Origin of the sequence: Sharpea porci (genome assembly GCF_009695655.1) — a bacterium.
GTDB lineage: Bacteria > Bacillota_I > Bacilli_A > Erysipelotrichales > Coprobacillaceae > Sharpea > Sharpea porci.
This window is the reverse complement of sequence record NZ_VUNM01000004.1, coordinates 1-57671: the sequence shown is the minus strand read 5'-3', so window position 1 is coordinate 57671 and position 57671 is coordinate 1. Positions and strand designations below refer to the sequence as shown.

Sequence of the window (57671 nt, the reverse complement as noted above, 5' to 3'; positions counted from 1 at the left end):
GAAATTCAATATTATCCAGAAGGGTGAAATCAGCAATGCAAAGGTATATGCATTGATTGATAAAGAAGTAACAGCTAGAAATGTACCTGAAGAAGATAAAGAATGGGTACAGTTAGGTACTTTAAGAAAATCTTTAAATGAATTCTATATTCCTCATGGTAATGTATATAAGTTAAAGTTTGAATGGGAAGAAAACCATATTCCTACTATTTCTGAAATTATTACATTAACTAATGATGAATATAAGAGTGAAAGTGCTAAGGATTTGAAGAACTACATTGACTCTTTACATGTAGATGAAGATAAGTACACTGCAACAAGTTATAAAGCACATCAGACAGCAAGAACTAAAGCATTAGAAGTATATAACACTCAGATGGGTGAAAAGGATGCCTTAGAAACTGCAAAAGCTAACCTTAAAGCTTCTTATAATGCATTAGTAGTACGTGGTGATTTAAAAGCTCTCGATCAAGAAATTAAAGATATTGAAAAGCTTTCTAAAGATGACTATACAGAAGAAAGCTATAACGCATTAGAAAAAGTATTAGTAGAAGCAAAGAAACTAGTGACTAATAGAGATGCGACTGAAGATGAAGTCAATACAATGATTGAATCATTACATCAGGCTAAAGCAGGACTTGTCACTAAAGCATCTATGAGTAAACAGGAACTTAGAAACTATATCGATTCTAATAACTTAAATACTTTAGATACTTCTATTTACTTAACTTCTACAGTAAAACCGTTTAAAGAAGCATTAAAGAATGCAGAAGACATCTTAAGTAAAGAAGATGCAACTGTTATTGAAATAGAAGATGCTTATAAGGCATTACAGGATGCAAGAAAGAACTTAGTTCTTAAAGCAACTGATACAGAAATAAAAGCATTAGAAAATAGAATGGCTTCTTATAAAGAAGAAGACTATACAGCATCTAGCTGGAAAGACTTTGAACTTGCATTAAATGAAATCAAAGAAGAATTAAAAGCTGAACATACAAGTGATGAAATTGAAGCTTTAACTAATAAGTTAGAAGAAGCTTCTAAGAAGCTTGTTACTTGTGGTAATACAGCTGAACTTGAACTATTACTTGATCAGGCTAAAAAGACTGATAGTAAGTTATATACAGAAAAGAGCTATAAGAACTTATTAGACGTCATTGAAGCAACTGAAAAAGCATTAGAAAATAAGAATGAATTAACTCAGGAAGAAGTAGATGCATTAACTGAAGACTTAAGAAAAGCTATGGAAGCATTAGAAAAGTTACCAGTTACTACACCAAGTATTCCTGAAGAAAAAACTACTACTCCTTCTAAACCAGAAGAAACAACTAAACCGGAAGTAAAATCAAGTACTAAACAAGAAGTAAAACCAAGTACTAAACCAGCAACTGGTGATACTGCTATGGTAGGAGTATTCGCATTCTTCTCAATGATCTCATTATTAGGTTATGTATTATTAAAGAAGAAAGAAGCTTAATATTTTTAGGAAGAACCTCGTTGGAGGTTCTTCTTTACTCTTCTTCCATCATCTTCTTGGCAATCTTTTTTCCCAGGCTATGACTTCCTCCTCACTGTTATTATGTTGAGGAAGAAGTTCTTCCATAGTTCCTAATTTCTTGACTACCTTTGAAGTGGATTTACCATTCTTTCTAAATGATTTCTAAATGTAAAGCGATATAGAGTTCTTTGATTCTGAAATAATCAGATTCATGAGCATCATCTCCTGTGCCTGTTATAGAACACATTAGCCTATATTAGTATAATTGCTTTCACAAATTTGACAATAAAAACTTAAAAAGTATTGATATAATCAACGTTTTGAGCAATTTGGTTAGTGAAAAATTGGAGACAACTGTCAAACTCCCGTGATAGAAAGAATATATTATAATAAGGATGGAGAAGAAAGATATTCAATACTGATGAAGGTGGTTTTTGAAATTTCTAGAAATATTCTTGATTGAAAGAAGAAATCATAATATATTATAGGTAGTTATACGACTGGCGGAAGTGGAATTAACCACATGAAGTATAATCGTTGTAGAGCCGACCGTCTGGGCACGAAGAAGCGCCAGGGGTAGTAGGCTCTTTTTTCGTAAAATTGAATAGGAGGATAAAATGAAGGAACTTGAATTGAAGTATGGCTGTAATCCTAATCAAAAGCCAGCACGCGTTTTCATGGAAGATGGGGATCTTCCTTTTACAGTGTTGAATGGTAAGCCAGGTTACATCAACTTACTTGATGCTCTTAATAGCTGGCAGCTAGTCAAAGAAGTCAAGAAGGCAACAGGCGAAGTCTGTGCGGCAAGCTTTAAGCATGTATCTCCTGCAGGGGTAGCAGTGGGTACACCATTAAGTGAAGTTGAAAGACAAATGTATTTCGTAAAAGAATCTAATGAAGAACTTACACCAGTCGCAAATGCTTATATCAAAGCTAGGGGTAGTGACCGTATGAGCAGTTATGGTGATTTCTGTGCATTAAGTGATGTCTGTGATGCTGTAACTGCCAAGCTGATTAAGAGAGAAGTCAGCGATGGTATTATTGCTCCTGGATATACTGATGAAGCATTAGAAATCTTAAAGACAAAGAAACGTGGTAACTATTGTGTTATTCAGATTGATCCTAACTATGTACCAAATGAAATAGAGAGAAAACAGGTTTTTGGTGTAACTTTTGAACAAGGTAGAAATAATATTGAAATTACACCGGATTTATTCACTGATATTGTTTCTGAAAATAAAGACTTACCTGACTTTGCGATAAGAGATCTTATTATCTCAATGATCACTTTAAAATATACACAGTCTAACTCTGTATGTTATGTCAAAGATGGACAGGCAATTGGTATTGGTGCTGGTCAGCAGAGTCGTATTCATTGTACACGTTTAGCTGGTGATAAAGCTGATAAATGGTATTTAAGACAGTCACCACAAGTATTAAATCTTCAATTCGTTGATACTTTAAAACGTGCTGAACGTGATAATGCGATTGATGTCTATCTTTCTGAAGACTGGGAAGATGTCAATGGTGATGATAACTGGCAGGAAACATTCAAAGTCCGTCCAGAAGTCTTTACAAGACAGGCTCAGAAAGAATGGCTTAAGACAAATAAGAATGTTGTTTTAGGTTCAGATGCTTTCTTCCCATTTGGGGATAATATTGAAAGAGCCCATCGTTCTGGTGTTGTCTATGTTGGTGAAGCAGGCGGTTCAGTACGTGATGATCATGTAATTGAAGTAGCTAATAAATATCATATGGTTCTTGCCTTCACACATCTACGTTTATTCCATCATTAATAAGAGTAAGAGCAGTCCTGATTGCAGGGGACTGCTTTTTTAGTGTTTTTTGTAGTCATTCATAGAGTAGACATGATATAATAATTTGAATGAAAAAAGGGGAATGAAGAGAAATGCTTTTTATTACTGATGGAGAATTCTTACGTACTGTCTCACAAAAGAGAAACCAATACTTAGCTCATAAGCTCTATGATTCCGGTGCTGTAACCCGTATTCATATTGAGTTTATTCATGATCGCTATGAAATCGTTGGGACAGTATTCGTAAATGATACAATTTATACACCACATATCTATGTTACTAAGTACTCCAAGATTATTGAAACAAGCTGTGATTGTGATTTCTATGATCCTTATACAGCCTGTGCCCATGCTGGTGCTGTTATTCTTGCCGTACAAGACCTTGCCCCAAGTCAATTCCCATTTGATTATGAAGCTGATGCTTCAGCTGCACGTAAACGCCAACAAGAAGCGGCATTGACCTATCAGGAACGATTGCGCCGTGAATGGGAAGACAGACGTATTAGTGCACTTGAAAGTGTCTCTGAGACTTTAACGAATGATCTTCGTAACCAGATGTATCAAACATTTTCTGAAAGCCATGAACCTGTGCATATTATGGCTTATCATGACAATCGTAACTATTCGACAATTCGCTTTAAGGTTGGTCGTGATCGCTATTATATTATTAAGGATCTTAAGCAGTTTGTGGAACGTATGGATCATCATGACTATTATAGCTATGGGAAGAACTTTTCCTGGATTCATGATTATCAGGATCTTGATGAAAAGAGTCGAAAAATCTATGACTTCATGCGCACACAGCTCCCATCCAATGACAATTACTACTATGGTGATCAAGCACTTGTGTTTAGCGGTCCAATGATGGATGCACTCGATAGCTTGCTTAAAGACAATCCCCAAGCTGTCAAAGATCTTTCAATGGTTGCAGATGAACAAAAGATGATTATCAATACAACCCGTAATGATCGTGATGTCATTTATCATTTGAATCATAATCATGAAAATGTTCATAGTTATTATGCAGGTAAGAATAATATCTATTACTTTACTTATGATCGACCACAGCATTTAATTATTCATTGTCTACATGGTGATCAAAGAGGTATCTTTGTGAGAGTGATTAAAGCTTTTGATCAAAATGATGGAGGGATTTATGTTCCATTAAATAAAGAACAGGACTTCTATCGCTATCTTATTTCTCCAATTAAGGACATTATTGATTTTCAGGGAGATATTGATCTCAAAGAAGAAGATCGTCTAGAAATTTATGGTGATATCAATACAGAAGAAGAAGCTTTCTTCAATGTCATGGGTGTTTATAGCGAAGAAAAAGTGAATTTAATAGAAAAGCCTGATACACCACATTCAGCAACAGCCGACCTCGTCTTAAAATATCTTGAAGACCATGCTACTGCTCATGATGATCACTTTTATTATTTTGATACAAGAGTTGCAGAAACAATGGAATTCTTAGATCGTGGTATTGCTTTTTTGCAGAATTATGCCGATATTTATGTTTCTGATAACCTGAAAAAGATTGGCACAAAGGCAAAGATGAAGGTTAAGGTCGGAATTACAGTATCCAACAACTTACTCTCTCTTGATATTGATTCAATTGGTATTCCTAAAGAAGAGCTTGCTGCTGTGATGAATAGCTTTAAGAAGAAAAAGAAATATCATAAGTTAAAAAGTGGTGAGATGATTTATATTGAGAGTGATGAATTAGCTGAAGTTAATGATATGATGGATCGTTATCATTTAGTGCCTAAGGACTTAAAAGATGGCCATGTGGATATGAATCTTAATCGTGCCTATTCTCTTGATATGACAGCTGATGAAATGCATCATGTAGAAGTCAATCGCTCGGAAGCTTTTAAAGATATTATTGATGAACTGACAAACTATAAAGCCCATCGTCATAGCATTAATGATCAGTTTAGTCATATCTTACGTGATTATCAGAAAGATGGTTATCAATGGTTGAGTACGATGACGGATTTACATTTCGGTGGTATTCTTGCTGATGATATGGGTTTAGGTAAGACATTGCAGATGATTGCCTTATTAGAAAATCAAAAAGAACACTTTACGATTGTTGTTTGTCCAAGTTCGCTTGTCTTGAACTGGAATGATGAATTTGCGAAATTCTCTTCCCATCTACGCAATGTCTGTGTCATGGGTTCAGCAAGTAAGCGTAAAGAAATCATTGAACATGCCAAGGACTATGATGTCTTAGTGACAAGTTATGACTATATTCGCAGGGATGTGGATTTATATAAGGATCTCAATTTTGATTTTGTGATTCTTGATGAAGCACAATATATCAAGAACCAGCAAACCAAGAATGCCCAGTCTGTCAAAGAACTTCAGGGTAAGCAGAAGTTTGCCTTAACAGGTACGCCTATTGAGAACTCTTTAGCTGAATTATGGAGTATTTTTGATTTTTTGAATAAGGGCTATCTCTTTACCTACAACTATTTCAAGAAGGCTTATGAAGGTCCGATTGTACGTTCACATGATGAAGAAAAGAGTGAGGAATTAAAGAAACTGATTTCACCATTCATTCTCCGTCGTACAAAGAAAGAAGTTTTAACAGAATTACCGGATAAGGTTGAAAAAACGCTGACGATTGACTTTGAAGAAGATGAACGTAAAATCTACTATGCCCATCTTGCCCAAGCCAATAAAGAACTTGCCAGCATGGACAGCAAGAAAGACCGTATTCAAATTCTTGCTATGTTGACAAGACTGAGACAGCTTTGTTGTGAACCAAGAATGGTCATTGATGATTTCAAACATATCTCTTCTAAAATGGAAGCAGCTCTTGATCTTATTGATACCTATCATGAAAACAATAAGAAATGTATTGTCTTCTCTTCATTCACCCAGGTATTGGATTTAATGGCGAGAGAATTGCATGAACGTGGTATTAAATATTATATGTTGACAGGTTCAACGACAAAACAAAAGCGAAAACAAAGAGTGGATGCTTTCCAAAATGATGATACAACGGTCTTCCTGATTTCCTTAAAAGCAGGGGGAACAGGTTTGAATCTTACAGCTGCAGAAGGCGTCATTCACTTCGACCCATGGTGGAATATGTCGGCCCAGTCACAGGCAACTGACAGAGCTCACCGTATTGGCCAGAAGAATACTGTCTTTGTCTATAAGCTCATTATGAAGGATTCTATTGAAGAAAAGATTCAGAATATCCAAGAACAGAAGAAGAATCTTGCCGATACTTTTGTCGAAGGTAATGAAGGTGTTATTACTTCAATGACAAATGATGAAATTATGAGTTTATTTGAAGAATAAGAAAAAGCTTACTCTTGATGGAGTAGGCTTTTATTCTGCCTTTCTTGATCATCAATAACTTACACTTATTTCGTCTGATACTTGAGGAATCTTTTCTTAAAGGGCTAATCGAATAATGTTTGTCAGCATAAGTCGTAGGTGCTATGTCCTTTTACTAACGAAAATGATACAAGAAAAGAGGAAGACATTAGCCTTCCTCTATTTCCAGTAATTCTAAATAGCGTAAATTCTTTTCTTCCAAGCCTTCCTCAAGTGCATCACGTTCTTTTGTCAGTTGATCCATTTCATTAAAGTCTGTCAGGTCATTCATTTTTTCATCAATATCCTTGATTCTCTGCTCATCTTCAGGAATGGATTGAGAGAGTTCTTGAAGTTCTTTCTGTTCACTAAAGCTGAGCTTCTTTTTACGGGTTGCTTTATTAGCTTCTTTGTAAGCTTCTTTGTTGGAGACTTTGGTTTCTTTGTCTTCTTCGATAGAAATAGTATCGCTGTAGCCTCCATTATGATAAGTGATGGTCTGATTCTTAAAGACAAATAATCCATCAGCAATACGATCAAGGAAATAACGGTCATGACTGACAGTAATGACAATCCCTTTAAAGTTATCAAGATAATCTTCAAGTATACTAATGGTTTCAATGTCTAAGTCATTTGTAGGTTCATCAAGAAGCAGTACATTAGGACCTTCCATCAATACTTTCAATAGATACAAACGTCTTCTTTCACCACCGGATAAGCGACCAATAAGAGTATATTGGGCATGGTCATCAAAGAGAAAACGCTCACACATATTTCTCGCCGTAAGAATACCATCAGCTGTCTCTAGGGCATCGCTTGTTTCACGAACGTAATCAATGACACGCATGTTTTCATCCATCTCACCAACACCTTGCTTGAAGTAGCCAATCTTGATAGTGCTCCCTCTTTCAATCTCACCATCATAATCATTTATTTCCCCGGCAATCATATTCATCAATGTACTCTTACCACAACCATTAACACCAAGAATACCAATTCGGTCATAACGCTTGAATAAATAACTGAAAGGCTTAAACAACAAATGGTTGCCAAAAGACTTAGAAACATTCTTAAGTTCGATAGTCTTTGTGCCAAGACGACTGGCTGTATTAATCATTTCGACATTATTAACATCTTTGATGGATGCAATTTGAGAAAGCTTCTCAAAGCGTTGTAAACGGCCTTTTTGTTTTGTGCTTCTTGCCTGGGCGCCAGCTCGAACCCATTCAAGTTCCTTTTTCAAGAACTGTTCACGTTTATGCTGGGCAGCAAGATCAGTTGCTTCACGCTCTGCTTTTTGTTTTAAGAAGGATTCATAATTGCCTTCATAGCTATAAAGCTGACCACGATCAAGCTCCAACATACGATTGGTAATACGCTCTAAGAAGTAACGGTCATGGGTAACCATGAGAATAGCTTTGTTGAATTTCTTGAGAGTTTTTTCTAGATATTCAATCATTGTTGTATCAAGGTGGTTGGTCGGTTCATCAAGAATTAATAAATCACAATCATTCAACATCACACAGGCCAGTGCTAAACGTTTCTTCTGCCCTCCTGATAATGGTCCAACAAGACTGTCATAATCCTCTAAGCCAAAGCGATTAAGGGAAGCTTTGAGTTCGAACTCTTTAGCGCCTGGGGAAAGCTTTTGAGCTTGTTGGAGAATTGTTAAGCTGTCATTGAGATCGGGTGTTTGAGGAAGGTAGGAAATACGTGTATCTTTCTTAAAACTGATATCACCTTGGCGATTGGCAATCATTTTAAGAAGGGTGCTCTTACCGGTGCCATTGACCCCAATTAAGGCAAGATGGTCGGTTTCTTCGATAATAAATTGGAGATGTGAGAAGAGTGTTCTTTCTCCAATAGAATAAGATAAATCATTAATTGCTGCTAACATAAAATCACTCCTGTTTGCCCCACATTATAGCATATTCTAGAGCGTGTACAAAGATATCCATTTGTATTATAATTGGAGAAGAATGAGAGCTGAGAAGGACGAGAAGGTATGGAAAGATCATTTATGAAGTTTTCTGGTATTATCAAAGATATTACATCAAAATCCAATTCTACCTTCAATCGTCAATTTGAATATATTGGACTCTATGGACTTGTTGAAATTCTCTATAGTCGTACTTCCAACTATACTTTGGTCTTTGCGGTTTTTAAAGGTGCAACAAAACCCTATCATTATATTAAAACAACACCAGGTAATCTTACTCAGGGACAAAATGGCTATGTCTATCTCACAACAGCACATCATCGTTATGTTTTTGAGATTGTTGAAAGCTATAAATAATATTAATCTACTGATAAATGTGACTTATAATCAGTTGTTAAGAAACAATTAAAAAACTAAACTATTTCTAGGTGATTGAAAAATGAAGAAGGAATTCACTGTAGAGTATCAACAAGTATTAGTTGGTATGAGAATTCGTGAATTACGTAAGAAGCAGGGGATGTCCCAGGAAGCTCTTGCGTTAAAGAGTGGTGTTGATCGTACATATATCACGACACTAGAAGCTGGTACTAGAAATATGAGTATTGTTTCAGTTTCTAAGGTATGTCATGGCTTAAGCATTTCACTTGAAGAATTCTTTACAAGCCCCTTATTTGAACAATTGATACAAGATGATACTGATGAATAAAAAGGGTCTCTGAGCGTTGAAATTGGGTAGGAGACTTTTTTTATTTGCCTAAAAACAGGAGTTTTATTTTTTTAAGCAATTTCATATAAGTATCTATGAAAATGTGATACAATTTGAATATATAAATAAGACAAGGAGGAAATGAAAATGAAATTTTTAAGATGTAACCATTGCGGTAATATTGTTACTTATGTTGATGAAAAAACATGTATTCCATCATGTTGTGGTGAACAGATGGAGGTCTTAGTGCCTAATACAACAGATGCAGCGAATGAAAAGCATGTTCCTGTATATACTGTTGAAGGTCAGAAAGTGAATGTTGTTGTTGGTAGTGTTGAACATCCAATGCTTGAAGAACATTCTATTCAGTGGATTGCTGTTGAGACAAATAAAGGAGCTCAGATTAAATATTTAAAACCTGGTGAAAAACCAGCTGCTCAGTTTGTATTAGCTGAAGGTGAAGAAGTTGTTCATGTTTATGAATATTGCAATCTTCATGGTTTATGGATGGCTTAAGAAAGCATAATATGAACTAATGTTGAGGAGATGATGTTATGGTAAAGGGGAAAATGAAGTCTTTGCTGGTCATTCTAGCAGTTGGAACTTTAGCTGTAATGGGTGTTGCGGCACTTATTATGTTCAACTTGCCACAATTGCCAATGTCAGCAGTTTATCTTGTCATGGGAATGGGTGTTGTTGAAGAAATACTTATTCTTTGCGTCACTTGTTACTATAGAAAGCATGAAGACTTCAATGCCAATGTGACGAATATGCAGAATGTTGCTTTTTCAAGAGCAAGCAGGGATATTCGAACATTGATGAATTCCATTCTTAACTTTTCATCTCCTGAACTTATTGAGAATTACAATCCTCAGGAAATGTTGAATAGTCTTACAAAGATTAATAATGCTGGTCTTTATTTAATGACTGTTGTGGATGATTTAATGGCCACATATCATGTTTCTGACCAACAGATTGTCCTTAAGGAAAATCCAACTACGATTGAGAATGTCTTTAATCCTATTGTAGAATTAGTAACAGAACGCTTTACAAGTAAGAATCAGGTCTTTGATGTGGAATATATCAATATTGATAAATTCCGTTATGTGCTTGTCGATGCCCCAAGAGTTCAGCAGATTGTTATGAATCTATTAACCAATGCGAATAAATATACACCTGAAGGTGGGCATATTCTTTTCAGGGTTGAAGGCGTTAGTGGTGAAGGCGAAAGTCTTGATATTACAATCACAGTAAAGGATAATGGAAAGGGCATGAGTAAGCGTAAGCTGAATAACTTATTTAAGGCTGATCCTAAACAAACATTCGATAAAGGACATTATGAACTTGGTTTAGCGATTGTTGCATCGCTAGTTAAACAGATGAATGGCACCATTTCATGTCATTCACAAGAGAATCAGGGTAGTGAATTTGTAGTAAAATTCCAGTGGACTTATTGTCATAAGAATAGTTTTGCTTCGACAATACGAGATTTCTCTGTTTTAAGAGGAAAGAATATTCTTGTTGTTGAAGATAATGAAATGAATGCTGAAATCACTAAAGCTATTCTTGAGAAGAAAGGCATGATGATGGATTATGCGAAAGATGGTGCTGAAGGTGTTGCCATGTTCACCCATGCTATGCCGCATACATATGATGCCATTTTGATGGATATTCGTATGCCGGTTATGGATGGCATTGAGGCTTGTAAGAAGATTCGTTATTCTACACATCCTGAATCAAGTATTATTCCTATTATTGCGATGACAGCGGATGTCTTTGAAGCAGATTATCAAAGTAGTACGGATGCAGGTATGGATGGCTATATCACAAAGCCTCTTGATCCTGAGGAATTATATATTACATTAAGTAATGCGATTAGAAGTTAGGGATTATTCTCTAACTTTTTCTTTTCTTTTCACAGACTTCATGTTTGAGCTATACTATTGTCATAAAGGTGGTGAGTGAAATGCGTAATTTTAAAGAAAATCAATCATTTATAGAAAGCTCAAGATGTCCTTTTGTGATACTTGATACAACAGATCGAAAGATGAATGTTGTTCTTCTGTCAAAAGGGTTGAAAGAATATATGGGCTTGAATGATGATGAATTAAAGAATGTCATTGAACGATTTAAGCTCTATCCTGAATATTTTATTTATAATGAAGATCTTTATGCCTTAAGAACAGGTTTGCGTTATGTCTATGATCATCGTGATGAGGAAATGCGTGTGCGTTTTCGCTTTCACTTGCGCCAGGAAGATCCTTATATTTGGTTTATGAGCTATGGGCAGTATTTCAATGACCAGGAGGATAGCTACTTGATGCTTGAACTCCACAATATTGAGAATGAACAAAGAGAATTACGTAGTGCTCTTAAGAGCTCGGTACAATCCCATGCTTTACTTGAAAAGATCCTTGATACAACCCAGACGAATATCTTCTGGAAGGACAATCAGCGACGCTTCCTGGGGGCCAATAAAGCCTTCTTGCAGTATTATGGCTTTAATTCCCTGGACGATATTCTTGGCAAGACGGATGAAGATATGGGCTGGCATAATGATCCTGGTCCTTTCAAGAATGATGAAAAGCGAGTGATAGAATATGGTGAAAGTACGCACCGTGTTCATGGTCGTTGTGTGATTCGTGGTCAGGAATGTGATATTGTGGCTTCAAAATCACCACTCTATATTGATGGTGAGATTGCGGGATTGGTGGGAAGCTTTGAGGATGTCAGTGCTGAATATCGCCAACAAGCCCAAATCCAGAAGCTGAATAGTGCTCTTGAAACAGCCTTAAAAAATGAAGAAAAAGCGAATAAGGCAAAGAGTGAATTCATGGCGAGAATGAGTCATGATATGCGTACTCCCCTGACAACCATCATTGGATTAAGTGAACTGGCTTTAAAATCTGAAAGTTGCCAGGATAAGGAAACGATGTCCAAGATTATGGATGCTTCACATTATTTATTAGAACTGATCAATGATGTATTAGCGAGTGAGAAGTTTGATAGCGGGAAAATGGAACTCTATGAGGGAACATGGAAACATGATGCGATTATGAATTCTATTTATAATATCGTTAAGCCATCAGCTGATCGTAATAAGCATACGTTTATCTTGGATCTTGAGAAGGATGTGGGTGATATTGTTATTGATCGTAAGTGGTTGATGCAGATCTTGATTAATATCTTAAATAATGCGATTAAATATACACCGGATGGTGGACGCATAGAATGGCATGAACGTATTTATGAAGAAGATGGCAAGATGATTATGGAACATCAAATCACTGATAATGGGGTTGGTATTTCAGAAGAATTTGTGAAGAACAAACTCTATGAGCCTTTCAGCCAAGAACGTAATCCTCTCACCAAATCACGGACCTCCAATGGTTTAGGCCTTTCGATAGTCAAGAAGGCTGTGGATATGTTTGGAGGCAGTATTGTTTGTCATTCTAAGCTGCATGAAGGTACAACATTTGTTTTACGTATTCCTTTTACATATGGTGAAAGTCATGTAGAGGAAGAGAAACATCGTGTGAATTTAGAAGGACGACGTGTCTTGATTTGTGAAGATGTGGCTATTAATGCGATGATTGTGAAAGCAATGCTTGAAAGTGTGAAGATTGATGCGGATATTGCGGAAGATGGCTTGGCGGGTTTGCAGAAAGCACATCAAAACAACTATGATATGATTCTTATGGATATGAAGATGCCGCGTCTTGACGGACTTAGGACAACCCAGGAATTAAGGAGAATGGGTTATCGTAAGCCAATCATTGCCTTAAGCGCAAATACATTTCAAGAAGATCTGGAAAACTGTCAAAAAGCAGGTATGAATGATTTCTTAGAAAAACCAGTAACATTAGAAAAACTTATCGAAATGATGGAGAAATATGTTGATAAAGAGTTTGTGTAAGCAAGCTCTTTTTTGTGTGAAATTATCAAAGGAAACATTTCCTTCATACTTATGTGTTAGAATAAATGCGAGGTGTTGGAAATGTCTATATATGGTGAATACTTACCTGCTCTTAAAGATGTAATGGGCAGGATTGTAGAGAAAATAGAAAGTTTTAATGCATATTATCAAAAGGAATATGGTGAACCACTCTATGAACATTTAAATTATCGTATTAAGAGTGAAGATTCAATGTTGGAAAAACTACAAAGAAAAAAGCTTGAACCAACAACATATAATGCCCTAGTGACATTAAAGGATGCGATTGGCTTACGTATTGTCACGACATTTGTGGATGATGTCTTTGAAGTTGTGCGTTTGATTAAAGATTTAGAATTTGTGCATGTTGTTGAAGAGAAGGACTATATCTCGCACGCTAAAGAGAATGGTTATCGTTCCTACCACATGATTATTCAAGTCACAAGCCCACAAAAAGATATTCTTGGACATCAGCCAGGATCATTCTATGTCGAAATACAGATCAGAACAATTGCGATGGATTCCTGGGCAGCCTTGGAACATCAAATGAGCTATAAAAAAGATATTAAGAATCGTGAACTGATTTCTTCGGAATTAAAAAGAGTGGCGGATGAATTAGCAAGCTGTGATCTTTCCATGCAGACAATCAGGGATCTTATTAATAGGAGTTGAGTGATATGAAGATATTGTTAGCTGAAGATGAACATGATTTAAAAAGGGCTTTGGTCGCTGTTTTAACCCATACGGGCTATGATGTTGATGCGGTAGAAAATGGGGCTGAGGCTGTGAAGTTTGCCTCAAAGTATGCCTATGATTGCATGGTGCTTGATATCATGATGCCAGTGATGAATGGAATGGAAGCTTTAAGCAAGATACGTGAAGCAGGAGATCGCACACCGGTGATTTTCCTTACGGCCAAGGCTGAAGTAGAAGATCGTATTAATGGGCTGGATGCTGGTGCTGATGACTATTTGACCAAGCCTTTTGCGATTGGTGAACTGATTGCCCGAATAAAGAGTCTGACAAGACGACAGGAGACATATACGCCTAAAGTGCTTGAAGCAGGTAATGTGACTTTGGATATTAATGAACAAGAAATCAAGTGTGAGAATGCTGTAAGACTGGGCGTGAAGGAAGCAAAGCTAATGGAGTATTTTATGTTGAATAAGGGCAAGATGCTTTCAACAGATATGATATTCAATCATGTCTGGAAAGACGATGATGATGCATCGATTGATCTTGTCTATGTCTATGTCTCTTATTTGAATAGTAAGCTCAATGCGATTGGCTCTAGTGTGATGATTGAAGGTGAAGAAGGTGCACAATATCATTTAGTTAAGAGATAGGTGGTGGGAAGATGATTAGAAGATTAAGGTGGCAGTTTATTGGCTCGGCTTCGATTGCCTTGCTGGTGGTGCTTGTTACTATCATTGGGATTATTAATTCAGCCATTCATGAACGTGCCTATAACCGTATCTATACAACATTGGATTATATTGTTGAACATGATGGCTATTTACCTAAAGTTAAAGAACAGGATGAAGACAATGCCTATTTCACACCTGAAACATCCTATGAAACACGTTATTTTACGATGGTCTTCAATAAAGATGGTTCGCTTGCGAAAGCTTCAATGGATAAAGTAGCGGCAATTACAAAGGAAGATGCCATTGCTTTAACAAAGAAGGTGGATGATGATCGAGGTAAAATAAAATATGCGGATCTCATCTATTTTTATAGGGTTGTAACGAAGAAGGATGGCAGTAGGATGATTGTCTTTATTGATGGCACTAATCAAGCTTCTTTCGCTTCTTCAATGTTTTCAATGAGCTTATGGCTCGGCTTTCTTTCTTTTGCGGGGTTCTTTACCTTGGTATGCTTGCTTTCAGGTAAGGCTATTAAGCCCATTATCCGCTCTCAGCAGCAACAAAAACAATTTATTACCAATGCTGGCCATGAACTAAAGACCCCTTTAGCGGTCATTAGTGCGAACACAGAAGTCATGGAAATGATGAATGGCAAGAATGAATGGACTCAGAGTACAATGAAACAAGTCAAACGCTTATCAGGTCTGGTTGCAGAATTGGTGACTATCGCCCGTCTTGATGAACGTGAAGATATTGTGCTCGAACAGTTTGATTATTCAGAGACACTTAAGAGTGTCGCGAAGGATTTCCAGCCTGTTGCAGCAGGTGAGAATTTAACACTGAAAACAGATATTGAAGATCTTGTCTTTGTCAAGGCAGATAAAAAACGATTGCATGAACTAGCCAATATTCTTGTTGATAATGCTATTAAATATTGTGATGAAAAGGGAACAGTGTATATCACTTTAAGCAAGGGTAGACGTGTGCGTTTAACTGTCTCAAATGATTATCGTAATGGTGCTAATGTGGATTATTCTCGTTTCTTTGAACGCTTCTATCGTGCCGATAGTTCTCATACGCGAATTAGTAAAGGCGGTTATGGTATTGGCTTGTCGATGGCTGAATCTATTGTTGCGGCATGTAAGGGCAAGATCAGTGTGAGCTGGAAAGATAACGTGATTACTTTTGAAGTGCTCTTATAATCTTGTGAGAAAATTATTTCATGTGTATAATAAACACAAAAAGGAGAGAGAAGATGAAAGCTTATAAAGATTTATCAAAAGAAGAAAGAGAAGAAGAATTATCACGTTTAAAGGCTCAATATCAGAATTATCTTGATATGCATCTCTCACTGAATATGGCGAGGGGTAAGCCAGGCAGTGACCAGCTTGATTTATCAAGAGGAATGTTGGATGTTATTAATGCCAATTCTGATTTAACGGCATCAGATGGCACAGATGCGAGAAACTATGGCTGTCTAGATGGTTTGCCTGAAGCTAAGAAACTGATGGCTGATATGATGGATAGTCAACCTGAAGATATGATTATTTATGGCAATTCCTCATTAAATATCATGTATGATCAAATATCTCGTAGCTATAGCTTTGGCGTAATGGGTGAAACACCATTCTGTCAGCAGGACAAGATTAAGTGGTTATGCCCAGTTCCTGGCTATGATCGCCATTTTGGAATTACAGAATTTTTTGGCTTTGAAATGATCAATATCCCAATGGATGAGCATGGTCCTGATATGGACATGGTAGAAGAATATGTCAAAGATCCTTCAGTGAAAGGTATTTGGTGTGTACCAAAATATTCTAATCCAGGTGGAGTGGTTTATAGTGATGAAGTGATTCACCGTCTTGCTGCATTAGAGCCAGCTGCTAAAGACTTTAGAATTTATTGGGACAATGCTTATTGTGTTCATCATCTTTATGAAGAAATCAATATTCCTGATATCTTAGAAGAATGTAAGAAAGCAGGTCATCCTGATCTTGTCTATAAATTTGGGTCAACAAGCAAGATTACCTTCCCAGGTGCAGGTATTGCTGCTTTAGCTACATCACCTAACAACAAGAAAGATATTCTTAATCAGATGAAGCATCAGACTATTGGTCATGATAAGCTTAATCAGTTAAGACATGTTCGTTACTTTAAGGATATCAATGGCTTAAAGGAACATATGAAGAAACATGCGGATATCATTAGACCTAAATTTGAAGCCGTTGAAGAAGTGCTTGATCGTGAATTAACAGGTTTGGGTGTTGGCAGTTGGACAAAGCCTAGAGGGGGTTATTTCATTTCCTTTACTGGCAACAAGAATACAGCTAAAGCCATCGTCAGCAAGATGAAAGAAGCAGGTGTTGTGATGACAGGAGCTGGTGCTACCTATCCATATGGCAAGGATCCTGATGATGCGAATATTCGTATTGCCCCTACTTTACCACCGCTTGATGAAATAAAATTAGCTGCTGAAGTCTTTGCGACAGTTGTCAAAATGGTCTCTTTAGAACAATTACAATAAATTAAAAAAGTGCTCATATAAAGGGCACTTTTTCTATTTCTTAAGATTCTTAATTTCTTAAGAAATTGCTTAAGAAATGCTTAAGAAACTCAAAAAATATTGATAAATTCAATAAAATATTTGACAAAAATTCTTAAGTTTTGTATAGTATAGGAGAACTTAAAAAGCGAGGTAAATTTATGATGAATTGAAAGAAACTCAGTGCGTTAGTATTAAGCTTTGCATTAATCTCTGGCGTACAGGTATCAAAAGTTAACGCTGAAAGTACAAAAGATACAAAACAAGAACTGATTACCATCAATGTGGCTACACAGGCAGCTTCTACTAAACAAAGCTTACAGGCAGCCCATGAAGAAACAGCTAATGTTGTCAAAGAAACAGCAGCTAAGATCCAGGCTGAAATTGATGCCCAGAAGGCAGCTGAAGAAGCCGCAAGAAAAGCAGCTGAAGAAAAAGCAAGAGCAGAAGCAGAGGCTAAAGCTAAGGCTGAAGCAGAAGCTAAGGCAAAGGCTGAGGCAGAAGCTAAAGCAAAAGCTGAAGCGGCTGCAAAGACACAGGTTCAACCAACACGCTATGTTAGTCGTGGTGGAAGACTTTCTAAGAGCGCTGGTGTTTTCAATGGCCCAAGTGGTAAAGAGTCTTTTTATAATATGAATATGAGTAATGTTGTGAATGCGATGCGTGCAAGAGGCAACAATGCGAGATACTGGGTAAGAGAAGATGGCGTTAAGATGCTAGGTGACTATGTCATGGTGGCAGCTAACTTATCCATTCGTCCAAAGGGCACAATCTTACCGACATCATTAGGTATGGGTATTGTTGTGGACACAGGTTCCTTTGCGGCACGTAATCCAACACAATTAGATATAGCTACTGCATGGTAGTATTGGTGAGTCACGGTGAGTACTGTGGCTCTTTTTTGTATGATGAAAATACAGCATAATCTTGATAAACAAAGTAACAAGAAATTTGTGCTTTGTGATAAAAGAATAAATAGAATTCATTAGCATAAAGGATTAACGTAATGGTGTTACATGATTAATGATTTATAATTCTTAGACAAATGATTAACCGCTATTATCTAGAAATAGATCTAAGTGTCATTTTCACAACTTTTGTTTTCAAATTGTGAAAGAGCTTTGATTTTTCTTAAGAGAATTTCATCGAGCATTTTTTCAAATCTAAGAATGTGATATAATGTCTTCAATGATTAAATGGAGGAGAACATTATGCCAGCAAAATCAACGAGAAAAAAGAAAACGCATACAGTAAAAAAGGCTGTAAAAACGGTTAAAAGAAATACAAAAGCTACTGCTGTAAGTCCTGATCCAGTAGCTACAGATATAAAAGCAGTAAAACCTGTGACTGAGGTTAAACCAGCTGCGAAGAAAGTAGAAACTAAGGTAGAAGCTAAACCTGCAGCTAAGAAAGCTGAAACTAAGGTGGAAGCAAAACCTGCTGAAAAGAAAGTAGAAACTAAGGCTGAAGCTAAACCTGCAGCTAAGAAAGCTGAAACTAAGGTAGAAGCAAAGCCTGCTGAAAAGAAGGCTGAAGCTAAGGCAGAAGCTAAACCTGCAGCTAAGAAAGCTGAAACTAAGGTAGAGGCAAAGCCTACTGAAAAGAAATCTGAAACTAAGGTAGAAGCTAAGCCAGCTGCGAAGAAAGTAGAAACTAAGGCTGAAGCTAAACCTGCAGCTAAGAAAGCTGAAACTAAGGTAGAAGCAAAACCTGCTGAAAAGAAAGTAGAAGCAAAGGCTGAAGCTAAGCCAGCTGCGAAGAAAGTTGAAACTAAGGCTGAAGCAAAGCCTGCTGAAAAGAAGGCTGATGTTAAGGCGGAAGCTAAACCAGCTGCAAAGAAAGCTGAAGCAAAGGTAGAAGCTAAGCCTGTTGAAGAGAAAAAAGAAGAACCTGTAAAAGAATTACCACAGCCAAGAAGAAGTGTGGCATTCATTGGTTCTGAATGTTATCCATTTGTGAAGACTGGTGGATTAGGGGATGTTATGTATGCATTGCCTAAGGAATTAGCTAAGCAGAATTGTGATGTTAAGGTTATCTTGCCTCGTTATGCTTGTATTCCTGAAAAATATCAGGAAAAGATGGTCTATCGTGGATCATTTGATATGAATTTATGTAGTGATGGTCGTTCATTCTATGTAGGTATTATGGAATATGTATGGGATGGGGTTGTTTATGATTTTATTGATAACCAGGAATTCTTTACAAATGGTAATCCATATACGAACTTAATTGATGATATTCCAAAGTTCTGTTATTTCTCAAAGGCTGCTTTGGCGGCATTGAATTATATGGATTGGGAACCAGATGTCATCCATTGCCATGACTGGCAGGCTGCATTAGTTCCTGTATATCTTGATACAATGTTCAAAGATACACCTATTGGTGGAGCTAAGACAGTTTTAACTATTCATAACTTACGTTTCCAGGGTATTTATGATAAGAGGATGATTTCATACTGGACTGGTCTTCCTGACTATGTCTTCAATAAGGATGCATTGACTGTAAAATGGTTGGATGCCAATATGCTTAAGGGTGGTCTTACTTATGCAGATGCGATTACGACAGTATCTGGTACATATGCATGGGAAATTCAGACACCTGAATATGGTGAAGACCTTGATGCACACTTAAGATATCATTCTGGTAAGTTAAGAGGTATTGTCAATGGTATTGACTATGATATCTGGAATCCTGCAACTGATCCTAGACTTGCGAATAACTATGATTTAGGTAATGTTTTAACAGAAAAACGTAAAAACAAGAAAGCTTTACAGGAAGAATTAGGCTTGGAAGTAGATGATGGTAAGTTTGTGATTGGTCTTGTTTCTAGACTTACTAATCAGAAGGGCTTAGACTTAGTCAATGAAATCCTACCTCAGCTTATTGATGGCAACACACAGGTTGTCATTCTTGGAACCGGTGATGCGCAGTATGAAGATAGCTTCAGATATTATGAAAATGCTTATAAGGGACAGGTATGTTCAAATATCATGTATGATGAAACAAGAGCACATCATATCTATGCAGGCGCAGATGCATTATTAGTGCCTTCTCGCTTTGAACCATGTGGACTCACACAGTTAATCGCTATGCATTATGGTGATATTCCTATTGTCAGAGAAACAGGTGGTTTAAAAGATACTGTTGAACCATACAATGAATATACAAATTGGGGCAATGGCTTCACATTTGATCGTTATGAATCTGGCTTATTGTTGGATGCTGTTAACAGAGCTAAGACACTTTATTTCACAAATAGATGGTGCTGGGATGAAATGGTACAGCGTAACATGGATAAGGATGTAAGCTGGGAATCTAGTGCAAGACAGTATCGTGATCTCTATGTCGATTTAACAAGATAATAAAAAGATTTGTCTTTATACTTGAGGTCTGCTTAGCAGACCTCTTTTTCTTCAATTATCATTTTGATGTTTTACGGTTACAAAATAAAAAGGGGTGAAATATATTGATATAATCGATATGTTTCACCTTTTTTAGAGATTGTTTTTATTTCGTGCTTTTTATGTTTAGAATTAGTATGTTGTTGTATTAAAGGTATTTATCACTTCATCATCGTGAATGATAGGCATGGACTGTCTCAGTATAATCCCTTTTTAATATACATGCACCATCTTCAATAATAACATCACCAGAACAATACCAATAACAGGTTTTACAATCTTACTTCCTTTCGTCATCATCATACCAGAACCTAAATAATTACCAGCCATATTACATATAGCCGCAAATAAACCTAAACCAATTATCACCTGACCATTTAACAGATAGACAGTTAAAGCAGAAATATTAGTTGTAAGATTAATGGCTTTGACTTGACCGTTGGCATGTTTAATAGCCATATGGCCAAAGATAGTCAGAATGATGAGCAGGAAGGTACCTGTTCCAGGGCCGTAAAATCCATCATATATACCAACAATCAATGCAGCAATGAGGGAAACAAACATTGTTCGTCTGGTGATCTTAAAAGGATGATGGTGATCATGAAAGAGATTTTTGTTGAAGACAAAGAAGGCTGTGATGGGGAGGATGGGAATCATAATCTTCTCTAGGATATCGTTGTTTGTGATGAGGGCAAGATGGGCACCAATGGTTGAACCAATGATGGCAAGTATGATGGAAGGCAAGGCTAGTTTCATATGAATAAGTCCATTCTTGAGAAAACGTACGGTTGATAGTGCTGTGCCACAGGTTGATGACATCTTGTTTGTAGCAATGGCATTATGGGCGGGAAGTCCTACCATCATATAGACAGGCAAGGAAATCAGCCCACCTCCACCTGCAATCGCATCGACAAAACCAGCTAGAAAGACTGCTGTACCAACAATAATATAGGTCAGAAAATGCATTGACATAATGTGTCCTCCCTTGATGGACTCATTATACACGAATAAGCACAAAAGAAAAGAACTGGTTGAACCAGTTCGTTGTTAATACCGTAGAAAGTAGAAAAGTAAGAAGATGTAGGAAATCATAAATCCAAGTGATGATACAGTAGCATTCAAGCCACAATAGAGCATCAAGAAGTACAAAGCAACAAGAACAAGAAAATATATAAATAACTGGGTTCTTTTTGTCAACATACATCCCACCTCTTTTCTACGCATATTCTACCTTGATTATTTTTATGAATAATGCATAGTGAGATAAAGAGTTTGTTAAGAAAAAAGAAAAAAGTTAAGGAATTGTAAAGACATGTGCAAATACATCACGTGTTGTAGGAAATTGTGCTAAAATATGGGAAAAGGAGAGGAATGTATGGCTGAATATATTGATATCTATAATGACCAAAAGGAATTAACTGGAGAGCGCTTAGAACGAAAAACCAAATTAAAAGAAGGGCAATATATGTTATATGTGTTAGCTCTCATTGAAAATGATGGTAAGTATTTAATTACGAGAAGAACGCTTGATAAGAAGTGGGCTGCTGGACAGTGGGAAATTCCTGGTGGTGGTGTAAGTGCTGGAGAAACAAGCATGCAGGCATTACAGAGAGAAGTGTTTGAAGAAACAGGACTTGATATCAGTTTATCACGCAAGGAATTGATTTATTCTTATAAGAATATTGATTTAAAGCGTGGGGATAATTATTTTGTTGATATGTATCTCATTCATGCTGATTTTGATATCGAAGATGTACATATTCAGGAAGATGAAGTCTTGGAATGGAAAATGGCAAGCTTAGAAGAAATTGGTGAACTTGAAAAAAGTGATGGCTTCTTGCATTATAAACGTATTATGCAGGCACTTCATCAATAAGAATCTTGTACGCTTTATGGAGATCTGATGGACGAAGACCATATCTTGCATCAATAAGAACAAGATGTCTTTTTAGCTCATCATTATAATCACTAAAGCAATCATCATCGAGAATGACATAATTCTGGATCTTATGGTCATGAATATAATCAATAATACCTTGACCACGATGAACCATATCATCCTTAGTTATTCCATCAAGATGAAGATGACAGCTTTCTAAAGCAAGCTTACATTCTTGAAGAGCAGCAGGTACAAATTTCCAGTTAGAAATTAATATAATCTTTGCCTGTGTTTCATCAATAAGCTTTTTCAGCATGATGAGATGAGCAGAATGAATAGAGCGTTTATTGGCAGGATGTTTATTATAGGTATTTAAAACACCGTCTATATCAAGAAATATATACATGATCCTCACCTCATTTACTATGATAACATGAAATTTAAGGAGGAAATATTTATGTGGGTATTATTTGCATTTTTATCAGCAATCTTTGCAGCATTAACTTCAATTTTAGCGAAGGTTGGTATTGAAGGCGTCAATTCCAATCTTGCGACAGCTATTCGTACTGTTGTTGTTGTCATCATGGCATGGGGCATGGTCTTTTTAACACACGCCCAGTCAGGCATCAGCAATATTGGCACAAAGAGCTGGATTTTCCTGATTCTATCAGGCTTAGCTACAGGGGCATCATGGCTTTGCTATTACAGGGCTTTACAGATTGGCGAAGCTAGCAAAGTTGTTCCTATTGATAAGTTAAGTGTCATTATAACACTAGTCTTAGCCTTTGTTTTCTTGCATGAAGACTTTACAATGAAATCTCTTATTGGCTGTATTCTTATTGGGGCCGGCACACTCTTTATGGCTATCTAGTAGTAAAAGTGTATGTAATAAGTTAGCTTAATTTGATTTAAAGCAAAGACGAAAAGTTGTTAAAATGAATAAGCGGGTGTTCATGACTTCGTAGTAGAAGAAAAGAGCACCTGCTTTTATGAATTATTAAGAATAATCTTATTAATTCGTCAAGTGAGAAAATGAAATACAAATTGAAAAGAGGTGGAATTTCCACCTCTTTTAGAAAAAGAAAAAGTCTTGTTTCCAAGACTCATAATCAACTGGCAGGGGCTGCAGGAATCGAACCCGCATCAACGGTTTTGGAGACCGATGCTCTACCATTGAACCAAGCCCCTATGCTTGTTGCTTGTTTATATTAACACAATATTTTCTTAAAAGCAATAGTCAAAATGTAGGATTGATGTTAGAATGTGTTCGTTGAGGTGATTTGATGTTTGGGTTAACGAAGAAAGTTGAAAGCAAAGAGATTAATGAAGCTTATCAGGAATTTCTTGATAATCCTGATATTATTCTTTTGAATGCGGATGAATATCGTGACTTTGAAACATTACATATTGTTGATTCACAGAATTTGCCTTTACGCGTTATTAATAGTGATGCCAAGAATTTACTTGATCAAGAGGCTATTTACTATGTTTATGCCATCTTAGAAGGGACAGCCTTTGAGGCATGTCGTCGTCTTGCGCGCTTAGGCTTTACAGCCTATAATCTTGGTAGTCAACAATATTTTCATGGACCAGAAGAAGGTCTTAAAAAGAAGAATAGGAAACGGAGAAAGTAGAGAATGGGTCATTCTCTCTTTTTTACAAGAAAAAATATGGAATTATTTTGTTTTGATGTTGATGGTACGTTGAGACAGACTGGTGGAGAACATATTGTCCCAGAAAGTACCATTCAAGCACTTAGATTATTAAAGGAAAAAGGACATAAAATTATTGTTTCAACAGGACGTGGTTATGATTCTTTGTGCCGTACACAAATCTTTGATATTGCGGATTTTGATGGCTATGTTGTCAATAATGGCCAGCTTGTTCTTGATGGACAAAGACGGATTATAGAGAAGCATGTGATGCCTGTTAAAATGGTTCATGAAGTTCTTGATGTAGCCAACAAGCTCAATCTATGTGTAGCTTTGAAGATGGATCATCGTTTGATGAATAAAGAAGCTGATGAATATGTTTATGAAACACAACGTTATTTTGGCAATATCATCCCAGAAGTTAGAGCATATGATGAAAAGGAAGATGTTTATGCCATTTGTCTTTATGGACCTAAGGGCTGGGATTATGCTCCCTATTGCAAGATTGAAGGCTTAGAGATAGCACCAGGACTTTCGACTTATGCCGATGCTTCCCTTGGAGCTGTCTCAAAAGCAAGTGGGAATGAAGTCTTTTGCAGGTTGTTTCATACTGATGGCTATATTGCTTTTGGGGATAGTCAGAATGATTTAAAAATGTTTGAAAATGCAAAAGTTTCTATTTGTATGGGAAATGGTGATATACTAACAAAAAAGATAGCTGATTATGTGACAAGTGATTTAGAGGATGATGGTATTCTTAAAGCTTGTATGCATTATGGCTGGATCAAGGAGGGTGATCTCGATGAGTAAAGAAGAAGCTATGAGAACGGGACATGAATTAGATATTTATGTTGATAGTGAGATGAGTGATGAAAAGACGGGTGCGCTTGATGATTTGTGGCAGTCTATTTATGATCTTGTCCAGGTTGCAACATATGGTATTGTTGAAGAAGATGAAGAGGAATTAAGAAAGGCAATCGCATGGCTTAAGGAAGTACAGCCTTTAACTGATCAGTATCAGGAAACTGATATTTATTTTGAGGTGTAAATGTTATGAAGATTATAGATATGCATTGTGATACGCTTTATGAATTGAATAAACATAGGGATAAGCGTTTAAGACAGAATGATCTGATGATTGACTTAGAGAAGATGGCTAAGTCTGATTATTTATGCCAGAACTTTGGTATCTATACGAATTTACAATCACGCTATGATGCTTTAGATCATGTGATGGATTGTATTGATCTCTTTTATAATGAAATGGAAGCTAATAGTGACTTGATTGTGCCAGCAAGAAACAAAACGGATATTCTAGAGAATAATCGTAATGGGAAAATGAGTGGGATGCTGACACTTGAAGAAGGGGATGTCATTCATGAAGACTTGGCAATCTTGCGTAATTATTACCGTCTTGGCGTAAGAATGATCGCCTTAAGTCATAATCTTGAAAACAATCTGACAAGTCCTCATACAACCCATAATGGACTAAGTGAATTCGGTCGTGCTTATGTAAGAGAAATGGAAAGAATGGGCATGATTATAGATGTTTCACATATGTCCGATGAATGTTTCTATGATGTGTTGTCCATGACGACAAAGCCATTTGTGGCATCACATTCCAATGCCAGAACAATCACCAACAATAGCCGTAATATGAGTGATGATATGATTATCCAGCTGGCAAAGCGTGGTGGTGTCATGGGTATTAATTTCTATGCCCCTTTCCTTAATAGCCGTGCTTCTACATCAAGAGTCCAGGATATGGTCAAACATATCCTTTATATCAAGGATTTAGCAGGGATTGATTGTATTGGGATAGGAACAGACTTTGATGGCATTGACTGCAAGCTTGAAATTAATCATGCTGGTGAAATGAAGAAATTAGAGAAGGCACTAAGAAAAGCAGGTTTAACGGAAGAAGAAGTAGAAAAAATATTCTATAAAAACGTTTTACGTGTTTATCAAAAAGTGCTTGGATAAATCATGGCTTTTCGTATATGACAAAATGGTGCATGGTGACTTTATTTGGGGACTTTTATGAAAGCATTTACAAATACTACACATTCCACTAAAATGTGTTTAGGTTAATTTTGGAGGAAATGGATTTATGAAATTAGGTGCAATTGAAGGCGGCGGAACAAAATTCGTTGTCGGTATTGGTAATGAAAAAGGTGAAATATTTGATCGTGCAAGTTTCCCAACAACAACACCAGAGGAAACAATGGCAAAATGTGTTGAATATTTCAAAGATAAAGATGTTGATGCAATTGGCTTTAGCTGTTTTGGTCCTATCGACCCAGATCCAGAAAGTCCAACATATGGCTATGTTACAACAACACCAAAACCATATTGGGCTAACTATGATGCATTAGGTGATTTGAAGAAAGCTTTCCCTCATACACCAATCGCATTCGATACAGACGTCAATGGTGCATGCCTTGGTGAAGTAACATTTGGTGCTGGTAAAGGCTTAAAGAATGTAGTTTATTATACAATTGGTACGGGTGTAGGTGCAGGTGTCTATGTAGAAGGAAATCTTGTCCATGGCTTAGTACATCCTGAAGCAGGACATGTCCCACTTATTATTAGAGATGATGACCCATATAAAGGAAAATGCCCATATCATGGTAACTGCCTAGAAGGTATGTGTGCAGGTCCAGCTATTGAAGACCGTTGGGGCAAGTCCGCCAAGGAATTACCAGCTGATCATCCAGCTTGGGACTTAGAAGCTTATTATATTGGTCAGGCTCTTGCATCAGTAGTATTGATTCTTTCACCTCAGAAGATTATTCTTGGTGGTGGTGTTATGCATCAGAGTCAGTTATTCCCAATGATTTCTAAGTATATGAATCAGTTCTTAAATGACTATATTAAGCATAATGCATTAAAGGATCCTGATTATATTCAGTGGCCTGCCTTAGGTGATAATGCCGGATTATGTGGCTCTATTGCCTTAGCCATGAAAGCTCTTGAAAAATAAACATGACATGGTAAGATAGCCGTGAGGAGGAATTGCCATGGCTAGAAAAATGTATAAATCATCGACTGATAAGAAAATCAGTGGTGTATGTGGTGGGATTGCGGAATATTTCGATATTGATCCTACGCTTGTAAGAGTCATTGCAGTGTTGTTGATTCTTGGATGGGGCTCTGGTCTTATCCTCTATATTGTACTTGCACTTGTAATGCCTTATGACTATGAAGTGAAATAGGGAAGAAGCTTAGCTTTTTCCCTTTTTTTGTATAGAAAAGCACCAGCCTCTTAAAGGCTGATGCTTGTTTTTAGTCTTCAATATTATTCTTAATCATTCTCAGAATAAGTTCGACACCCTTTTTCATCTGAGTTAGTGATGCATATTCATATTCACCATGATAGTTATAGCCACCAGTACCTAAGTTAGGACATGGTAAGCCTTTGTAGGAAAGCATAGCACCATCAGTACCACCACGAATAGGTGTTGGTCTTGGATCCATGCCTAAATCACGCATCGCAATATCAATCTGTTCAACGATATGAGGGACTTTAACTATAATGTCCTTCATGTTGTCATATTGATGAACATATTCAATCTGGACACTATTTTCATGAATCGTATTAAGATAATCAGCTGTGGAACTCATACGTTCCATCAGTTTATGCATTTTACTCATATCATGCTCACGTAAGAGATAAGTCAAAGTAGCACCTGAAACATCACCATGCATATCATAGAGATGATAGAAGCCTTCATAGCCTTCTGTTGTTTCAGGACGGTTGGCTTCACCAAGCATGCTATCGAAATTACGTGCAATTGTGAGGGCATTGACCATCTTGCCCTTAGCATCACCAGTATGGAATGACTGACCAGTAATATGGACAATCGCTTTATAGGCATTGAAGTTTTCAAAGTTATACTGGTTGATATCTCCACCATCTACTGTATAGGCATAATCGGCATTAAAACGTTCAATATTGAAATGTTCAGTCCCTCTCCCTACTTCTTCATCACATGTAAAGGCAATCTTGATATCATTATGTTTGAATTCGGGATGGCGATACATATATTCGGCAACAGACATAATAATCGCAATACCAGCCTTATCATCAGCCCCTAGGAGGGTTGTACCATCGGTTGTAATGATATCATGATGAATGAGATTTTTGAGTTCTGGATATTCTTCGGGATCAAGATACATCTTCTTTTCATCGTTGATTGTAATGACCTGCCCATTATAATTACGAATAATCTGAGGATTGACATTTTCCCCACTAGCATCAGGACTCGTATCCATGTGGGCAATAAAGCCCATAACATCACCTTGATCAGTATTGCCAGGAATTGTGCCATAGACAATACCATATTCATCCTGCATAACATCCTGGAGTTTTAATATACGCATTTCTTCTGCTAAAAATTCTCCTAATACCTTCTGTTTATCAGTCGAAGGTGATGTTGTTGATTCTTCACTAGATTGTGTATCGAAACTAATATATTTTAAAAATCTACTCTCTATTTTCATATGAACACCTCTTTGACTATTATACAAATTTCCTGTCTCTAATACTAGACAAAAGCGTGATTTCTCCCTATCATAATCACGAGGTTGATATTTATGAAATATTATGCAGTAAGAAAAGGAAAACGTCCAGGCATCTATAATAGCTGGGAGGCATGTAAAGAACAGGTCATGGGATATCCTGGGGCAGTCTATAAATCCTTTCCAACAAGAGCAGAGGCTGAAGCTTTTGTGAAAGATGAAGTCCATATGCCTCCACTTAATCATGGATTGATTGCCTATGTGGATGGTAGTTTTCATGCGAAAAATAAGATTTATGGCTATGGGGCTATCTTGATAGAAGGGGGCAAGGTCAAAGAGATCCTTTATGGCAAGGGAAACCATCCTGATTATGTAGGTATGCGTAATGTGGCTGGTGAAATTGCAGGCAGTGAGTCGGCTGTGAATTATGCCATTGAACATGGTTATGATGGTGTTGTGATCTACTATGATTATATGGGTATTGAGAAATGGGCGAAGGGTGAATGGCAAGCCAATAAACCTGGGACAAAAGCTTATGCGGCTTTTATGAAAGAGGCCAGCAAGAAGATTAAGATTATCTTTATGAAAGTACAAGCTCATTCTGGTGATCATTTTAATGATATGGCGGATGAATATGCGAAGAAGGCTGTAGGTATTCTATGAGTGAATATATAACTGTATTTGATATTGAAATCTTAAATAATGATCCTACGTCTATTTGTAGTATTGGTATTGTGGTTTTAAAGGATAAGCGTATTGTTGATACTTACTATTCTTTGGTTAGACCTCATAATTTAGCTTTTGATAAGTATCGTTATGGTGTGCATCATATTAGGCCTAAGAGCCTACAAAAAGAACGTCCTTTTAAAGACGTATGGGAAGAGATACATCATTACTTTGAAGATATGATAGTTGTTAGTCATGATGTCCAGAATGATATGGCCCATATCAGAGCCTGTTTAAAACAAGCTCATATTCCCTATCCAACATTACGGATGAGCTGTACCAATGTCATTGCTCATATACTTAGTCCAGAACTTGAAAAATATAATATTGCGGATCTCAGTGAATTCTATAATGTCCCTCTTAATGATGCTCATAATGCCTTAAGTGATGCCAAGGCTTGCGCTTTCATTCTTGTTAAAATGTTGAATAATAATCATTATGAGAGCCTTCTTGCCTTTCATGAAAAGATGCATCTTGAACTTGGTATCATGAAGCCTGGTTATTATAAGAATATTATTTCTCCCGATCATGCGCTTCTTGCCCTTCATTCTCTTGTTCATCCTTTAAGCAATATGTCGATTGTCTTTACAGGCAAATTACATAATGAACGGGCTGAGCTAGAAGAGATGACACATAAAGCTCATGCTTTTGTCGCAAGAGAAGTCAATAGTCATACAAACTATCTTGTAGTAGGAATGAAGGATTATAAAAATGCTCGTTATGGCAATAAAAACAATAAGGTTAAAAAAGCGCTCAGTTTAATGAAAGCAGGGCAGGATTTAAAGATTATTAGTGAAAATGAATATATTAGGTTGATTAAAGCTGTATAAAAAAACTAGCTCTCGTGATGAGGGCTAGGATTTTTTTATTTCACTTGAAGAAATACCAAAGATACCTACTTTTGTTTCAATTTCAATTGTGTCACCTTTTTGATAGTGCTTATAGATATTTTGAGAAACATTATAAGTCTTGACTTTCTCGCCAGGAATACGAGCATTTAACTGATAGCCTTTACCCATTGAAGCATCCATATAACGCTTGTTTGTGATTGTTGCCTTTGAGACAATCACATGATCTGGAGGTAATGTACTGTTAGACCAGAAGATGACAAAGGCTGTAAAGAATAGCACATAGTAGACAAAGACACGGTGAGCTGGTGAAGCAACAAGTGTTCTAAGCATCGTATAATAAATCATAAAGAAGATGAAGATAACACCAGTAACAACAAGAGCTAATGTAAAATTAGAAATAGAGAAGTTTGTATACATGACAATAAAGCCAGCAATGATAGGAAGCAAGAAGACCATCATAAGATTAGTAGAAAGCTTATCGAGTATTTCCAAATCTCCTCTTAATAAGCGATAGATATAGAATATCGCAAAGAAGATTGGGGGAATGAGGGAAAGTACTCCCGCTACAACAAGCATATTGGAAACTTTTTTAAAGGCAAATAAGAGATAGATCCAATCAATTGCCGCAAAGATCAAAGAAATCGTACGCATGTTATTATAACTAAAGAGCTTATTGAGTGCTGAAGTGTTTTCTTTCTCTTCTGGTGTGATATTATGATTTGCTAAGACTTCCAACATTTCACTTAAGCTTTCAACCTCGAAATTCATAATATCAAGAACAATCTTCTTGTCCGTTGTGATTTCAAAGTGACGATCTGTCTGTATGAAATTCTTGATTTCATCATAGCGATAAGAATGATTACGATAAGACCAGCTTTCTTGATCGAAACTGAGTTCAAATGATTTAGTCTTATACATCAAATAACTGATATAACCGGCTAAGACAACCAAAAGCACGCCCGCTATTTTAAAGCCCCATTCTAATGGTGCTAGAATAGCGATGATCCCTAGAATGATAAAAATGATGTTGATATATTGGAATATATGTATGAAGTTTTGTAGATATTTTTTATATTGTATAGTGCATTTTTCTTCCATTTTTCTTCCACCTCAATACTAAATTCTAACAAAAAAGCCTGTAAAATACTAGATAAAAGTATGGTATTTATGGTGGCGGAATGAAGATGTTTGCGTGAATAGATAAGATGTTGTATGATGGATGAAGGAAAAGACAAGATTGCTTGTCATAATAGGAGGAAAAATTCATGAAATTACTGACAGTTACCATTCCCTCATATAATGCTGAAGATTATATGGAAAATGCTGTAAAGAGCCTGTTAGGTAGTCGTGATGATGTGGAAATCATTATTGTGGATGATGGTTCAACAGATCGCACAGGTGCAATTGGTGATGCTTTGGAAGAAAAATATCCTGATGTCATCAGATGCATTCATCAGGAAAATGGTGGACATGGTGAAGCTGTAAATACCGGTATCCGTTATGCTACAGGTCAATATTTTAAAGTTCTTGATTCTGATGACTGGTTTGATCCTGATGCATTAAAACAAGTGATTCGTACTTTAAAATCATTTGAAGCGGATGAACTTGATATGATGATTGTCAATTATATCTATGATAAACCTAGTGCAAACAGTCAGCATGTCATTAAATATACAAACTGTATGCCAGTAGGGCGCTTATTCCGCTGGTATGATATGAAGCACTTCTTACCAAGCCAGAATATCTTAATGCATTCAGTCATCTATCGTACAGCGATGTTAAGAGCAAGTGGCTTGAAGTTGCCTGAACATACATTCTATGTCGATAATCTCTTTGTCTATGAACCATTACCATATGTCAAGACAATGTATTATTTAGATGTTGATCTTTATCATTACTTTATTGGTAGAGAAGACCAGTCTGTTAATGAAAAGGTGATGATTGGTCGTATTGACCAGCAAATCAAAGTCAATAAGCGCATGATCGATGCGGTTGATGTCTCAAAGCTTAAATCACGTAAAATGCGTAAATATATGATTCATTATCTTACAATGATCACAACAGTCACAACAGTGCTCTTAGTCAAGAGTGGCACTGAAGAGAATCTAGCGAAACGTGATGAATTATGGGCTTATCTTAAGACAACACGTCCAGACCTCTATAAGCAGGTGAGACGTACTGCCCTAGGCACAGCAATGCAGCTTAGAGGCAAAGTTGGCAATAAAATCCTCAGCACGGGTTATACAATGGCTCAGAAGATTTTCCACTTCAACTAAACAACGATATCAAGTAGATTATTTGCGGTTGAGAAAAGAATATGAATTTGATAGAATGGCACCTAGGTGATGAATATGATAAAAAAATTCTATAACTCTCATAAATATATCTGGGTTGCGATTATCTATTTTATTGGCTATTTACCATGGTATTTCGGTATCCAACAAAGAGACATGACAGGTTTTCATGATGTATCCGTACATCTTGATCATATTATTCCTTTTGTCCCTTGGTTTGTGGATTTCTATATGTATTGGTTTCTCTTTGTCTTTGGCACATTCCTCTTTGTCTTTCTTTATGACAGGGATGAATGGTATAAGGCTTGTGCGATGATGTTTGGAGGCATGACAATATGTCTGATCATCTTTACTATCTTCCCATCAACCTTTGCCTATCGCCCAGCTGTGATCACAGGAACACCTATTGAGAAATTCTTCCTCAATATCGTTTATACAGCTGATAAGCCAACAAACGTCTTCCCAAGTATTCATGTCTATAACTCTATTGGCTGTGCCATTGCCTTAATAAAGTCTAAACGCTTTAAAGGCAATACAAAGATCAAGATCTTTGCGATTGCTTCAGCCATCATGATTACTTTATCAACAATGTTTATAAAACAACACTCAGTTCTTGATGCACTTGGTGCAGCTGTGATTGCGATTGCTCTCTATTATATTGTCTATGTACGTTTTGATGCATATCTAGAAGCGAAGAAAGAAAAGAAAACAGTACTTGAAAGTATTAAGAATTCTTAGTAAAATGGCAGTTGGTTCACAACTGCCATTGTTTTTTGGTTAATTCTATTTAGTTCGGTAGCTCAGTTGGATAGAGCGTCTGCCTCCTAAGCGGAAGGTCGTGGGTTCGACTCCCATCCGAACTGCCATCTTTATTTTAAAGCGGATTAACCGCTTTTTTTATTAGAAAATTAAAATAGTATTGAAATATAATCTTGCCTAGAGTCTAATATACGAATTATTTCGATTGTATTGTCTTTGATATCATAGAAGACAATTTGTTTTGCAACGATGAGGTAGTGAAATGAAGACTGAATTTTAAAGCGGTCTGATATTTTTGGACCTAGATTTGGATTCTTTTCTAATAAAGAAATGGTTGCTGTTATTTTTTTAAGTAGTCTTTTTCCAATATTAATATCATGATACTGATAGGAAATATAGGAATCTAATGCGACAAGATCGTCTATGGCTGCTCTATTATAAATGATTTCCATTTTATAATCCTAACAGTTTTAAGGCTTCTTTCTCAGTATATCTTTCATCGCAAGAACTGCCTTTTTCTAATTCTTTCACTAATTGATTTAAAGCTTTAGCTTTCAGTTTTTCAGCATTATCTTCAGTTACTGGAAATGGAAAGCCACCTGTATTTAAAGATTGTTGAAAGAATACATTAATAGCATCAGTAAGTGTTAAACCGTTCTTTGCATAGATATTCTCTAATTCACTTTTAATTTCTGAATTGACACGAATTCTGAATACATCATCTTTTGGAGCATTTACGATATTGTTCATTATAACACTTCCTTTCGTTGACTATTATATCTTTTTAAATAAATGATTTCAATAATTGTAGTAACTTTGTAGCTACAAATAGTGCTAATTTCATAAAAATGATTTGGAAAGCTATTAGAAAGATTATACTCATCATTATGATTGATTATCGATTTTTGTGCGAATATAGTTTTAATGTTTGTATATGATTTAGTAAGAACCATGTTTCTTGAATTATTAATTTTGCATGAAAAAGCAAGTTCACGTCAATATGATCATATTTATATAGGCAAAAAGGATTCCAATATGAGTTGTATGACTCATTGAGGAATCCTGATATGTAATGTATGCATCTCTTTTATTACTGTATGAGTATTTTTCTATAACTCATGCTTTTTTAGGCTTGATATGGTCTCTTTAGCTGACTCATAATTTCCTTTTGATGCTGATTCTCTAGATTTGTTTAATTTCTCTAAAATCTCTTCTTCTGTCAGATAAAGTATATGAATTCACTGGTATTCTTGTAACTTCGAAATAAAAGCCATATTTTGCGTCAGCTAACGTATGGAATACTTATCAGTTCAAAAATTTTTGAAAAACTGATCAGATTTTGTTTTGAGTTCATCATTAATATTTATTTGTATCATACTAAGCATACAAACCACTACTTTCATTTGTATATTAAAGAATTAATATGTGGGAATGTAAAGTTAAAAATATAATTGTAAGCAGCTAGTGCTTAAACTAAGAATAGGTCATCAACTGTTAAGAGAACTGTGTCATCTTTTTTAGCTTGGGAAATGACTGAGTCTGAATAACCAGATTTACTGATAAACCAGAGTTGCTTATTTTCTATATTCTTAAAGGCCCGCGTGGCTATGACAAGATCTTCATATTCATTATAGGGCATAGGCTTGGAAGTGAATTTACATTCTACAAATATTGCTTTTTTACCCGTTTTATCTATTGCTAATAAATCAACATCATCCTGCGCTTTAATAGCTGGGTTTGTGCCCCACCATTTACCTAAGTGATAAGGAATGAAGGGAAGTTTTCTCTTTTTCGCAAGACGAATCATATATTCTTTACATATATCTTCAAAGGCATCACCCATGAGATTGCTGATATCATCCATGATTTCATGAGCAGCTTGCTTAGCGCCCAACATGGCGTAATAGGTGTTGTTTGTGAATTCATAGCGGAACCAAAACTTAAAGAAATTATCTTTGATAACATAGATAGATTTTCGACTTGTTTCTAACTCACCGCATGGAACTCTTTTTTCAATTAATCGTAATGTTTGTAGCGTTAGCAAATACTTGGATACTTTGGAACGGTCCTCGTGAATATAATTAGCTATATCAGTTATCTTATTTCGCCCGTTCGCAATGGCTGATAAAATACTGCTATATACATTTGTTTCTCTTAATTCAGCTTTCAACAAATTGTCTGGCTCCTCGTGAAGATATGCACCATTTCTAATGATTTTAGAAGCTATATTTTGTTCTATTGAGATATTTGGGTCAAAAGCTTCTAAGTATCTTGGAATACCTCCTAATATCCCATAAGCTAATAACTTATCTATGTTGGAATAGTTTGGGAAAAAGAGACTGCTTTCGTAATAATCGAAAGGTTTAATTTCAAGTGAAGATGTTTGTCGATCATGCAAGGGACTCTTTCTTCCCATGACATCACTTTCCATAATGCTCACTGATGACCCACAAAGAATAAGAAAAAGATTTTTATTCTTCCAACTATGATCAATGGTATGTTGTAATATAGATTTTACGGAAGGATTTTCATTTATTATATAAGGGAATTCATCAATAATAATGACTGTCCTTTCTGTTACTTTTGTTCCAATATAATGAAATGCATCTTCCCAGCTTTGAAATGAAGCAATAAAAGTATGATCAAAATGATATTGAATGGCTTTTGAGAAATCTTCTAGATTTAATGAGTCATTCTTTTCTCGTGCAGGAAAGAAAATGCTATTGGTATTCTTAGTAAATTCTTGGAGTATTGTTGTTTTTCCCACTCTTCTTCGCCCATACATCACTAAGAATTCAAAAGAAGAGCTTGTATATAATTCGTATAAATGTTCTAATTCTTCTTTTCTACCAATCAAAATCATCACCTCATTCACAATTTGTATACTTGTAAGTAGTATACTTTAAAGTATACAAATAATCAAGTTAAGCTTTCTCTTTATTTTATTTTCGTAGTCTTGAAGGCAATGAAATATATTATCAATGAAGACTACGTTCTTTTCTATTCTGTTTGATAATATTCAGCACCTGCTTATTATCTATTTTATAGCCAGTGAGGAAAGAGAATTGAGGAATGTCATCAATTGGCGTATACTTTTCTTAAGAAAGTATGAGGGGGTGGTTTCCATGAAGATTTATATTTCACAGCCATATGCTTATAAGAGTGATGAAGAAATAGTTAAAGTGAGAAATGACATTATTAAGGAACTTCATGCCTATATGAAGGATATTGAAATATTAGATTCGATCATTCAAAAAGAACAGACATTTGGACTTAAACAATTATCAGAAAGTATTCTTGTTTTATCCGATGCTGACGCTGTTATCTTTGCACCAGGCTGGGAGGAATCTCGTGGCTGCCGCATTGAACATATGATTGCTGAAGAATTCCATATGCATATTATTCACTTAGGCAGGTAAGAAGGACAAGATGTTCTTCTTTTCAACAAAAAAGATTGCCTAAGCAATCTAAATGTATTTCTTTTAGTATTCAAAGAGACTGTGGAATAGTTTATAAAGACAATAGCCAATAAGCCCACCTAATGTATTTGTGATGACATCAGTAATATCTGTTGCCCGATAGGTAATTGAGAAGAACTGGAAGAATTCAATGCTTAGGGAAAATGTCATAGTTATTAAGACTACTTTGATAAGATTCATCTTCTTGGCTACAAGAGGTAATAAGAATCCAAATGGAATAGTCATAATAATATTGAGGATAATCTGACGCATATAATTACCACGTTTATTTATTAAATCCACAAAGGAATAAGGTTAATGGTACCATACCCATCGCTATGATCAAATATATGGAGAATACTATAGATTATAGGCATCAAAGTAAAATACAAAACACCACATATATAAATATACATCATCGTATTAAGAATAAAGACATGCAAGCCTCTTTTCTTCCATCTCTTCAAGAATACAAAACAATATATGAAAACCAATACCACAATATCTAGAATATTTATCACAACACTCATAATAAAACCTGCTTTCTACAATGTAATTCTAACAAAAAATATTGAATTGTGATTGTGATTTTAATGAATTCATTCTTCTAGAATATTAATATTCTAGAAAGGATTATTTTTGTGGCTGTTTGTCATAATCGTGCTTATTTTTAAAATGGTTTGACGTGTTGCATATCATACTGTACACCTAGAAAAAATAGTGTAATATGAAACCTAGATTCTTGTAGAAGTAGAAAGCTTTTGAAGGGAGAATATCTTTGAAGAAATTAACACGAAAACAAAGCATTGTGATTGGCTTTATGCTTTTCTCGATGTTCTTTGGGGCAGGAAATCTCATTTTTCCACCAATGCTAGGAATGCAGGCAGGAACCAATACGCCTTTAGCAATGCTTGGGCTGATTGTTACTGCGGTGATCTTGCCCATATTAGGTGTAGCCGTTGTTGCTAAGCATGGTAACCTTATTAACCTAGGGAGCCTTATTCATCCTAAATTTGGTTATCTCTTTACAATACTTGTATGTTTGATTATTGGCCCTATTATTGCTATTCCAAGAACCGCTAGCACTTCTTTTGAAATGGCGGTTGTGCCTTTTATGCATATGAGTGGTAATGGGTTATTAGCTATGCGTATTATTTACTCAGCACTTTTCTTTACTCTTGCTTTTCTTGTTGCATTGAGGCCAATGCGCCTGAAGGACTTATTGGGGAAAATCATGACACCAATACTGATTACCATGATCATTCTATTATTTATAGCAGTGTTGATCCGTATGCCTTTTATCATGCATCATCCCATAACAACAAGCTATTTAAAACATCCATTCATGACTGGCTTTTCAGCTGGTTATCAGACAATGGATGGTTTGGCTGGCTTGAACTTTGGTCTTATTATTGCAGTTAACATTGAAGCTTATGGTATTCATAACAAGAATGCATTAGCGAAAGAAACAATAAAATCAGGAGTTATTGCTGGTATATTATTGGCAGTACTTTATATGCTTCTTGCCTATATGGGTATGCAAGTGAATCCAAAAATGCTTTCTGGCATGAAGAATATTACTGGTGCTGATATTTTAAGTTATATCGTTATGCTTTGTTTTGGCAAAGTAGGGCAGGTCTTTGTCGCTCTAATCTTCTTTATTGCTTGCTTTAATGTATGTTGTGGCTTACTGTCAAGTATTTCTGAATACTTCTATGCCCTCTATGACAAGATCAGCTATAAGCAATGGTTAGTTATCTTTACATTATCAAGTTTCTTTATTTCTATCTTAGGCTTATACAACATATTAAGTTTCTCTGTTTATATTCTTGATGTGCTCTATCCAGTGGCAATTGGATTAATGATATTAGGCTTTATAAGAAAGAAAAAAGACAATGAAAAATGCTAGAAAAGCCTTTTAGGGCTTTTCTAGCATATACCTTAAACCTCAAATCACTCTATTCCTGTAACCATCTACGAATATCAATGACCTGGATGCCTTGATAATCATAATTCTCATGATAAGTTCTTGCGATGATCATTTTAGGGTAGGCATCCTTTATAGCAAGTAGAGGAGAATATTCTCTTTCAAATGTTTTATTGTCAGCAATATTATCACTTACCTGAATATATATTTGAGTATCACGTTTCTTGGCGACAAAGTCTACTTCCTTTTTATAAAGTTTACCCACATAGACCTCATATCCTCTTCTTAGTAATTCTAAATAAACAATGTTTTCATAAACTCTACCAAAATCCATATTACGTGTACCATTTATAGCATAACGGAATGATGAGTCACAAAGATAATACTTACTATTATTAGCCAAATATTTTTTTCCTTTTAAATCATATCTTTTTGCCTCATAGAATAGAAAAGCATTTTCTAAATAACCAATATATTTTGAAACTGTTTTTCTTGTAATTTCGCTTTGATTGTTTTTTAAAGCCTTACTGATATTATTTGGTGAAAGTAAGTTACCAATATTATCCATCATGAATTCTGATATATTGGTAAATTCTTGTTTGTTTCTTATCTTGTATTTCTCAACAAGATCTCTTATTAAAATCGTTGAATAGACATCTTTGATATAGTCATATTGTCGGCTTTCATTTTTGTAGACATAGGCACCTGGCATACCACCAATTCTTACATATTGATCGAAGGCTTCATCATAGTTCTCATTAATCTCATAATAAGCAAGATATTCTTTAAAAGAGAATGGGAAGACTTTGATTTCTATAGTTCTGCCGGTAAATAGTGTGGCAAGATCAGAACTAAGCAAGAATGCATTCGATCCTGTGATGTAGATATCGTAGATTCTTTTAGTGTAAATACTGTTGATTGCACGTTCAAATTGTTGACATAACTGGACTTCATCAATCAATAGCACATTAGTCATACCTTCTTTATACTGATCTAGGATATATTTATGTAAAGCATGATACTCTAGTAGGTGATCGAATTCTAATTCTTGGAGATTGATCATGACAATATTGATTTTGTCATCCAAAGATTCTAGATATGAAATGAATTCTTGTAATAATACTGATTTGCCACTTCTTCTAATACCAGTAATGACTTTAATATCAGGTGTTCCATATAATTCAACAAGTTCGTCCAAATACTGTTGTCTCACTATTAGATGCATATGATCATCTCCTATTCCCATTTTTTGAATATTTTTTATTTTTTGGTAATAACTCTACATGCATATTTTAACATTTCTTCCATGTTATGTCTTATTCTATTCCCATTTTTTAAAAATTATTTATTTTTTGGTAATAGAATTTGTTGTGAAGAAACATTTATATGTGAATTCGTTTCAATGATAAAAAGAAATCATTGTTAGTATAAGGTTAGAAAATTGAAAAAATAGTTTATGATTGATGTTGAATTCGGTATAATAATGGCATGTGCCTATAGCGTAACTGGATAACGCATCAGTCTCCGGAACTGAAGATTGCAAGTTCAAATCTTGTTAGGCACACCAATCGCAATTAAAAAGGAAAAGCCACTTGACTTTTCCTTTTATGCATTATGAATAATTGCACGAATAGCTTTATAGAGATATGGCTTATAGGTTTCCATATCACAAGGTATCTGTTCATGCAGACAGTGATAACATGTTGTACCGATAAGTTCAACAATCATAAAGAACACAATATCAACATTTTCAATACTCTTATTAACGGTCTTTATGCCTTCTACAAACAAATCATATAAACCTAAAGCATTATCATCAAAGATCTTGCTGATTTCATGACTATAGAATCCTAATGAAAGATCTCTGTTAATAAAAGATAGGATTTCATTATCATTCTGCAAGTCATCAATAACATGGTTGATCACAAAAATAATCTGTTCATCAAACTGATCAATATCCTGTGTATTTAAAGCATCAATGGCACGCTTGAATAAGTTATTAGATTTCTCTGCAACTAAGTGATTTCGAATATCTTCCTTATTCTTAAAATAGAGATAGAAAGTCCCTTTCGCAACACCAGCTTTATCGACTATGTCCTGAATAGAGGTTTTCTTGAAGCCTTTTGTTTCAAAAAGCTCATAAGCGTTATCAAGTAGTTTTTTACGTTTTTCTTCTTTATTTTGTTCTATCTTGCTTTTGATCTCTTTTAAGACTTCCATACACGCACACCTCCTTTTTTCTCATTTCACAAGTATGATATGCCAAAAAATGACCAAAGTCAATTTTATTATAAAAATAATTGACTATAAGTCAGTTTTGGTATAGTATAGCCATGTAAATAAAAGGTGACTATCAGTCATTTTGGTAGGGAGGAATAAATATGAAGCGATTCTGCCATGCTATAACGAAAGGCAGATGGGTGATCATCGTAGCGAGCTTATTGCTGCTGATACCATCAGTATTTGGTTATTTCAATACGAAGATCAACTATGACCTTATTACATATCTGCCTAAGGATGTTGAAACAATGAAGGGTGAAAATATCCTGACAGATGATTTTAAACAAGGGGCATTCTCCGTTGTTATTACGGAAAATATGAATGCTAAGCAGATTTTACAACTAGAAAAAGAAATTAAGAAGGTTGACACTGTTAACCGTGTTGGGTCTGTTTATGATATTATTGGTTACTCTATTCCAATAGAAATGTTACCAGATAATATTGCTTCTAAAGTAAAGAAGGATGATAGTAATTTGATTGTTGTGACATTCAAGAATTCTACATCTGATGATAAAACACTTGAAGCTGTACAGAAAATACGTGATTTGAAAAAGAATATCAAAGTATCAGGTATGTCAGCAACAACACTTGATACAGCCCAGATGGCACAGAGTGAAGTTATCGCTTATGTCATTATAGCGGTTATTCTCTGTATGATTGTGTTACAGATTGCCTTGGATTCATTCTTTGTACCAGTATTATTATTAGGTAATATTGGTGTAGCAATTCTCTTTAATATGGGTTCTAACTATTTCTTAGGTCAGATTTCCTATATTACACAAGCAATCGCCGCAGTCCTTCAGTTAGGTGTTACAACTGACTTCTCCATCTTCTTATATCATAAGTATGAATATTGGAAGACACAGAAAGAAGATAAGAAGGAAGCTATGGAAGAAGCAATTGCTGAAACAATGATTTCGGTTATTGGTTCTTCAACAACAACTATTGCTGGTTTCTTAGCTCTTTGCACAATGACATTAAAGCTTGGTGCGGATATTGGTATTGTTATGGCTAAGGGTGTTGTCTTTGGGGTTATTACTGTTGTTACATTATTCCCTGCGTTAGTGCTTGTTTGTGATCCTATTATTGAAAAGACTTCACACAAGAATATCTTACCTAACTTCAAGGGTGTTAAGAACTTTGTCATGAAGTATTATAAGATTATCTTTGTGGTATTCTTAGTATGTATGATTCCAGCTTATTATGGACAAAGCAGAACACAAAGCTACTATAACTTAACTGCCGGATTGCCTAAGAGACTTCCTGGTGTTCAGGCTAATGATGAATTAAAGAATAAGTTTGATATTGTTTCACCATATTTCATTCTTGTTGATAGTGACTTACGTCCTTCAAAGACAAATAAGATGGTGAAGGAAATTGAGAAGGTTAAGGGCATTGATACAACAATGAGCTATGCTAAGTTATCAAGTGCTGGTATTAGTGAAGATGTCTTATCAGATGATCTTAGAGATATGATTGATGATGGTAAGCATCAGATTATTCTTATTTCTTCTAAATATGGTGTTGCGACTGATGAATTAAATAATCAGATCAAAACAGTTAATAAGATTGCTAAGAGCTATGATAAAAAGGCTATTGTTGCTGGTGAAGGACCACTGATGAGAGATATGGTAAGTATTGCCGATGTGGACTTTAAGAATGTTAATACGGCTTCTATTATTGCAGTATTTGTAATCTTGGCATTGGTATTAAAGAGTTTCTCTTTACCAGTTATTCTTGTTATTGCGATTGAATTTGCAATCTTCTGTAATACAGCTGTACCATTCTATATGGGTGATCAGATTCCATTCGTAGCTGGTATTGTCATTGGTACTATTCAGTTAGGTGCTACAATCGACTATGCCGTATTAATGAGTACAAAGTATCTTGAAGTCAGAAAATCAGGTGAAGATAAGTTCCAGGCGGTAAGAACGGCGATGACGGCTTCCGTAAGTTCAATCTTCGTATCAGCCTTATGTTTCTTTGCCGCAACAATTGGTGTTGGTTTCTATTCTGATATGGATATGATTTCAGCTATTTGTATCATGCTTTCACGTGGTGCATTGATCTCTATGGCAACTGTTATCTTTGTAGTTCCTGCATTACTCTTATTATTTGATAAGATTATTATTCATACTTCATTTGGATTTAAAGGCTTAAAGGAGGCTAAGTAGGATGAAGAAAAATGTTTTAAAGAAAGCTATTCCCCTTACTGTTGCAGCAACAATGATGAATGTTGTACCAGTAGCAGCTTATGATAAAGATGAAACTGTATATACTAAAGTAGATGGTGATGGCAATGTCACTTATCAGGTTGTTTCAGAACAATTAAAGAGTTCTAAGAAAGAAGAAATTAAAGATCATTCTGACTTATCTAATATCAAGAATATTTCTGGTGATGAAAAGTATAAGAAAGATGGTAATGACTTAACTTGGAAGAGTAAAGGTGATGATATCTTCTATCAAGGTAAAACAACAAAACAGTTACCTATTACAGTAGAAACATCATATAAACTCGATGGACAGGAAATTAGTCCGAAAGATGCTTCAGGCAAGAAGGGTCATGTAGAAATCTCATTCAAATATACAAACAATGATAAACATGACTATAATGGTAAAACACTCTATACACCATTTACTATTGCCTTAGCTACAACTCTTAATTCAGATAACAACAAGAATGTCACAATCAACAATGGTAAAGTTGTCAATAATGGTGAAAATAATATTATTGTTGGTATTGCTGCTCCTGGTCTATATGAATCATTAAACTTAGATCAGTTAAAGAGTTTTGATGAAATCAAGATTGAATTTGATACTACAGACTTAGATATTAAATCATTCTATTCTGTTGCAACTCCTAAACTAGCAACAGCTGATGATATTAATGGTATGTTTGATAAGATTGATGGCTCATTTGATGACCTCAACAAACTTAAAGATGCCACAAACCAGTTAGTTACTGGTACATCAGACTTATCTAAGGGCGCTAAGACATTAAGTGATGGTACAAAGACATTCAATTCTGGCTTAGTGACTGCTAATTCAGGTGCTGGTCTTCTTACAAAGAACTCTAAGAGCTTAAGAGATGGTGCTAGCCAGCTAGCAAGTGGTTTAGGTCAAGCTAAATCAAGCCTTCTTGATAGTGGTAAGTTAGATCAGCTTGTTAAAGGGTCTTCTGATTTAGATGCTGGCGTAGATCAACTTCGGAATGGGGTTGTTGATTTTAAGAATCAATCGAATGATTCATTAAAAAAAGAAGTTCGTAAAATGGTAAAAAGCAATGCTTATAAACAGGCAGCTTTTACCATGCAGGCTATAGCTGGTGAAATGTTATATAAATCTGTCTCTACTCAGAAACAAGACTTAGTTAATAAAGTAACTGAGCTTAATGATTTAACAAAAAAAGCTGCTATTGAGGGAAGTGCAGCAATATCAATAAATACTTCAATATATTTACAAAATCAAATATTAAATGGTGCTAAGGTAGAGAATAAACAGGAATTGGATAAACTTGTGCAAAATACAGAAACAAGACTAAAAGTTTTAGCAAATACAAATACTGATGAAGATAATTCAACACCAATTCCAAGTAAAAATGCTAAATCCGCTACGCTGGATCAGTTAGTAGAAGCGTATACACAGTTAGTAAAAGTTCAAACTCAATATGATGACTTACAGAATACTATAGATAAAACAAAGAATCAATTGCCAAAAGGCTATGATTATAACAACGCTGAACAAGATAAAGAAGCTGCTCTTCAAATCGCTAGTGGATTATCTTCAAATAATTCAACAGAAGGAAGCAATACAGCTCAAGAAGATCTAGATTTCTTGCTTAATAAACATAAGGATGATTTGGTCTCTTTAGTAGAAAAAGCTTATGAAAATCCGAATTCAACTGATCCAAGTGTTTCAACTACTGTTCGAATAATGAAACAGTATCATGTCTATGATAAAATTAATGCTGGCTTGAAGGAAGCTAATCAAAATGCTGCAGTTGCTATTCAAACGCTAAATGGTGGATTTGATCAATTGCTAAATGGTATTGATGAGAAAAATGGCTTAAAAGATGGCGCTCATCAAATAGCAGAAGGTGCAAAGGCCTTTACTCAATCATCAAATGGTCAAATTTCATTAAAGGATGCTTTAAAGCAACTCGCTAGTGGTTCTTCTAAGTTAAATGCTGGTACTAAGGAATATACTGAAGGCGTTGATAAATTAGCTGGTGGTGTTTCTCAGTTAACAAGTGCATTCACTCAGATTGTCAATGGTAGTGCGCAGTTATCAACTGGTGCTGATAAGTTAGCTAGCGGTATGTCTGAATATAAGACAACTGGTATTGATAAGTTAACTGAACTTGCTGATACATTAAATGGTGATAGTGATACAGCTAAACAGTTAACAAAGTATGCAGATGAATATACTTATACTGCTACAAACAAAGATGCTAACTATACAACTAAGTTCGTATATATCGTACAAGAATAATCAATTTTCCAGACAATGATGGCTCATGTCATCATTGTCTTTTTTTAAAATAAGATAATTGTTGTAAGTGGTTACTATTTGTTGTGGTTTTGATGAATATGAATTTTATTTTCAACAAGAGTATGGTATTATAGACATGCGGATAGATTGCTATTTGGGAAAGCAGCAAATTTTTGTATTCATTGGAAATATTATTTTATAATGATCATATTATTGCGTGGAAAATCTATTTGCATATGAGACACTTTTGTGTCTCTTTTTGTATTTTCAGTGTATAATGGCAATAAAAAGGAAAAATGATGAAAATGAAGAAAGTAAAACTGACAAAACAAACAAAGATCATATTAGCTGTGATTGCTTTACTTCTTGTTGGTTTAATCACTTATAAAGGAGTACAATACTATAAGCTCCAACAGGAAATAAGCAGGGGACGTGCTTATTTAAAACAGCTTGATGATCAATCGTTATCAAACATTAAGAATACCATTGATAAACAAAATGAAAGTGATGAATTAGCACTTGGTAAACAGGCTCTAAAGGATTATGAAAAGAATAAAGATAAGCTTTGGGGTGCTTTTAAGAACTATGTGTTGATTGGGGATAGTAGGGTGGAGAGTTTTAAACAGTTCTTGCCAGAAACCAATGTTCTTGCGAAAAAGGGCACACGTATTACAAAGGTTGATGATTATTTAGGTACAATCAAGAATATCAGTCCTAAGTATGTCTTTATCAGTTATGGTGTGAATGACTTAAGTATTCCTGCATATTATAATCAGGATAAATACATTGAAGTCTATCAGTCCTATTGTGAAAAGATTAAGAAAGTCGCACCTGATGCAACCATCTATGTGAATTCAATCATTCCTGTTAATGACAAGGCTATTAATAAACAGGCTAATTATAAGAATATTCCATCTTATAATGCAAAGCTTAAGGCAATGTGCAAGAAGAATGGTTATAAGTATGTGGATCTTGATGCGCTTGCGAAACAACATCCTGATGAATATGAGCAGGATGGTATTCATTTCAAGAGCAGTTTTTATAAATATTGGGCTTATCGCCTGTTAAGTAGTGTCTATGGAGGATAAGTGATGGGTATCAAGATTACAAGAACTTTAAGAATACTATTCGTTATTTTGATTGTGGTTTATATTGGCATGAGTGTAAAGGGTGCTACAGTGAGTCAAACAAGTTTTGATCAGATGTCGAAAGTGATTGCGAAATATCAAAATAAGAATACACAGTTAGGAAATAATCAGGCTATTAAAAGACTTTATAAGCTGAATCCTGCTGATTATGAAGGTGTTTTGCTTTATCAGCCAAGTAGTACAATGAATGCGGAAGAGATCTTGGTTATAAAGCTTAAGGATAAGAGCCAGGCGAATGATGTCAAAAATGCGATTGAAGCAAGAAAGAAGAGTCAGTTAAATACTTTTAAGGGATATGGAGCAACACAAACAGATTTGTTGAATAAGAGTATTATTGATGTACAACCTAACTATATATTATATGTTGTTGATCCACAGGCATCTTCAATTGATGATGCGTTCAAGAAGGCATTATAAAAGGAGGAAAGATTATGGCATTTAATACAATTACATTCCTCTTTTTCTTCTTTCCTATTACCCTTCTTCTCTTCTTTTTAACACCTAAGAAATATCGTTCTTATACATTATTGGTTGTATCCTTTGTTTTCTATTGTTGGGGAGATACAAAAAATCTCATCTTTATTCTTTTTAGTGCCTTATTTAGCTATTTAACAGCATTAGAAATAGATATTCTTAAACAAGAAAACAAAGAGAAGGAAAATAAAATAGTTTTCATTACTGCAATTGTTGTTCATGTTGCTTTATTGGCATTCTTCAAATATACAGGCTTACTGAGTATGCCTTTAGGTATTTCCTTCTATACATTCTCAGTACTTTCATACATTTTTGATGTTTATTATGGCAAATGTCATGCAGAAAGAAATATCTTAGATTATTTGCTTTATGTAAGCTTCTTTCCAAAAGTCATTTCTGGTCCAATTATCCAGTTTCATGACTTTAAGAACCAGCTTGTTCATCGTATTGTGACAAGAAAGGGTGTTGTTGAAGGAACACAGCTTTTCATGCTTGGTTTATTTAAGAAAGTTCTTTTAGCTGATCAGTTAGGTATGGCTTATAGTGCTTTCCATCAAACTAATACAGTTATTGGTAGTTATTTAACAGTTATCAGTTATGGCTTACAGCTCTACTTTGATTTTTCTGGTTACTCTGATATGGCGATAGGTCTTTCAAGTATCTTTGGTTTCCATTTTGGCAAGAACTTCGATGAACCATATACAAGTCATAGTATTAGTGAATTCTGGCGTAGATGGCATATCAGCCTAGGAGCTTGGTTTAGAGATTATGTCTATATTCCATTAGGTGGAAACCGTGTGGATACAAGAAGACATATTCTGAACTTAATTGTTGTATGGCTATTAACGGGGATATGGCATGGTAATACATTTGGCTTTGTCATCTGGGGACTTTATCATGGTTTCTTTGTGATTGGGGAAAAATATTTCTTTAAGCACCTTCATGAAAAAATCAAGCCAGGATTACAAGTCTTTATTACTGATGTTATTGTTTTTATTGGATGGGTTTTCTTCTTCTCACCAACACTTCCTGATGCCTTCGCTTTATTAGGACGTTTGATTGGTGTGCATACAGGTGGCTTTATTTCAAGTCAGACAATTTATTATTTACTTGGTAATGGCTTGATTGTGATTGTCGCTATTATGTGTTGTATGCCTATTGTTCAAAGAAGCTATCAGAAAATCTTTATGTTGAATAAGAAGAGAAATATTGTCAATCTCATTCTTCAAATTATTCTCTTTATTGTATGTATTGCTTATATGATTGGCTCTACATATTCATCATTCCTATACTTTGCATTCTAAGGTGGTATTGTTATGTTAAAAAGATATCAAAGAATTCTCATCACCATCTTCTATATAATCCTCGTCTTCTTTTTAATCGCAAGCTTAATCATGCCAGATAAAAAGATGTCCGAACAGGAGAATAGAACACTGACGCAGTTTCCCCAACTCACAACGACATCAATCATCAATGGGCATTTCTTCTCCCAGCTTGATGACTACTTAAGTGACCAGTTCTTATTGCGTGATCAGTTCATGAAATTAAAAGTAAGAGTGGATAAGATGGAAGGCAAACGTGAATCAGCAGGTGTCTATTTAGGACATAAAGGCTATTTGCTTGCCAAGAATGAAATACCTAACACAAAGGCTCTCAACAACTCGATAAAAGCTATTAATACATTTAGCTCATCCCATGATAATATCTCTATGATGATCATTCCATCATCAGCAACCATCAACCCCGCCCTCCTGCCATTTGGTGCCCCTATGCGTGATGGCATAAAAGATATCAATAACTTCACTAAACAGCTTCAAAAAGTACAAGTGATTGATAGCGCAAAGGGATTAATGAAATATAAGCATGATTATCTCTATTATAAGACTGATCATCACTGGACGACATATGGGGCTTATCGTGAATTCCAAAGTGTTGCTCACCAGCTTGGTATTGAGAAACCAATAACCAAATACAAAAAGTACTTGGTGACAGATAGCTTTGAAGGTACGCTGGCAAGTGAAAGTGGGGACCATACGCATAGTGATGAAATCTATGTCTATGAACCTTCTACAAAAGTGAAATACTATGTGAACTATGTTGCTGAAAACAAAAAGACAACATCACTCTATGAGATTCAACAACTCAAAACAAAAGACCAGTACACACTTTTCCAGGGTGGTAATCATCCTGTTGTTGAAATCAATACAACCAACAACAATCATAAGAACCTCTTAATCTTTAAAGATTCTTATGCGAATAGCTTTGTACCTTTCCTTTATCCATATTATCAACGTATTATTATGGTTGATCCAAGATATTACAATGATGATATCAATAAGCTTATAGAGAATTATGATATTAACCAATATCTCTTCCTCTACAGTGCTAATACGATCATGAAAGATACATCACTATCCGACTTATTGAATAGTAATTAGAGAGCTTGCGAGCTCTCTTTTTAGTATTTAAGGGGAGAATGAAAGATTGTTAGCGATTACTTTAGGCCTTTTTGTGTTTTTTTCAAAAAAGATGCTTTATTTATAAAGAACATCGTATTACAATGCGTACGTAAAACACGATAAAAAGGGGAAAATTTATGAATTCATTTTTAATGTTCATTCTTGCCTTAGCACCAATTATTTGGTTAATCGTTGCGATGAGTGTCTTAAAGATGGCAGGCTGGAAGGCTTGTTTGATTGCACTTGTTGTAACTTTTGTGGAAGCTATGGCATTCTGGAAAATGCCTTTTGTCTTTGCGGCAACTGCTGCAGCAGAAGGGATCGCTAATGCCTTATGGCCTATTATCATTGTCATTTTAGCAGCATTATTCGTATATAATCTTACTGTTGAAACAGGTGCAATGGAAAAGATTAAAGCTATGCTTGCTTCAGTTTCTACTGATAAGCGTGTCTTAATGCTTTTAATTGCTTTTGGTTTTGGTAACTTCATGGAAGGTATGGCTGGCTTTGGTACAGCTGTCGCTATTCCTGCTGGTATTCTTGTAGGTCTTGGCTTTAATCCACTCTTAGCTGTTATTTCTTGCTTAGTTATTAACTCAACACCTACTGCTTTTGGTTCTGTTGGTGTCCCAGTTAATACGATGGCAAATATCACTGGTTTAAATGTTCAACAGATTGCTGGTGATACAGCACTTATTCAGATTGTTGTACAATTTATTATTCCATTTATTGCCTTGATGATTATTGGTAAAGGGACTAAGGCATTTAAAGGACTTATTCCATTTACTATTATTGCTGATTTAGCTTTTATTATTCCTGAATTCATTACTGCAAAATTCATTGGCCCAGACTTAGCTGATATTATTGGTGCCATTGTTTCTATGTTGATTATGATTCTTTGTGCCTTTAAGTTACCAATGAAGAAGGTTGAAGAATTCCAGGTTGAAGATGCTGGTAATGGTATGGAAGGCTTAACTTTTGGTGAAGCTTTCAAGAGCTGGTCTCCTTTCATCTTTGTCTTTATCTTCTTACTTGGTACATCTAAGATTGTGCCATTCATTCATGATCCACTAGCTTCTATCAACAGTCCTATTCAGTTCTATGCTGGTAAGAATCCGGCTACACTTACATTCTTCTGGATCAATACACCTGGTGTATTAATCTTGTTGGCTGGCTTAATTGGCGGGTCTATTCAGGGTGCTAGCTTTGGTACAATGATGGAAGTCCTTGGTCATACTGTAAAGACTAATGTGAAGACTATTATTACTATCTGTTCAGTATTAGCGGTTGCAAAGATTATGGGTTATAGTGGTATGATTACGGATATTGCGAAGGTTCTAGTAGCTGTAACTGGTGTATACTTCCCATTAATCTCTCCATTAATTGGTACAATTGGGGGCTTTGTAACTGGTTCTGGTACTTCTACAACTGCATTATTTGGGGCATTACAGGTACATACAGCCAAAGCTATTGGCGCAAATCAAACATGGTTGGCAGCTGGTAACTTAATGGGCGCTGGTCTTGGTAAGATGATCTGTCCTCAGTCTATCGCAATCGGTACAGCAGCTGTAGGTTTAAGCGGTGCAGAAAGCAAGATTCTTTCAAATGTCGTTAAATATACTGTACTCTTTGCAGTTATTGGCGGACTTATCTGCTTCTTCTTCCCAATGATTGGGTTGATTTAATGAGAATAAGGCAGTGACTTTAATGTCATTGTCTTTTTTTATGTTATAATCTTAGCTATAGGGAGGTGGCCTTATGGCAAAAAAGCAAGATGATGCGTTTGATCAAGCTTATTCACGGGGCGCTAAAGTCAAACGATTCTTTACAATTATTGTCTTTATTCTCACTGTAATTACTTGTATACAGCTATTCTTTATTCATGATTCTAAACAATTTAATCGACAAGTCTTTTCATTAATACAATATGTTGCGTTCTTCTTAATATTGAATTCACCAAAATTACTGAAGAAATACCATCTTGAAGTACCTGTTGAAGTCTATATTGTTGTGACAATATTTGCCTTCTTAGGTTTGGTGCTTGGTGATGGTTTGAATTTCTATGGGCGTATTCACTGGTGGGATAGCTTATTGCATTTTGCTTCCGGTGTTATTTTGTCATTTATTGCAATGTGGATGATACAGATGCTTATAGGAAGACATGAAAGACATCAATTACTTGATACTGTCTTGATTTATATCTTTGTAGCATCATTCTCACTAGCTGCAGGAGCATTCTGGGAGCTATGTGAATATACAACGGATGATCTCTTCAAGACTAATAACCAGCAATATATGGCTTCCACTAGAGGGACCATCATTACGAAGAACGATGTGCCACTTGTCGGACATGCAGCCTTAACGGATACAATGAAGGACTTGGCACTTGACTTAGGTGGTGCTCTTGTTGTCATTGCTTATGAGTGCAGCAAGAAGGGCCTACAAAAGAAGTTAAAAGAAAAGAAGTCTCAAGAGACTTCTAAGAAGAATGGGTAATGAAGTCTACGATCTCAGCGTAGGCTTTTTTAACAGGTGGAAAGCTCTGATCAACTTGGGAAAGATCATGGCGTCTTAATTCTTCGACAAGGATGCATACTGGTCGATAGATGGCATCAAGAGAGAGGTTGGCAGCAACACCCTTTAGCTTATGAGCAGCTTGAAAAGCTTCTTCGGCTTTCTTGGAAGCCAAAGCATTGACAAGTTCATAATAACTAGGGTCTTTAGGAAATTCTTTAAGAAAATGTTGATAGAGTTCTTCGTTGTCTACTACACGATGTACACCATCATCATAGTTAATACCATGTCGTATACAATCTTCACGTTTCATTTAATCCACCTTCCTTTTCTCTATCATAGCACAAATCAAAAATCTTTGAATCATAAAGAGGGTTGCAAGCCTATATAAAAAGGCATATAATCGTGGTGTTGAAGGGAAGTGACCTTCCTTTTTGTTATTATGAGGAATAGTTTATGGAAGCAGTTGTAGAAAAACGTCGTAAAAAGAAAAAAGTCCCTTTTTCAGGAACGAAGAAAATAGCTTTATCTTTTGCGGCTGTGATATTTGTCGGGTCCATACTGTTATCAATGCCTTTTGCGAATACTTTAGCTGTTCGTCCTTATATTGATAATCTGTATATTGCAGTAAGTTGTGTCTGTGTGACGGGGTTGACACCTTTTGATGTTGGGGCACAATATAATCTCTTTGGGGAGATTGTCATGGCCATCTTAATACAGATTGGTGGACTTGGACTGATTACATTTATTTATCTTGTACTCTATCAGATGGGCAGTAAGATGCGCATGAAGACCAAAATGGTTTTCTCTGAAGCACTCAATGCTGATAATGCGAAAACACTCCCAAGATTACTGAAGACCATTTTCTTTTATACTTTCTTAATGGAAATCACTGGGGCCATTATTTTGAGTACTGTCTTTGTCCCAAGATATGGCATTGTAAGAGGTATATATTTTGGTTTATGGCATGCGATTTCAGGATTCTGTAATGCTGGCTTTGATTTACTTGGCAGTACAAGCTTAATCAAATATAATGTCAATCCCGTCATTAACTTTGTGATTCCATTATTGATTATTACAGGGGGTATTGGTTTTAGAGTTGTTCTTGATATCTATGATACATTCAGGAAAGAAAAACATCATAAATCCAGATTCTCGTTGCATCGTTTTGCCCGTCAGTTACACTTACATTCCAAGCTTGTCTTAGTAACGACATTCGTCCTCTTAATCAGTGGAACAATTCTCTTCTTAGCTATCGAATACAACAATATGGCTACGATTGGAAGAATGACCTTTGGCCAGAAGCTTGCCGCTAGTTTCTTCCAGTCAACGACAACCCGTACAGCTGGTTTCTCCAGTGTACCAATGGTAGAATTAAGACCAGCTACAAAGATTATTATGTGTATCTTGATGTTTATTGGTGGTTCACCAGCATCAACTGCCGGTGGTATTAAGACAGTGACATTTGCCTTAGTTATCCTAATGCTGCATTCGGTTTATACAGGTAGTGAAGAAACCTATATCTTCCATCGTCGTATTAAGAAAAGAATTATGCTTTCTGCATTTTCCATCTTTGCGATATCGCTGACAATATGTTTTACAGCCCTTATTTTATTAACAATTACTGACCCACAATTCAATAGCTTGAATCTTGCCATGGAAGTCTTCTCTGCCTTTGGTACTGTAGGACTTTCAGCTGATGTAACAGGTGGATTGTCATTTGCGGGTAAGGTTATTGATATTCTATTAATGTATACAGGAAGAATCGGTCCTGTTTCCTTAATGATCTTATTTACAAGAAAAGCCCATTCACAAATTGATAAAGAAATTAAATATCCTGATGAGGATGTTATCGTTGGTTAGGAGGACGTTTTATGTCTAAAACAAAACAAGTCGCTATTCTAGGTTTAGGAATCTTTGGGTCAACACTTGCCGAAACACTCGAAGATTATGGTGTGGAAGTCTTAGCTGTTGATATTGATCCAGCATGTGTTGAAAGAATTGCGGATAATGTAACGAGAGCTGTTGTGGCCGATGTCACAGATAAAGATCAGCTCTTGGAATTAGGAGTTGCTGACTTTGATACTGCTGTTGTGGCAATTAGTAAGCACTTCGAAGAGTCAGTATTATGTACAATGATTCTTAAAGAAGCAGGTATCAAGAATGTCATTGTCAAAGCACGTACAAAACGTAAGAAGATGATCTTAGAAAAGGTTGGGGCTGATAAAGTCATCAATGTTGAAAAGGATATGGCTTATAAGGTCGCTAAGTCATTATTACGTCGAAGTATTGTAGATTTAGTAGAGCTTGATAGTGAATATTCGATTGTAGAAATTAAAGTTATGCCAGACTGGGTTGGCAAGAGCTTAAAGATGTTGAATATTCGTAGTGCTTATGGCATGAATATTATTGGTATTACTTGTGTTGATGCGAAACAGATGAATATGGACTTTACTGCTGACTATGTTGTTAAAGAGGGAGATCATTTCGTTGTTGCCGCCAAGACAAAGAAAATAGAAGAATGGGATTATCTTACAAGAGACTAAGACGGGTAACCGTCTTTTTCTTTATTTTTATATGTACAATAACACATTAATTATATAAAATATAATGTGTGTTAGTAAAGAAGAGGTGATGTTTATGAGAAATAAAGAAAGAATCAATAATATGATTGAAATGTCTGGGAATGGTACTATTACAGCTACACAAATAACAAAAGCAGGTATATCAAGGAATGTCTTAAAAGAACTATGTGATGAAGGTGTTATATATCGCTTTGGACGTGGATTATATGTGAAATGTGATGCTTGGGAGGATGACTTCTATCTCTTACAACAAAAATATAGCCGTGGTATTTATTCACATGATACTGCTCTCTTTCTATTAGGGTATTCAGATCGTACACCTGCAAGCTATACAATGACTTTTCCAAAAGGATATAATGCTCCCTCTTTAAAAGAAGAAAATATTACAATTAAACGTGTTATACCAAAGAACTATGAGATGGGCATTATAGAAATACAATCTCCCTCAGGAAATCCAATCTATGTTTATAATCTTGAAAGAACGCTTTGTGATATACTTCGCGGAAAGGGAAGTGACATTCAAATCGTTAATGATGCAATGAAACGCTATGCGTCTTCAAATCGTATAGATATGAATAAACTCATTCAGTATGCTGATCAACTTCATGTGAAATCACGTATTTTACGTTATATGGAGATATTGTTATGAAAATGAAAAATGCAATGCAATTAAAAGCTTTGATCAAGAACAAGGCAAAAGAAAAAAATATATCAGCACAGCTTGTAATGCAAAATTATATGCTTGAAAGATTATTAGAGCGTATTTCACTATCATCATATAAAAATAATTTTATTATAAAAGGTGGTTTTCTTGTGTCAGCTATCGTTGGTTTGGATACAAGAACTACAATGGATCTTGATACAACTATAAAAGGCTTTAATCTTACTCATGAGAACATACGTAAAATATTTGAAAACATATGTGCAATTCAAATTGATGATGGAATTCAGTTTGAACTCACGAATATTTTAGATATTCGTGAGAAAGATGACTATCCAGGCGTTCGCATTATGTTGAAAGCTCATTATTCTCCAATTTCTGTTTCTATTAGTGTTGATATCACTACTGGTGATATGATTACTCCGCATGAAATAGAATACGCCTTTCCAATGCTGTTCAAAGAGGGATATATCAAAGTTCTTTCTTATAATTTAGAAACAATTTTGGCAGAAAAGTTAGAAACTGTATTATATAGAAATATTGCGAATACCCGGTTAAGAGACTACTATGACATTTATGTCCTCTATAACCTTTATAATGTAGAGTTGAACCTAAATGTTCTTTCTCAATCATTGATAAGGACATCGCGAAAACGTGGTAGTCTAATGATTTTGGATGAATATCCAAAAATAATGATGGAGATACGTAAAAGCTTAAATCTACAAAATCAATGGCGAAAGTACCGAGATTTCTATGATTATGCTAAAGATATTAGCTTTGATGATATTTGTAATACTATTGTATTAATAATGGATGCAATCTCTTGTTTGATAATAAAATAATAAATGTATCCCCTTACATTGAAAAATGTTGAGTTTATCGTCTCTTTTTGATATTGCAGTAAATTATATTTTTGCATATAATAAAGATGTTTTTCAAAAGTATATAGGGGGAAAGTTATTTTGATCGAAAAGTTATTCAATCTAGAGAAACATGGCACTAATGTCAAGACTGAAATTCTTGCCGGTGTCACTACCTTTTTGGCAATGGCTTATATCCTAGCCGTTAACCCAAGTATTCTTGGTCAGGCTGGCATGCCAAAAGAAGGTGTCTTCTTAGCAACAGCTATTGCTTCAGGTTTAACTTCTATTCTTATGGGTGTACTTGCCAACTATCCAGTTGCTTTATCAGCTGGTATGGGTGTCAATGCATTATTCACTTATACGATTGTTGGTCAGATGCATTTAAGCTATCAGGGTGCCTTAGCTTGTGTCTTTGTATCAGGTTTAATCTTTATCTTAATCACTGTAACAAACGTACGTAAAGCTATCATCAATGCCATCCCACAGCAGTTAAAATTAGCTATTGGTGCTGGTATTGGTTTCTTCGTTGCCTTTGTTGGTTTAAAGAATGCTGGTATCGTTGTCGCTAACCAGGCTACATTTGTAGGTTTAGGTAACTTCACAAAGCCAGAAGTCTTACTTGCCTTATTTGGTATTGTTGTTACATTAATCTTCTGGGGTAAGAATGTACCAGCAGGTGTCTTCTGGGGCTTAGTTGTCACAGCAATCGTTGGTATGATCTTTGGTGGTATTACTGGTGCTAAAGCTTTACCACAGTTACCTCATGGTGTTGTTTCTATTGAATTTGATACTTCATTATTTGGTGCTTTCGCATCAGGATTTAGTGAATTATTTGCTCATCCTAATTGCTGGCTAGCAATCTTCTCATTATTATTCGTTGACTTCTTTGATACAGCAGGCACATTAGTTGCCGTTGCAGGTAAGACTGATATCATGGATAAAGAAACTGGTGAATTAAGAGATGTAGAAAAAGCATTATTAGCTGACTCTATTGGTACAGTATTTGGTTCAATGGTTGGTACTTCAACAGTTACATCATTCGTAGAATCTGCTTCAGGTGTAGGCGTTGGTGGTAGAACTGGTTTAACAGCTGTTACTACAGGTGTTCTCTTCTTACTCGCAGCCTTCTTCTCACCATTACTAACAGCTGTAACATCAGCTGTCACTGCTCCAGCATTAGTTGTAGTAGGTATCATGATGGCACAACAGTTAGAAGGCTTAGAATGGAACAACATTGTCTTTGCTTCATCAGCTTTCGTAACAATTATCTTTATGATTCTTGGCTACTCAATCTCTAATGGTTTAGCTCTTGGCTTTATCACTTATGCGATTACTGCAGTAGCTACAGGTAAATCTAAAGAAGTATCACCAATCGTATGGTGTCTTGTCGTATTATTCATTATTTACTTCGTTGTATTACCAAAGTAATAGACTCTAAGTGTGGCTCATGCCACACTTTTTCTTTTGTAGTACAAGCGAAGCTTGTATCTAGTCTTTAGACAGTTGAGCGTACGTAGGACGCGAAACAATAAACCACCTGCTATGCAGGTGGATGGCAAGACAGTTATACAAAAACATCACCGTTCCTTC

At 35.5% G+C, this 57671-nt stretch carries 54 protein-coding genes, 3 tRNA genes and 1 riboswitch (1 of these 58 running past the window's edge); of the genes, 43 read left to right on the top strand and 14 right to left on the bottom strand.

What is annotated here, in order from left to right; all coding sequences use genetic code 11:
- The 3 genes from FYJ79_RS03355 to FYJ79_RS03345 all read left to right on the top strand — a co-directional run.
- Positions 1 to 1477: the end of a beta-N-acetylglucosaminidase domain-containing protein gene (locus FYJ79_RS03355; protein ID WP_154514554.1), read on the top strand. Its footprint begins 3773 nt before the window's first position; only the last 1477 of its 5250 coding nucleotides appear in the window; its start codon lies off the left edge, out of view; it ends in the stop codon at positions 1475 to 1477.
- Positions 1478 to 1984: 507 nt separating this feature from the next.
- A riboswitch (ZMP/ZTP riboswitch) is annotated at positions 1985 to 2064 on the top strand.
- Positions 2065 to 2115: 51 nt separating this feature from the next.
- Positions 2116 to 3294 carry a phosphoribosylaminoimidazolecarboxamide formyltransferase gene (locus FYJ79_RS03350; RefSeq protein WP_154514553.1) on the top strand — a complete coding sequence of 393 codons (1179 nt, stop codon included), beginning with the start codon at positions 2116 to 2118 and terminating at the stop codon, positions 3292 to 3294.
- A 113-nt stretch (positions 3295 to 3407) separates the two neighbouring features.
- Complete coding sequence (locus FYJ79_RS03345; RefSeq protein WP_154514552.1) at positions 3408 to 6632, top strand: DEAD/DEAH box helicase; 3225 nt, start codon at positions 3408 to 3410, stop codon at positions 6630 to 6632.
- A gap of 187 nt (positions 6633 to 6819) precedes the next feature.
- Here FYJ79_RS03345 and FYJ79_RS03340 read toward each other — a convergent pair whose 3' ends face one another.
- Positions 6820 to 8547 carry an ABC-F family ATP-binding cassette domain-containing protein gene (locus FYJ79_RS03340; RefSeq protein WP_154514551.1) on the bottom strand — a complete coding sequence of 576 codons (1728 nt, stop codon included), beginning with the start codon at positions 8545 to 8547 and terminating at the stop codon, positions 6820 to 6822.
- Positions 8548 to 8655: 108 nt separating this feature from the next.
- Here FYJ79_RS03340 and FYJ79_RS03335 point away from each other — a divergent pair, with 108 nt between their 5' ends.
- From FYJ79_RS03335 to FYJ79_RS03285, 11 genes are all read left to right on the top strand, one after another.
- A complete protein-coding gene (locus tag FYJ79_RS03335; protein ID WP_154514550.1) occupies positions 8656 to 8946 on the top strand; it encodes a hypothetical protein in 291 nt (96 codons plus the stop codon).
- Positions 8947 to 9028: 82 nt separating this feature from the next.
- Positions 9029 to 9295, top strand: coding sequence for a helix-turn-helix domain-containing protein (locus FYJ79_RS03330; protein ID WP_154514549.1), 267 nt, complete (start codon positions 9029 to 9031; stop codon positions 9293 to 9295).
- Between the two features lie 147 nt (positions 9296 to 9442).
- Complete coding sequence (locus tag FYJ79_RS03325; protein ID WP_154514548.1) at positions 9443 to 9811, top strand: desulfoferrodoxin family protein; 369 nt, start codon at positions 9443 to 9445, stop codon at positions 9809 to 9811.
- Between the two features lie 38 nt (positions 9812 to 9849).
- The gene (locus tag FYJ79_RS03320; protein ID WP_154514547.1) at positions 9850 to 11181 is read left to right on the top strand and encodes a hybrid sensor histidine kinase/response regulator; all 1332 of its coding nucleotides are present in this window, start codon (positions 9850 to 9852) and stop codon (positions 11179 to 11181) included.
- An 80-nt stretch (positions 11182 to 11261) separates the two neighbouring features.
- Positions 11262 to 13211: a PAS domain-containing hybrid sensor histidine kinase/response regulator gene (locus tag FYJ79_RS03315; RefSeq protein ID WP_154514546.1), complete on the top strand. Its 1950-nt coding sequence runs from the start codon at positions 11262 to 11264 to the stop codon at positions 13209 to 13211.
- Between the two features lie 81 nt (positions 13212 to 13292).
- Positions 13293 to 13901 (top strand): GTP pyrophosphokinase, encoded by a 609-nt coding sequence (locus tag FYJ79_RS03310; RefSeq protein ID WP_154514545.1) that lies wholly within the window; start codon positions 13293 to 13295, stop codon positions 13899 to 13901.
- A gap of 5 nt (positions 13902 to 13906) precedes the next feature.
- A complete protein-coding gene (locus FYJ79_RS03305; RefSeq protein ID WP_154514544.1) occupies positions 13907 to 14575 on the top strand; it encodes a response regulator transcription factor in 669 nt (222 codons plus the stop codon).
- Positions 14576 to 14586: 11 nt separating this feature from the next.
- A complete protein-coding gene (locus FYJ79_RS03300; protein WP_154514543.1) occupies positions 14587 to 15798 on the top strand; it encodes a sensor histidine kinase in 1212 nt (403 codons plus the stop codon).
- A 53-nt stretch (positions 15799 to 15851) separates the two neighbouring features.
- On the top strand, positions 15852 to 17120 hold the full coding sequence (locus FYJ79_RS03295; RefSeq protein ID WP_154514542.1) for an aminotransferase class I/II-fold pyridoxal phosphate-dependent enzyme: 1269 nt from the start codon (positions 15852 to 15854) through the stop codon (positions 17118 to 17120).
- A gap of 302 nt (positions 17121 to 17422) precedes the next feature.
- A complete protein-coding gene (locus FYJ79_RS12410) occupies positions 17423 to 18004 on the top strand; it encodes a hypothetical protein (protein WP_195837003.1) in 582 nt (193 codons plus the stop codon).
- A 345-nt stretch (positions 18005 to 18349) separates the two neighbouring features.
- Positions 18350 to 20500: a glycogen/starch synthase gene (locus FYJ79_RS03285; RefSeq protein ID WP_154514541.1), complete on the top strand. Its 2151-nt coding sequence runs from the start codon at positions 18350 to 18352 to the stop codon at positions 20498 to 20500.
- A 252-nt stretch (positions 20501 to 20752) separates the two neighbouring features.
- On the opposite strand, the gene FYJ79_RS03280 is transcribed toward FYJ79_RS03285, so the two are convergent.
- Positions 20753 to 21511, bottom strand: coding sequence for a sulfite exporter TauE/SafE family protein (locus tag FYJ79_RS03280; protein ID WP_154514540.1), 759 nt, complete (start codon positions 21509 to 21511; stop codon positions 20753 to 20755).
- A 75-nt stretch (positions 21512 to 21586) separates the two neighbouring features.
- Positions 21587 to 21739, bottom strand: coding sequence for a hypothetical protein (locus tag FYJ79_RS03275; protein ID WP_154514539.1), 153 nt, complete (start codon positions 21737 to 21739; stop codon positions 21587 to 21589).
- A 175-nt stretch (positions 21740 to 21914) separates the two neighbouring features.
- Between FYJ79_RS03275 and FYJ79_RS03270 the strand changes: the two genes are divergently transcribed.
- Complete coding sequence (locus FYJ79_RS03270) at positions 21915 to 22415, top strand: NUDIX hydrolase (RefSeq protein WP_154514538.1); 501 nt, start codon at positions 21915 to 21917, stop codon at positions 22413 to 22415.
- Here FYJ79_RS03270 and FYJ79_RS03265 read toward each other — a convergent pair.
- Positions 22393 to 22824, bottom strand: a complete 432-nt coding sequence (locus FYJ79_RS03265) for an HAD domain-containing protein (RefSeq protein ID WP_154514537.1) — start codon at positions 22822 to 22824, stop codon at positions 22393 to 22395. The two genes, FYJ79_RS03270 and FYJ79_RS03265, sit on opposite strands and share 23 nt — an antisense overlap.
- Positions 22825 to 22875: 51 nt before the next feature.
- Between FYJ79_RS03265 and FYJ79_RS03260 the strand changes: the two genes are divergently transcribed.
- A complete protein-coding gene (locus tag FYJ79_RS03260; protein ID WP_154514536.1) occupies positions 22876 to 23289 on the top strand; it encodes an EamA family transporter in 414 nt (137 codons plus the stop codon).
- Between the two features lie 243 nt (positions 23290 to 23532).
- On the opposite strand, the gene FYJ79_RS03255 is transcribed toward FYJ79_RS03260, so the two are convergent.
- Positions 23533 to 23606, bottom strand: a tRNA-Trp gene (locus FYJ79_RS03255).
- A 95-nt stretch (positions 23607 to 23701) separates the two neighbouring features.
- Between FYJ79_RS03255 and FYJ79_RS03250 the strand changes: the two genes are divergently transcribed.
- The 6 genes from FYJ79_RS03250 to FYJ79_RS03225 all read left to right on the top strand — a co-directional run bounded on the left by FYJ79_RS03250 (position 23702) and on the right by FYJ79_RS03225 (position 27285).
- Complete coding sequence (locus tag FYJ79_RS03250; protein WP_154514535.1) at positions 23702 to 24052, top strand: rhodanese-like domain-containing protein; 351 nt, start codon at positions 23702 to 23704, stop codon at positions 24050 to 24052.
- 36 nt (positions 24053 to 24088) lie between these two features.
- Positions 24089 to 24880, top strand: coding sequence for an HAD hydrolase family protein (locus tag FYJ79_RS03245; protein WP_154514534.1), 792 nt, complete (start codon positions 24089 to 24091; stop codon positions 24878 to 24880).
- On the top strand, positions 24873 to 25118 hold the full coding sequence (locus FYJ79_RS03240) for a hypothetical protein (RefSeq protein ID WP_154514533.1): 246 nt from the start codon (positions 24873 to 24875) through the stop codon (positions 25116 to 25118). The genes FYJ79_RS03245 and FYJ79_RS03240 overlap by 8 nt, the downstream gene beginning before the upstream one ends.
- A gap of 5 nt (positions 25119 to 25123) precedes the next feature.
- On the top strand, positions 25124 to 26053 hold the full coding sequence (locus tag FYJ79_RS03235) for a dipeptidase (protein ID WP_154514532.1): 930 nt from the start codon (positions 25124 to 25126) through the stop codon (positions 26051 to 26053).
- A 127-nt stretch (positions 26054 to 26180) separates the two neighbouring features.
- On the top strand, positions 26181 to 27053 hold the full coding sequence (locus tag FYJ79_RS03230; protein WP_154514531.1) for an ROK family protein: 873 nt from the start codon (positions 26181 to 26183) through the stop codon (positions 27051 to 27053).
- A gap of 37 nt (positions 27054 to 27090) precedes the next feature.
- On the top strand, positions 27091 to 27285 hold the full coding sequence (locus tag FYJ79_RS03225) for a PspC domain-containing protein (RefSeq protein WP_154514530.1): 195 nt from the start codon (positions 27091 to 27093) through the stop codon (positions 27283 to 27285).
- A 70-nt stretch (positions 27286 to 27355) separates the two neighbouring features.
- Here FYJ79_RS03225 and pepT read toward each other — a convergent pair whose 3' ends face one another.
- A complete protein-coding gene (pepT, locus tag FYJ79_RS03220) occupies positions 27356 to 28573 on the bottom strand; it encodes a peptidase T (RefSeq protein WP_154514529.1) in 1218 nt (405 codons plus the stop codon).
- Positions 28574 to 28666: 93 nt separating this feature from the next.
- Between pepT and FYJ79_RS03215 the strand changes: the two genes are divergently transcribed.
- Both FYJ79_RS03215 and FYJ79_RS03210 read left to right on the top strand, forming a co-directional pair.
- Complete coding sequence (locus tag FYJ79_RS03215; RefSeq protein ID WP_154514528.1) at positions 28667 to 29254, top strand: ribonuclease H1 domain-containing protein; 588 nt, start codon at positions 28667 to 28669, stop codon at positions 29252 to 29254.
- Positions 29251 to 30147, top strand: a complete 897-nt coding sequence (locus FYJ79_RS03210) for an exonuclease domain-containing protein (protein ID WP_154514527.1) — start codon at positions 29251 to 29253, stop codon at positions 30145 to 30147. The genes FYJ79_RS03215 and FYJ79_RS03210 overlap by 4 nt, the downstream gene beginning before the upstream one ends.
- A 24-nt stretch (positions 30148 to 30171) precedes the next feature.
- On the opposite strand, the gene FYJ79_RS03205 is transcribed toward FYJ79_RS03210, so the two are convergent.
- Positions 30172 to 31266: a hypothetical protein gene (locus tag FYJ79_RS03205; protein ID WP_154514526.1), complete on the bottom strand. Its 1095-nt coding sequence runs from the start codon at positions 31264 to 31266 to the stop codon at positions 30172 to 30174.
- Positions 31267 to 31433: 167 nt separating this feature from the next.
- Between FYJ79_RS03205 and FYJ79_RS03200 the strand changes: the two genes are divergently transcribed.
- From FYJ79_RS03200 to FYJ79_RS03190, 3 genes are all read left to right on the top strand, one after another.
- Positions 31434 to 32444, top strand: coding sequence for a glycosyltransferase family 2 protein (locus FYJ79_RS03200; protein WP_154514525.1), 1011 nt, complete (start codon positions 31434 to 31436; stop codon positions 32442 to 32444).
- A 75-nt stretch (positions 32445 to 32519) separates the two neighbouring features.
- Positions 32520 to 33200, top strand: a complete 681-nt coding sequence (locus tag FYJ79_RS03195) for a phosphatase PAP2 family protein (RefSeq protein ID WP_154514524.1) — start codon at positions 32520 to 32522, stop codon at positions 33198 to 33200.
- 51 nt (positions 33201 to 33251) lie between these two features.
- A tRNA-Arg gene (locus FYJ79_RS03190) sits at positions 33252 to 33328 on the top strand.
- A 42-nt stretch (positions 33329 to 33370) separates the two neighbouring features.
- On the opposite strand, the gene FYJ79_RS03185 is transcribed toward FYJ79_RS03190, so the two are convergent.
- From FYJ79_RS03185 to FYJ79_RS03175, 3 genes are all read right to left on the bottom strand, one after another.
- Positions 33371 to 33673 (bottom strand): type II toxin-antitoxin system RelE/ParE family toxin, encoded by a 303-nt coding sequence (locus FYJ79_RS03185; protein WP_154514523.1) that lies wholly within the window; start codon positions 33671 to 33673, stop codon positions 33371 to 33373.
- Between the two features lies 1 nt (position 33674).
- On the bottom strand, positions 33675 to 33971 hold the full coding sequence (locus FYJ79_RS03180; protein ID WP_154514522.1) for a type II toxin-antitoxin system RelB/DinJ family antitoxin: 297 nt from the start codon (positions 33969 to 33971) through the stop codon (positions 33675 to 33677).
- Positions 33972 to 34689: 718 nt separating this feature from the next.
- Positions 34690 to 36078: an ATP-binding protein gene (locus FYJ79_RS03175; RefSeq protein ID WP_154514521.1), complete on the bottom strand. Its 1389-nt coding sequence runs from the start codon at positions 36076 to 36078 to the stop codon at positions 34690 to 34692.
- 268 nt (positions 36079 to 36346) lie between these two features.
- Here FYJ79_RS03175 and FYJ79_RS03170 point away from each other — a divergent pair, with 268 nt between their 5' ends.
- A complete protein-coding gene (locus FYJ79_RS03170) occupies positions 36347 to 36640 on the top strand; it encodes a DUF4406 domain-containing protein (RefSeq protein WP_195837002.1) in 294 nt (97 codons plus the stop codon).
- 63 nt (positions 36641 to 36703) lie between these two features.
- Here FYJ79_RS03170 and FYJ79_RS03165 read toward each other — a convergent pair whose 3' ends face one another.
- Entirely contained in the window at positions 36704 to 36952 is a 249-nt protein-coding gene (locus FYJ79_RS03165) for a VanZ family protein (protein ID WP_195837001.1), read from the bottom strand.
- Positions 36953 to 37457: 505 nt separating this feature from the next.
- On the opposite strand from FYJ79_RS03165, the gene brnQ reads away from it, so the two are divergent.
- The gene (brnQ, locus tag FYJ79_RS03160) at positions 37458 to 38588 is read left to right on the top strand and encodes a branched-chain amino acid transport system II carrier protein (protein WP_154514518.1); all 1131 of its coding nucleotides are present in this window, start codon (positions 37458 to 37460) and stop codon (positions 38586 to 38588) included.
- A gap of 49 nt (positions 38589 to 38637) precedes the next feature.
- Here brnQ and FYJ79_RS03155 read toward each other — a convergent pair whose 3' ends face one another.
- Positions 38638 to 39831: an ATP-binding protein gene (locus tag FYJ79_RS03155; protein ID WP_154514517.1), complete on the bottom strand. Its 1194-nt coding sequence runs from the start codon at positions 39829 to 39831 to the stop codon at positions 38638 to 38640.
- Positions 39832 to 40096: 265 nt separating this feature from the next.
- On the opposite strand from FYJ79_RS03155, the gene FYJ79_RS03150 reads away from it, so the two are divergent.
- Positions 40097 to 40173, top strand: a tRNA-Arg gene (locus FYJ79_RS03150).
- Positions 40174 to 40211: 38 nt separating this feature from the next.
- Here FYJ79_RS03150 and FYJ79_RS03145 read toward each other — a convergent pair.
- A complete protein-coding gene (locus FYJ79_RS03145) occupies positions 40212 to 40826 on the bottom strand; it encodes a TetR/AcrR family transcriptional regulator (protein WP_154514516.1) in 615 nt (204 codons plus the stop codon).
- Positions 40827 to 40987: 161 nt separating this feature from the next.
- Between FYJ79_RS03145 and FYJ79_RS03140 the strand changes: the two genes are divergently transcribed.
- The 8 genes from FYJ79_RS03140 to FYJ79_RS03105 all read left to right on the top strand — a co-directional run bounded on the left by FYJ79_RS03140 (position 40988) and on the right by FYJ79_RS03105 (position 51954).
- On the top strand, positions 40988 to 43060 hold the full coding sequence (locus FYJ79_RS03140) for an efflux RND transporter permease subunit (protein ID WP_154514515.1): 2073 nt from the start codon (positions 40988 to 40990) through the stop codon (positions 43058 to 43060).
- A gap of 1 nt (position 43061) precedes the next feature.
- The gene (locus tag FYJ79_RS03135) at positions 43062 to 45377 is read left to right on the top strand and encodes a hypothetical protein (RefSeq protein ID WP_154514514.1); all 2316 of its coding nucleotides are present in this window, start codon (positions 43062 to 43064) and stop codon (positions 45375 to 45377) included.
- 305 nt (positions 45378 to 45682) lie between these two features.
- Positions 45683 to 46465: a GDSL-type esterase/lipase family protein gene (locus tag FYJ79_RS03130; RefSeq protein ID WP_195837000.1), complete on the top strand. Its 783-nt coding sequence runs from the start codon at positions 45683 to 45685 to the stop codon at positions 46463 to 46465.
- 3 nt (positions 46466 to 46468) lie between these two features.
- Complete coding sequence (locus FYJ79_RS03125; protein ID WP_154514512.1) at positions 46469 to 46942, top strand: DUF4358 domain-containing protein; 474 nt, start codon at positions 46469 to 46471, stop codon at positions 46940 to 46942.
- A 14-nt stretch (positions 46943 to 46956) separates the two neighbouring features.
- A complete protein-coding gene (locus tag FYJ79_RS03120; protein ID WP_154514511.1) occupies positions 46957 to 48303 on the top strand; it encodes an MBOAT family O-acyltransferase in 1347 nt (448 codons plus the stop codon).
- Between the two features lie 12 nt (positions 48304 to 48315).
- Positions 48316 to 49437: a DHHW family protein gene (locus FYJ79_RS03115; protein WP_154514510.1), complete on the top strand. Its 1122-nt coding sequence runs from the start codon at positions 48316 to 48318 to the stop codon at positions 49435 to 49437.
- A gap of 158 nt (positions 49438 to 49595) precedes the next feature.
- Positions 49596 to 51143: an L-lactate permease gene (locus FYJ79_RS03110; RefSeq protein WP_154514509.1), complete on the top strand. Its 1548-nt coding sequence runs from the start codon at positions 49596 to 49598 to the stop codon at positions 51141 to 51143.
- A gap of 73 nt (positions 51144 to 51216) precedes the next feature.
- Positions 51217 to 51954, top strand: coding sequence for a hypothetical protein (locus FYJ79_RS03105; protein ID WP_154514508.1), 738 nt, complete (start codon positions 51217 to 51219; stop codon positions 51952 to 51954).
- Here FYJ79_RS03105 and FYJ79_RS03100 read toward each other — a convergent pair.
- Positions 51938 to 52285, bottom strand: coding sequence for an Hpt domain-containing protein (locus tag FYJ79_RS03100; protein ID WP_154514507.1), 348 nt, complete (start codon positions 52283 to 52285; stop codon positions 51938 to 51940). The two genes, FYJ79_RS03105 and FYJ79_RS03100, sit on opposite strands and share 17 nt — an antisense overlap.
- Positions 52286 to 52428: 143 nt before the next feature.
- On the opposite strand from FYJ79_RS03100, the gene FYJ79_RS03095 reads away from it, so the two are divergent.
- The 5 genes from FYJ79_RS03095 to FYJ79_RS03075 all read left to right on the top strand — a co-directional run bounded on the left by FYJ79_RS03095 (position 52429) and on the right by FYJ79_RS03075 (position 57509).
- Entirely contained in the window at positions 52429 to 53835 is a 1407-nt protein-coding gene (locus FYJ79_RS03095) for a TrkH family potassium uptake protein (RefSeq protein ID WP_154514506.1), read from the top strand.
- An 11-nt stretch (positions 53836 to 53846) separates the two neighbouring features.
- Positions 53847 to 54518 (top strand): potassium channel family protein, encoded by a 672-nt coding sequence (locus FYJ79_RS03090; RefSeq protein ID WP_154514505.1) that lies wholly within the window; start codon positions 53847 to 53849, stop codon positions 54516 to 54518.
- A 94-nt stretch (positions 54519 to 54612) separates the two neighbouring features.
- Entirely contained in the window at positions 54613 to 55206 is a 594-nt protein-coding gene (locus FYJ79_RS03085) for a type IV toxin-antitoxin system AbiEi family antitoxin domain-containing protein (RefSeq protein WP_154514504.1), read from the top strand.
- Positions 55203 to 56060 carry a nucleotidyl transferase AbiEii/AbiGii toxin family protein gene (locus tag FYJ79_RS03080; RefSeq protein WP_154514503.1) on the top strand — a complete coding sequence of 286 codons (858 nt, stop codon included), beginning with the start codon at positions 55203 to 55205 and terminating at the stop codon, positions 56058 to 56060. The genes FYJ79_RS03085 and FYJ79_RS03080 overlap by 4 nt, the downstream gene beginning before the upstream one ends.
- Positions 56061 to 56180: 120 nt before the next feature.
- Positions 56181 to 57509 (top strand): NCS2 family permease, encoded by a 1329-nt coding sequence (locus FYJ79_RS03075; RefSeq protein WP_154514502.1) that lies wholly within the window; start codon positions 56181 to 56183, stop codon positions 57507 to 57509.
- The last annotated feature ends 162 nt before the right edge of the window (positions 57510 to 57671 follow it).

Bases quoted from the DNA above. Each gene is read 5' to 3' on its own strand.
- FYJ79_RS03225 (WP_154514530.1), top strand. From the start codon at position 27,091: ATGGCTAGAAAAATGTATAAATCATCGACTGATAAGAAAATCAGTGGT.
- FYJ79_RS03105 (WP_154514508.1), top strand. From the start codon at position 51,217: ATGGCAAAAAAGCAAGATGATGCGTTTGATCAAGCTTATTCACGGGGC.
- FYJ79_RS03300 (WP_154514543.1), top strand. From the start codon at position 14,587: ATGATTAGAAGATTAAGGTGGCAGTTTATTGGCTCGGCTTCGATTGCC.
- FYJ79_RS03305 (WP_154514544.1), top strand. From the start codon at position 13,907: ATGAAGATATTGTTAGCTGAAGATGAACATGATTTAAAAAGGGCTTTG.
- FYJ79_RS03335 (WP_154514550.1), top strand. From the start codon at position 8,656: ATGGAAAGATCATTTATGAAGTTTTCTGGTATTATCAAAGATATTACA.
- FYJ79_RS03130 (WP_195837000.1), top strand. From the start codon at position 45,683: ATGAAGAAAGTAAAACTGACAAAACAAACAAAGATCATATTAGCTGTG.
- FYJ79_RS03205 (WP_154514526.1), bottom strand. From the start codon at position 31,266: ATGGAAGAAAAATGCACTATACAATATAAAAAATATCTACAAAACTTC.
- FYJ79_RS03110 (WP_154514509.1), top strand. From the start codon at position 49,596: ATGAATTCATTTTTAATGTTCATTCTTGCCTTAGCACCAATTATTTGG.
- FYJ79_RS03165 (WP_195837001.1), bottom strand. From the start codon at position 36,952: ATGCGTCAGATTATCCTCAATATTATTATGACTATTCCATTTGGATTC.
- FYJ79_RS03315 (WP_154514546.1), top strand. From the start codon at position 11,262: ATGCGTAATTTTAAAGAAAATCAATCATTTATAGAAAGCTCAAGATGT.
- FYJ79_RS03145 (WP_154514516.1), bottom strand. From the start codon at position 40,826: ATGGAAGTCTTAAAAGAGATCAAAAGCAAGATAGAACAAAATAAAGAA.
- FYJ79_RS03230 (WP_154514531.1), top strand. From the start codon at position 26,181: ATGAAATTAGGTGCAATTGAAGGCGGCGGAACAAAATTCGTTGTCGGT.
- FYJ79_RS03085 (WP_154514504.1), top strand. From the start codon at position 54,613: ATGAGAAATAAAGAAAGAATCAATAATATGATTGAAATGTCTGGGAAT.
- FYJ79_RS03320 (WP_154514547.1), top strand. From the start codon at position 9,850: ATGGTAAAGGGGAAAATGAAGTCTTTGCTGGTCATTCTAGCAGTTGGA.
- FYJ79_RS03325 (WP_154514548.1), top strand. From the start codon at position 9,443: ATGAAATTTTTAAGATGTAACCATTGCGGTAATATTGTTACTTATGTT.
- FYJ79_RS03215 (WP_154514528.1), top strand. From the start codon at position 28,667: ATGAAATATTATGCAGTAAGAAAAGGAAAACGTCCAGGCATCTATAAT.
- FYJ79_RS03280 (WP_154514540.1), bottom strand. From the start codon at position 21,511: ATGTCAATGCATTTTCTGACCTATATTATTGTTGGTACAGCAGTCTTT.
- FYJ79_RS03125 (WP_154514512.1), top strand. From the start codon at position 46,469: ATGGGTATCAAGATTACAAGAACTTTAAGAATACTATTCGTTATTTTG.
- FYJ79_RS03245 (WP_154514534.1), top strand. From the start codon at position 24,089: ATGGAATTATTTTGTTTTGATGTTGATGGTACGTTGAGACAGACTGGT.
- FYJ79_RS03090 (WP_154514505.1), top strand. From the start codon at position 53,847: ATGTCTAAAACAAAACAAGTCGCTATTCTAGGTTTAGGAATCTTTGGG.
- FYJ79_RS03345 (WP_154514552.1), top strand. From the start codon at position 3,408: ATGCTTTTTATTACTGATGGAGAATTCTTACGTACTGTCTCACAAAAG.
- FYJ79_RS03140 (WP_154514515.1), top strand. From the start codon at position 40,988: ATGAAGCGATTCTGCCATGCTATAACGAAAGGCAGATGGGTGATCATC.
- FYJ79_RS03240 (WP_154514533.1), top strand. From the start codon at position 24,873: ATGAGTAAAGAAGAAGCTATGAGAACGGGACATGAATTAGATATTTAT.
- FYJ79_RS03120 (WP_154514511.1), top strand. From the start codon at position 46,957: ATGGCATTTAATACAATTACATTCCTCTTTTTCTTCTTTCCTATTACC.
- FYJ79_RS03080 (WP_154514503.1), top strand. From the start codon at position 55,203: ATGAAAATGAAAAATGCAATGCAATTAAAAGCTTTGATCAAGAACAAG.
- FYJ79_RS03310 (WP_154514545.1), top strand. From the start codon at position 13,293: ATGTCTATATATGGTGAATACTTACCTGCTCTTAAAGATGTAATGGGC.
- FYJ79_RS03295 (WP_154514542.1), top strand. From the start codon at position 15,852: ATGAAAGCTTATAAAGATTTATCAAAAGAAGAAAGAGAAGAAGAATTA.
- FYJ79_RS03330 (WP_154514549.1), top strand. From the start codon at position 9,029: ATGAAGAAGGAATTCACTGTAGAGTATCAACAAGTATTAGTTGGTATG.
- FYJ79_RS03235 (WP_154514532.1), top strand. From the start codon at position 25,124: ATGAAGATTATAGATATGCATTGTGATACGCTTTATGAATTGAATAAA.
- FYJ79_RS03100 (WP_154514507.1), bottom strand. From the start codon at position 52,285: ATGAAACGTGAAGATTGTATACGACATGGTATTAACTATGATGATGGT.
- FYJ79_RS03260 (WP_154514536.1), top strand. From the start codon at position 22,876: ATGTGGGTATTATTTGCATTTTTATCAGCAATCTTTGCAGCATTAACT.
- FYJ79_RS03195 (WP_154514524.1), top strand. From the start codon at position 32,520: ATGATAAAAAAATTCTATAACTCTCATAAATATATCTGGGTTGCGATT.
- FYJ79_RS03250 (WP_154514535.1), top strand. From the start codon at position 23,702: ATGTTTGGGTTAACGAAGAAAGTTGAAAGCAAAGAGATTAATGAAGCT.
- FYJ79_RS03275 (WP_154514539.1), bottom strand. From the start codon at position 21,739: ATGTTGACAAAAAGAACCCAGTTATTTATATATTTTCTTGTTCTTGTT.
- FYJ79_RS03155 (WP_154514517.1), bottom strand. From the start codon at position 39,831: ATGCATCTAATAGTGAGACAACAGTATTTGGACGAACTTGTTGAATTA.
- FYJ79_RS03185 (WP_154514523.1), bottom strand. From the start codon at position 33,673: ATGGAAATCATTTATAATAGAGCAGCCATAGACGATCTTGTCGCATTA.
- FYJ79_RS03270 (WP_154514538.1), top strand. From the start codon at position 21,915: ATGGCTGAATATATTGATATCTATAATGACCAAAAGGAATTAACTGGA.
- FYJ79_RS03340 (WP_154514551.1), bottom strand. From the start codon at position 8,547: ATGTTAGCAGCAATTAATGATTTATCTTATTCTATTGGAGAAAGAACA.
- FYJ79_RS03115 (WP_154514510.1), top strand. From the start codon at position 48,316: ATGTTAAAAAGATATCAAAGAATTCTCATCACCATCTTCTATATAATC.
- FYJ79_RS03210 (WP_154514527.1), top strand. From the start codon at position 29,251: ATGAGTGAATATATAACTGTATTTGATATTGAAATCTTAAATAATGAT.
- FYJ79_RS03135 (WP_154514514.1), top strand. From the start codon at position 43,062: ATGAAGAAAAATGTTTTAAAGAAAGCTATTCCCCTTACTGTTGCAGCA.
- FYJ79_RS03180 (WP_154514522.1), bottom strand. From the start codon at position 33,971: ATGAACAATATCGTAAATGCTCCAAAAGATGATGTATTCAGAATTCGT.
- FYJ79_RS03170 (WP_195837002.1), top strand. From the start codon at position 36,347: ATGAAGATTTATATTTCACAGCCATATGCTTATAAGAGTGATGAAGAA.
- FYJ79_RS03095 (WP_154514506.1), top strand. From the start codon at position 52,429: ATGGAAGCAGTTGTAGAAAAACGTCGTAAAAAGAAAAAAGTCCCTTTT.
- FYJ79_RS03265 (WP_154514537.1), bottom strand. From the start codon at position 22,824: ATGTATATATTTCTTGATATAGACGGTGTTTTAAATACCTATAATAAA.
- pepT (WP_154514529.1), bottom strand. From the start codon at position 28,573: ATGAAAATAGAGAGTAGATTTTTAAAATATATTAGTTTCGATACACAA.
- FYJ79_RS03200 (WP_154514525.1), top strand. From the start codon at position 31,434: ATGAAATTACTGACAGTTACCATTCCCTCATATAATGCTGAAGATTAT.
- FYJ79_RS03285 (WP_154514541.1), top strand. From the start codon at position 18,350: ATGCCAGCAAAATCAACGAGAAAAAAGAAAACGCATACAGTAAAAAAG.
- FYJ79_RS03350 (WP_154514553.1), top strand. From the start codon at position 2,116: ATGAAGGAACTTGAATTGAAGTATGGCTGTAATCCTAATCAAAAGCCA.